The organism is Burkholderia sp. AW33-5, assembly GCF_053427615.1.
In genome coordinates, this window is sequence record NZ_JBSAXA010000034.1 from 1 (window position 1) to 41,324 (window position 41,324).

34 protein-coding genes and 10 pseudogenes are annotated in these 41,324 nt (G+C 58.8%); 27 read left to right on the forward strand and 17 right to left on the reverse strand.

The genetic code is table 11. The annotated features are described in order from the left end of the window. The coding region (locus tag ACV22V_RS30260) for a hypothetical protein (protein ID WP_448016390.1) at positions 1-208 on the reverse strand (208 nt) is incomplete at its 3' end. A gap of 95 nt (positions 209-303) precedes the next feature. Between ACV22V_RS30260 and ACV22V_RS30265 the strand changes: the two genes are divergently transcribed. From ACV22V_RS30265 to ACV22V_RS30275, 3 genes are all read left to right on the forward strand, one after another. Further along, on the forward strand, positions 304-447 hold the full coding sequence (locus ACV22V_RS30265; protein WP_448016391.1) for a hypothetical protein: 144 nt from the start codon (positions 304-306) through the stop codon (positions 445-447). A gap of 1,051 nt (positions 448-1,498) precedes the next feature. Continuing rightward, positions 1,499-2,236 carry a hypothetical protein gene (locus ACV22V_RS30270; protein ID WP_448016392.1) on the forward strand — a complete coding sequence of 246 codons (738 nt, stop codon included), beginning with the start codon at positions 1,499-1,501 and terminating at the stop codon, positions 2,234-2,236. A gap of 59 nt (positions 2,237-2,295) precedes the next feature. Further along, positions 2,296-2,838: a hypothetical protein gene (locus ACV22V_RS30275; protein ID WP_448016393.1), complete on the forward strand. Its 543-nt coding sequence runs from the start codon at positions 2,296-2,298 to the stop codon at positions 2,836-2,838. A gap of 216 nt (positions 2,839-3,054) precedes the next feature. Here ACV22V_RS30275 and ACV22V_RS30280 read toward each other — a convergent pair. Beyond that, positions 3,055-3,524, reverse strand: a pseudogene (locus ACV22V_RS30280) (transposase); the annotation flags it as partial. A 145-nt stretch (positions 3,525-3,669) separates the two neighbouring features. After that, positions 3,670-4,161: a hypothetical protein gene (locus ACV22V_RS30285; RefSeq protein WP_448016394.1), complete on the reverse strand. Its 492-nt coding sequence runs from the start codon at positions 4,159-4,161 to the stop codon at positions 3,670-3,672. 389 nt (positions 4,162-4,550) lie between these two features. Here ACV22V_RS30285 and ACV22V_RS30290 point away from each other — a divergent pair. From ACV22V_RS30290 to ACV22V_RS30305, 4 genes and pseudogenes are all read left to right on the forward strand, one after another. After that, a pseudogene (locus ACV22V_RS30290) lies at positions 4,551-4,844 on the forward strand (transposase); the annotation flags it as partial. A 541-nt stretch (positions 4,845-5,385) separates the two neighbouring features. Beyond that, entirely contained in the window at positions 5,386-6,336 is a 951-nt protein-coding gene (locus ACV22V_RS30295) for a LysR family transcriptional regulator (protein ID WP_448016421.1), read from the forward strand. Between the two features lie 311 nt (positions 6,337-6,647). Further along, positions 6,648-7,403 (forward strand): response regulator transcription factor, encoded by a 756-nt coding sequence (locus ACV22V_RS30300; protein ID WP_448016395.1) that lies wholly within the window; start codon positions 6,648-6,650, stop codon positions 7,401-7,403. Positions 7,404-8,014: 611 nt separating this feature from the next. Further along, complete coding sequence (locus ACV22V_RS30305; RefSeq protein WP_448016396.1) at positions 8,015-8,713, forward strand: response regulator transcription factor; 699 nt, start codon at positions 8,015-8,017, stop codon at positions 8,711-8,713. A 249-nt stretch (positions 8,714-8,962) separates the two neighbouring features. On the opposite strand, the pseudogene ACV22V_RS30310 reads toward ACV22V_RS30305, so the two are convergent. Both ACV22V_RS30310 and istA read right to left on the reverse strand, forming a co-directional pair. Further along, a pseudogene (locus ACV22V_RS30310) lies at positions 8,963-9,115 on the reverse strand (ATP-binding protein); the annotation flags it as partial. Between the two features lie 166 nt (positions 9,116-9,281). Next, positions 9,282-10,265, reverse strand: a pseudogene (gene istA, locus ACV22V_RS30315) (IS21 family transposase); the annotation flags it as partial. Between the two features lie 314 nt (positions 10,266-10,579). On the opposite strand from istA, the gene ACV22V_RS30320 reads away from it, so the two are divergent. The 13 genes from ACV22V_RS30320 to ACV22V_RS30380 all read left to right on the forward strand — a co-directional run bounded on the left by ACV22V_RS30320 (position 10,580) and on the right by ACV22V_RS30380 (position 25,358). Further along, a complete protein-coding gene (locus ACV22V_RS30320) occupies positions 10,580-13,126 on the forward strand; it encodes a YadA-like family protein (protein ID WP_448016397.1) in 2,547 nt (848 codons plus the stop codon). Between the two features lie 71 nt (positions 13,127-13,197). Continuing rightward, positions 13,198-13,911: an OmpA family protein gene (locus ACV22V_RS30325; protein WP_448016398.1), complete on the forward strand. Its 714-nt coding sequence runs from the start codon at positions 13,198-13,200 to the stop codon at positions 13,909-13,911. 1 nt (position 13,912) lies between these two features. After that, positions 13,913-15,481 carry a tetratricopeptide repeat protein gene (locus tag ACV22V_RS30330; protein ID WP_448016399.1) on the forward strand — a complete coding sequence of 523 codons (1,569 nt, stop codon included), beginning with the start codon at positions 13,913-13,915 and terminating at the stop codon, positions 15,479-15,481. Then, entirely contained in the window at positions 15,453-15,791 is a 339-nt protein-coding gene (locus ACV22V_RS30335; protein WP_448016401.1) for an H-NS histone family protein, read from the forward strand. Before ACV22V_RS30330 ends, ACV22V_RS30335 begins: the two co-directional genes overlap by 29 nt. Positions 15,792-16,024: 233 nt before the next feature. Then, positions 16,025-17,890 (forward strand): ATP-binding protein, encoded by a 1,866-nt coding sequence (locus ACV22V_RS30340; protein WP_448016402.1) that lies wholly within the window; start codon positions 16,025-16,027, stop codon positions 17,888-17,890. A 380-nt stretch (positions 17,891-18,270) separates the two neighbouring features. After that, the gene (locus ACV22V_RS30345) at positions 18,271-20,679 is read left to right on the forward strand and encodes an RICIN domain-containing protein (protein ID WP_448016422.1); all 2,409 of its coding nucleotides are present in this window, start codon (positions 18,271-18,273) and stop codon (positions 20,677-20,679) included. 5 nt (positions 20,680-20,684) lie between these two features. After that, a complete protein-coding gene (locus ACV22V_RS30350; RefSeq protein WP_448016404.1) occupies positions 20,685-21,173 on the forward strand; it encodes a hypothetical protein in 489 nt (162 codons plus the stop codon). A gap of 34 nt (positions 21,174-21,207) precedes the next feature. Continuing rightward, the gene (locus ACV22V_RS30355; protein ID WP_448016423.1) at positions 21,208-21,768 is read left to right on the forward strand and encodes an SCO family protein; all 561 of its coding nucleotides are present in this window, start codon (positions 21,208-21,210) and stop codon (positions 21,766-21,768) included. A gap of 43 nt (positions 21,769-21,811) precedes the next feature. Continuing rightward, positions 21,812-22,051, forward strand: a complete 240-nt coding sequence (locus tag ACV22V_RS30360; protein ID WP_448016405.1) for a hypothetical protein — start codon at positions 21,812-21,814, stop codon at positions 22,049-22,051. 128 nt (positions 22,052-22,179) lie between these two features. Next, entirely contained in the window at positions 22,180-22,932 is a 753-nt protein-coding gene (locus tag ACV22V_RS30365) for a carbonic anhydrase (protein ID WP_448016407.1), read from the forward strand. Between the two features lie 59 nt (positions 22,933-22,991). Beyond that, positions 22,992-23,387, forward strand: coding sequence for a TerB family tellurite resistance protein (locus tag ACV22V_RS30370; RefSeq protein WP_448016408.1), 396 nt, complete (start codon positions 22,992-22,994; stop codon positions 23,385-23,387). 126 nt (positions 23,388-23,513) lie between these two features. Then, positions 23,514-24,122, forward strand: coding sequence for a GTP cyclohydrolase I FolE (folE, locus tag ACV22V_RS30375; protein WP_448016424.1), 609 nt, complete (start codon positions 23,514-23,516; stop codon positions 24,120-24,122). Positions 24,123-24,422: 300 nt separating this feature from the next. Then, complete coding sequence (locus ACV22V_RS30380) at positions 24,423-25,358, forward strand: hypothetical protein (protein WP_448016409.1); 936 nt, start codon at positions 24,423-24,425, stop codon at positions 25,356-25,358. A 177-nt stretch (positions 25,359-25,535) separates the two neighbouring features. Here ACV22V_RS30380 and ACV22V_RS30385 read toward each other — a convergent pair whose 3' ends face one another. The 5 genes and pseudogenes from ACV22V_RS30385 to ACV22V_RS30405 form a co-directional block, all read right to left on the reverse strand. After that, on the reverse strand, positions 25,536-25,997 hold the full coding sequence (locus ACV22V_RS30385; protein ID WP_448016410.1) for a hypothetical protein: 462 nt from the start codon (positions 25,995-25,997) through the stop codon (positions 25,536-25,538). A 292-nt stretch (positions 25,998-26,289) separates the two neighbouring features. Beyond that, positions 26,290-26,952, reverse strand: coding sequence for a hypothetical protein (locus ACV22V_RS30390; RefSeq protein ID WP_448016411.1), 663 nt, complete (start codon positions 26,950-26,952; stop codon positions 26,290-26,292). A gap of 227 nt (positions 26,953-27,179) precedes the next feature. Further along, positions 27,180-28,706, reverse strand: coding sequence for a catalase (locus ACV22V_RS30395; RefSeq protein ID WP_448016412.1), 1,527 nt, complete (start codon positions 28,704-28,706; stop codon positions 27,180-27,182). Between the two features lie 521 nt (positions 28,707-29,227). After that, the gene (locus ACV22V_RS30400; protein WP_448016425.1) at positions 29,228-30,535 is read right to left on the reverse strand and encodes a dicarboxylate/amino acid:cation symporter; all 1,308 of its coding nucleotides are present in this window, start codon (positions 30,533-30,535) and stop codon (positions 29,228-29,230) included. Positions 30,536-30,723: 188 nt separating this feature from the next. After that, positions 30,724-30,957: pseudogene (locus ACV22V_RS30405) on the reverse strand (ISAs1 family transposase); the annotation flags it as partial. Positions 30,958-31,029: 72 nt separating this feature from the next. Between ACV22V_RS30405 and ACV22V_RS30410 the strand changes: the two are divergent. Then, a pseudogene (locus tag ACV22V_RS30410) lies at positions 31,030-31,823 on the forward strand (transposase); the annotation flags it as partial. Positions 31,824-31,874: 51 nt separating this feature from the next. Here the strand turns inward: ACV22V_RS30410 and ACV22V_RS30415 are convergent. Both ACV22V_RS30415 and ACV22V_RS30420 read right to left on the reverse strand, forming a co-directional pair. Beyond that, a pseudogene (locus tag ACV22V_RS30415) lies at positions 31,875-32,656 on the reverse strand (IS3 family transposase); the annotation flags it as partial. 139 nt (positions 32,657-32,795) lie between these two features. Then, complete coding sequence (locus ACV22V_RS30420) at positions 32,796-33,044, reverse strand: DUF2061 domain-containing protein (protein WP_448016413.1); 249 nt, start codon at positions 33,042-33,044, stop codon at positions 32,796-32,798. 253 nt (positions 33,045-33,297) lie between these two features. Between ACV22V_RS30420 and ACV22V_RS30425 the strand changes: the two are divergent. Beyond that, a pseudogene (locus ACV22V_RS30425) lies at positions 33,298-33,730 on the forward strand (IS3 family transposase); the annotation flags it as partial. A 61-nt stretch (positions 33,731-33,791) separates the two neighbouring features. Here ACV22V_RS30425 and ACV22V_RS30430 read toward each other — a convergent pair. Genes ACV22V_RS30430 through ACV22V_RS30445 form a run of 4 tightly spaced genes read right to left on the reverse strand, consistent with a single transcriptional unit; the run spans position 33,792 to position 36,335 of the window. Next, positions 33,792-34,295 carry a DoxX family protein gene (locus ACV22V_RS30430; RefSeq protein WP_448016415.1) on the reverse strand — a complete coding sequence of 168 codons (504 nt, stop codon included), beginning with the start codon at positions 34,293-34,295 and terminating at the stop codon, positions 33,792-33,794. 4 nt (positions 34,296-34,299) lie between these two features. Next, the gene (locus tag ACV22V_RS30435; protein ID WP_448016416.1) at positions 34,300-35,079 is read right to left on the reverse strand and encodes an HvfC/BufC family peptide modification chaperone; all 780 of its coding nucleotides are present in this window, start codon (positions 35,077-35,079) and stop codon (positions 34,300-34,302) included. Beyond that, on the reverse strand, positions 35,069-35,992 hold the full coding sequence (gene bufB / locus ACV22V_RS30440; protein ID WP_448016417.1) for an MNIO family bufferin maturase: 924 nt from the start codon (positions 35,990-35,992) through the stop codon (positions 35,069-35,071). Before bufB ends, ACV22V_RS30435 begins: the two co-directional genes overlap by 11 nt. Before the next feature lie 31 nt (positions 35,993-36,023). Further along, the gene (locus ACV22V_RS30445) at positions 36,024-36,335 is read right to left on the reverse strand and encodes a BufA1 family periplasmic bufferin-type metallophore (protein WP_448016418.1); all 312 of its coding nucleotides are present in this window, start codon (positions 36,333-36,335) and stop codon (positions 36,024-36,026) included. A 420-nt stretch (positions 36,336-36,755) separates the two neighbouring features. On the opposite strand from ACV22V_RS30445, the gene ACV22V_RS30450 reads away from it, so the two are divergent. The 5 genes and pseudogenes from ACV22V_RS30450 to ACV22V_RS30470 all read left to right on the forward strand — a co-directional run bounded on the left by ACV22V_RS30450 (position 36,756) and on the right by ACV22V_RS30470 (position 40,880). Beyond that, positions 36,756-37,712: a lactonase family protein gene (locus ACV22V_RS30450; RefSeq protein WP_448016419.1), complete on the forward strand. Its 957-nt coding sequence runs from the start codon at positions 36,756-36,758 to the stop codon at positions 37,710-37,712. A gap of 288 nt (positions 37,713-38,000) precedes the next feature. Beyond that, positions 38,001-38,804 carry an IS5 family transposase gene (locus ACV22V_RS30455; RefSeq protein ID WP_448016426.1) on the forward strand — a complete coding sequence of 268 codons (804 nt, stop codon included), beginning with the start codon at positions 38,001-38,003 and terminating at the stop codon, positions 38,802-38,804. Between the two features lie 40 nt (positions 38,805-38,844). Beyond that, positions 38,845-39,300, forward strand: a pseudogene (locus ACV22V_RS30460) (IS3 family transposase); the annotation flags it as partial. Positions 39,301-39,696: 396 nt separating this feature from the next. After that, complete coding sequence (locus ACV22V_RS30465; protein WP_448016427.1) at positions 39,697-40,242, forward strand: sigma-70 family RNA polymerase sigma factor; 546 nt, start codon at positions 39,697-39,699, stop codon at positions 40,240-40,242. Next, positions 40,239-40,880: a DUF1109 domain-containing protein gene (locus tag ACV22V_RS30470; protein WP_448016420.1), complete on the forward strand. Its 642-nt coding sequence runs from the start codon at positions 40,239-40,241 to the stop codon at positions 40,878-40,880. Before ACV22V_RS30465 ends, ACV22V_RS30470 begins: the two co-directional genes overlap by 4 nt. A 93-nt stretch (positions 40,881-40,973) precedes the next feature. On the opposite strand, the pseudogene ACV22V_RS30475 reads toward ACV22V_RS30470, so the two are convergent. Further along, a pseudogene (locus tag ACV22V_RS30475) lies at positions 40,974-41,324 on the reverse strand (integrase core domain-containing protein); the annotation flags it as partial.

Consider the following 41,324-nt stretch of genomic DNA (forward strand, 5'->3'; position numbering starts at 1 on the left):
TTCGCGTCTGCGGTGCGGCGAGTGCGTCGAGTTCCCGTTGCTCCTCGTCGGTGTCGGGGCGCTGGACCGGGCGCAGCCTGCCGTAACGGGTGAGTTCCAGCACGTCGCGCTCGATGAGCGTTTCAGTCCAGCCCCAGCCTTCGGCGCGTACAGCTTTGGTGGCTGCGTCGAGTTTCTGTCCGGCGAGGCGCCGCAACAGAGCCTGCATGCTCGTCGTTGTTGAACAGGTCCAGACGCACATAACAACCCGCTGCCTCGTGGGCGCCGAGGCCGACGAATCCCACCAAACGGCCGTGCTTTCCCGTGTTTTCCACCACGCACCGCGAGTGGTATCTCGGCTTTCAGGTGACGATCCCGATTTTCGAGGGCTTCGCGAGAACCTATCAAGTGCGCCAGTCCGACGCACAGACCGAGCTGCAGATCGATTTGCTATCCGAAGCTTGGTAACAGGTTGGATTGGACGTGTGGAACAGCTTCCAGTTGCTACAAGGCGCGACGAAGAACCTGGGTAACAGCGCGAACTTGCTCGTACTGGCCCAGCATTCATTCGAAGCGGCACAGCGTCGATACTAGATCGGTGTGGGCATCATGCTCGAATTGCTTAACGCGCAGTCCTCACTCGTCAATGAAAAAAACAGCGTATTCACGCGCTGACGGATAGGTCCCGGCATCCCGATCAGAATTAGGCCGACGCTCTTACGGTCGGTGAAAATGCAGTTGCCAAATCGGGCAAAAAACCGCATTCTTGAGCCCGTTCGAATCTGCGCTTTACCCCGTTTCTGCTGCCTTCACGCCGCCCCTGAATTGGCTCTTTAACGCCGCCCGCTGACACAAGACGCATACCACCTGACATGATGACCTCGTGGGCTACATCAAGGAATCGGACCTCCATGCGTGTCGCAACAAGTACGGCTACGGCCTGCGTTCGCTGGTCGAGGCGCAGATCTCGTGAACCAGTGGAACGCATTCGGCAGGTGCGTTTGCGTCAAAAATGAATAGTTGCGCCTGCAACACGGTAACTCTCAATCATCCAAACAAAGCCCTGCTCCAGATGCTTCCGATTCGCTCGCTTCTGAACAACACTCAACCTGGCTCCGCTGAGGAACCCGCACAGACCGGGCCTACTGCCGCGCCTTCGGCCCCCGTGGACACGGACTCACCTCACCAGACGGCCGCAGTAAGGCAGGAGGGGAGTGTGCTGGACGGCCTCGCGCCACGCATCCGATCGCCACGCGGAAGCCAACACGACGTGCAACCTCCGTCCGAGGCAGCGCAGCCTGATCTGCGGCCGTCGTTCCTGCCATCATGTCCGGCATCCGCGAACAGGGCAGCGACGATTCGTGGCACCCTGTCCCCGCACGGCGCGACGGCTGTCTCCCTAGTAGCGGCGGATCCGGATCAGTGCCAGAGCGTCGCGAAGGACTTATCAACTCTCGCGTGGAACGCGAAATCGCCGGTGCCGAAGCATGCCCTTTCGCAACCCTCCTACGGGAGCTCAATGATCATCGAGGGCATCGCTCGAGAGTCAGCAGCGCGGATTGACGGAGCAAGCCATCTGCCTCTGGAGATGAAAGCGGCGGCGAAGCGGCTGCTCGCGGACCTCCGCGTAAAAGGACGAGTTCAGGTGCCGGATAGCGATTTCGAGCGCAAGCAGGCAGTTGGCGGCGTGCAATGGGCCATGGAAGAGACACTTCGGGGTGTGGAAGTCATCGTAACTCCTGATCGTCCGACTCCGTTCCGGACACACGGCGACTCAAAACGCGGTGCAGGGCAAGCGGAGCGTGAAGCCGCCTTGGTGAGCCGCCTGCACAAAGGCGACGCGCTCCACCTTGTGTTTTGCGCTGGAGCTGTCGGGACGGCCGAACAGGATGCCGCTTATCGGCGCGATATTTTTGAACCTGAGACCCAATCCGGTCTACTACGGGAGCACTATCTGCCGATTTCGGTGGACGCATTCCCAAAGGAGCGAAGCGGCGCTGCAATTCTTTCGCTGCTGGACGGAAAGCAGTTCGCGTTCGCCATTCGTGCGGCACAGGTCGATAAGGCCTCGAACGCGACTTCGCTGTCGCTGTACCTGGGCGACCTAAACTCACGCGACGAGCAGGGCGTCGGTGAGATCGTTCGAGATTGGTCGGACTTCCTCTTGGGGTACGGGCTGGATGCCTTTTCAATGAAAAAAGTTAGAATCGGCGAAATTCCAACTACTCAATACCCTTCCCAACCCGGGGGCGAGTAACCGCGTCTTTTCTCACCTTTCCGGATGAGCGATTCAATGTGCTACCTAAGCAGACAGGCTTGACGTCATCTAATAGAATATCTGATCTTTCAAATTCAGAATTGGCAGTCGTCTCTACGGCGGCGGATTATAATAATTTTGCCGATTACATCCGAAGTTATCCGGATGAGTTGTCCCGGTTAAGCAATTTTCAGATGTTGGGTCAAGCAAATGATGAACTCAATTGCCATTGCTACGCGGTACGGATGACATCAGGATACAGTGGGTCGGCAGACTCGCTGTCTGTTCAAATGAACGCTCAGGAGGCGCATGCTGCAATCGAAGAATGGTTCCAGAGAGTTGGATACTCCCCGATAAGTCTGTCACCGGAGGCTGAACTATACAAATGTGACCTAAGAAACGAAAAAATTGTGGTCTTTGGAATGACACAGGATCAAGCCATTAAAATTTTGGGCGGACGCCAGTGCATCAGTGAAGAATTGAAGAGCGCACTCGCATCGGTCATGAAATTTGGCAATGGCGTTGTATATTCAATGCACTCGATAAAAACAGAACATCAAGGGAAACTGGGAATCAAAAATGAGCGCGGGCCCTGTAATTGAAGTTGCAGACCCTCGCGATTTCGGAGGGGGTGTACGGCGAACCATCTTTTTCTTTCGCCAAGAAAAGGCAGAATTGAGGGTTTCTTTTAAAATCAGACTATTTGGTGAAGGCGGAAAACGTAGCGGAGCCGTTTATAAGAAATACACGAAGCTGCTTTTTGGTCATTAAACCTATGCGATTCTCGGTCATCGCTTCACTTTTTTGACGGCGGTTACTTTAAGCCAACCGGCGATCTGCTCAGGTGAACACTGCAGCCTGAGCTTGCTTGCCACGACCTGGGCGAGCTCCCGGTTCCTGACGAGCTTGCAGACTTGGGGCGACGGGCTCGCTCCCACGCAAGTTCGTCAGCCTGGTTCGCCCGATAACTCTGCATACCGCCGTTCCGCTCGAGCTCGCGGCTAATGGTGGACGGAGCACGTGCGAGCCGAATCGCAATCGCGCGAATCGAATCACCGGCAACCGCCGAGCGTGAAATCTCCTCCCGCTCGGCCAAGGTCAGTGCCAATCTTGAACGATGCCGTTGCTTCGACTGTATGTCGCCCGTTTCAGCCAGAATCCGTTGTACCGACGAGTGGTTCCGATCAAACAACTGGGCGATCTGCTGCAGCGACCCGCCCTTGCGCCAGCGCTCCCACATTAACGCTTTCTGAGCGTCTGTATAGTAGATCCGCCGTCTCTGTTTCATTGCAACACTCCTTGCTGCTATGCAGCCTCAAGTGTGTTGCATCGACGGATTGAATCCGCAATGCGAAAGCAGGTATTCGCCCCGCGCCTGTGGAATCGGTAGGTGCTGCACCGCAAACGCGCGAAATTGGGCCGTCAGTTTGAATTTAACCTTTGAAGTACCGCACGCTCGTCGCATCTTGTTGCATGTGGTTCTGCATGTAGTCCAGATCAGCTTTCGCAAAGGTCGCGGAACCCGGGCCATGTGACACTTTGAGGGTATCTGTGGAAATTGACAGTGTGGGAGACTCTTCGGAAACGAGAAAATCTTGGTCGTCCAAATCCAAGAAATCATATTCGCTTTTAAGCGTATTGCTTAACTCCGAAATCATTCGGTGTTGACGATATGCTTCGTTGGGATCTGACGACTTGACCGTCGTCATATGCACAGTCATTTTTGCGTTGAAATCATCGTCGAACGCTGCACGAATATTCTTGGAGAAGTCAGTTACATTAGTTTCAGGAGGGAGATGCGCAAGCAAGGCCTTGCTTGCGTCAGGAGACTCATAAGCAACTGCTACGCCGATGCATGGCCCACAACCATTTGTGGTGAGGATGCCTAGTGTTTTTCCCGCAGGGACAAGCAACGCCTGTCCCATACCGACGGCTCCTCGTCGGATGTTAGAAGGAGTTTCAGCGTTCAGTTTTGTCGCACGCGAGGTGAGCCCGGACAACGGGCCGACAGCCGGCGTGGACCTAGCAGGTGACCTCTCCGGACTAACCGACCGGGAACTCGATTTGGGAATTCCAGTGGAGGCTGAATCTGCAACCTGTGTTGGGAAGCGAATCATGGCAATGGCAGAGAAAGGCGATCTAAATTCAAGTACAGGAGACGTTTAAACACGCGCCTCAAGAATGTCACCTCCGCTGCGTGTGCTTTGTATGTCAGGCGAAGAAAGGTCTGCGATAGCGAACGGTTCAGAAGGAAAATCTGCGTCGATTGCCGTAGTAGAAGGCCTCAAGGAGGGGAGCTTCGATGAAAAAGCAGAATGGGCAGCCACGCAAGCGGCCGAGCAAACTGCACGCCGACAAGGGGTGTGACTTCGCTCGTTGCCGGCGCTATCTGAGACAGCGCGGCATCAAGGCCCGTATTGCCCGCCGTGGTATCGAAAGCAGTGAGCGGCTCGGGCGTCATCGTTGGGTCGTCGAGCGCACACATGCCTGGTTTGCTGGTTTCGGCGAGCTCCGGATTCGCTTCGAGCGCCGCCTCGATATTCATGCCGCTTTGCTCGCTCTGGCTGCCGCCGTCATCTGCTCTAGATTCGTGGATGACTTGTGTTAGCGACTCTTAATTGAGGCGACGGTCGTCGCAATGAGGGCAAGCGCAAAAATAGGTATGCCGAAGTGAATCAGAGGTCCACTGGAGCCTCGTTTAGGCAGATTATACAATCGTAAGGGACCAAATCTCGTAAGATCCGGTCGGCTAGTTTGCTCGTTCAACATCTGAGTGCCATCCGGCCCCTGGGAGTGCAATAAATATCACTTTGTGGTCGGTCTTTCTACGTCGAGCATTCCCTGACGAGGGTTTCAATGGGTTTTCGCAGCAGCAGGCGTCGCAATAGTATAGAGTTTCGGGGTGGGATGACATGGTCGGCAGAGTGGCTTCCGCCAGGTGCCGCGTACCAAGATCGTTTCACTGCCGGGTAAGCCTCGTGCGTTTTCGTGCCGATGCAAGCGAGCGATTCGACCCGAGACCTGTTCAACGTGACCGACGCAACTCGGGGTCGGGATTGCCCGCGCCCGATCGACACAGCGCGAACCCAACCGGCGATCCGGCCGCGCTGGCAACCACGCCGGGCGACGCCGGCCGCGGAGAGTACCCATTGAACGTTTCACTTCGTCACTTGCGCGCTTTCGTGGCGGTGGCAAGGCAGGGAAGTTTTACCGCTGCGGCCACCGAACTGTGCCTCACGCAATCCACGTTGACCAAGACGATCCGCGAATTCGAAGCGACGCTAGGTGTCGAGGTATTCGAGCGGAATACGCGCCGGCTCGCGCTTACGTCGTACGGCGCATCGTTTTTCGTCGATGCGGTGCGGATTCTCAACGATCTGGAGCTTGCGTTGAAGGGGGTCAGAGAGCAGATTCGCGGATGCAGCGGGACGGTGCATATTGCGACCGGGCTTGCGTTCGGTTCCACGGTGATGCCGAAAGTGATTCGCGAACTCCACGCAAGAGAGCCGGGCATCCATGTCAATCTGATCGACGATACCAGCGGCGGCGTGATCCGGCGGATCGAATCAGGCGAGGTCGATGTCGGTATCGGTTCATATATTGGCATGGCGGCCAGCGTGCTGAATTCGAGGCGCCTTCTGACCGCCCGGCTCGGTGTCGCGTTCCCCTCGGGCTTCGTCAACATTCCGCCGAAAGTGACACTTGAATATCTTAACGAACTGGAGATTCTGAGAGACGCCGACGATTCGAGCATCGCGGCCGCATTCAGGCAGTATGCGCCGTGTCTTTGGGAGCGAATGGCGCGTAAGGTAACGGTCACGAGCCTCGACATGCAGCTTGCGCTCGTGCGGGACGGCATTGCTCCATGCGTTATTTCAGCCCTTGCGGCGTCACATCCGAACGCACGCGGCATGCAGTATCGGCTGATCGAGTCGCCGACGCTGCAGCGCGACGTCTACGCGTTTACCCGTCGCGACGTGTCGCTGTTGCCGGCTGCCTCAAGGTTTCTGGATATCTTGTTCGACGTGCTCCTCACGATCGATTTTGTCGACGGTGTTCAGCTCGCCGTCGAGGCTTCCGTCACGCCCGAGACGTCTTGAGTCCTGCGTGTGACTCTCGGCCTGGGCGTTTCCATTGAGGTTGAACCTTGCTCGAGGCGGTCGGAAGGAGCGCCTCCCCGGCATTCATGCACAGCGGGAATTGATCGAGTCGAATATCTCAATTTACAGAGGCTGCGGTCGCCTCGACAATGCGCTTGGAGTCATCGAGTGCGTTGAATGAACGCCGATTTACAGCGGTTGCGCCGTGGAACGAAGCGGAAATACCGATGGCCCATCACAAAAACAATGAAGACGGTGCCGCGAGTCGATACGGATCCTGCACTGTTCTGGCACGAAATCAGGGTTGAGCCATGTACGGTATGCAGGAAATCCTGTTCGTCGACAGTGACGAACCGCGGACGCTGTCGGTCGACGAGGCGCTCGTGAGGGCGGGTTACGCGGTAGAGCGCCATGCATCGGGCGCCGCCGCCATGCGCAGATTGGTGAAAACCATGGCCGACCTTGTCGTACTCGACATGCGCCTGCCCGATGTCGCCGGGCTCGAGGTCCTGGCGTGGATCAAGGTGCGCTTTCCCGAGCTTCCCGTCGTCGTCCTGGGTTCCGCTGCGTTCGAGCACGATGCGGTCGTCGCGTTGCGCGCCGGCGCGGATGACTTTGTCCGAAAGCCCGTAGCGGTGGACGAATTCGTTGCCCGGATCGCATCGCTGCTTCGACGACGTCACCGTCCGGTCCGCGACGTCATGGAACTCGGTCACCTCGTGATCGACATGCGCATGCAAGAAGTGACCGTGGCAGGTGACTGGGTGCGCCTGACGCCGATCGAATATCAGATCGTCGAATTGCTGGCGAGCGAGATCGGTACGGTGATTTCGCGCGAAACGATCGCGAGCCGCGTCTGGGGTCGTGCGCTCGACGAAGCGGTGTCCCGGTCGCTGGACACGCATATCTACCGGATTCGCCGGAAGCTGCGCCTGCACAAGTCGACCGGGCTGATTCTGCGTTCGGTCTATACCGCCGGATACAAGTTCGAGCACGTGAGCGACGAGCGGTCGGCAAGCATCCGCCGCGCCATTGCTGATCGGCTCGCCAGCCCGCCCGCCGGGTGAGGTACGGGCCGGGCGGCCGGCTGCCCTTGAGGTATGTCGTGTCGCGGCGAGACGTGATCGGTCGGTCTTCCGCTGTCGGTACGGTTCTGCATCGACGCCGGCAGCGCTCCGGATTCCAGCCCAATTTGCTTTGCACCTTCGTCCCGGGCCTATGTCAGCCGGACGGATCGTAATCGCATCGATTCCGGTGACGAGGCGCAAGCTTCCCGGCGAACATGGTGCCGGATGCAATATTCAGAATTGTTGTGAAATCAAGTTGAAAATATTGTCGAAAATTGAGACAAGAAGCGTTCCTTAATTCAATAATCAAGTGCGCGAGAGATCCGAATGAGTGAGTCTGCGGGCACGTTCCGCGACGCATGCACATCGGATCGGGCAGTTCGATCACCGGCCTGACGTTGGCGGAATGCGGCGCATCACGGCCGGATGCCAGTCGATCGACCATCAATCAAGTTGCGTGTTCAAGAGACGAATGACGCGCGGAGCGATCCGTCGAGTCATCCTGCATGACGGGATCCCCACTGCACGAATCGGTTTCGACGGCGCGCGAATCGTGTGCGGCGCGGCTATTCGCGCTTGTACGGCCATATTGGTAGCAGTCGAGGCAGACAGTGATTATCTATTTGATCGAGGATGACGAGGACCAGGCGCGCAGTTATCAAGGGATGTTGCAACGGGCCCAGTGGAACGTTCAAGTGATTCCGGAGGGCACGCGTGCGTTCAGGGAGATCCAGCGTGTGATGCCGGACGTCATCGTGCTCGACCTCCGGTTGCCGGATATCGACGGGCTCGAGGTGATTGCGTGGGTGCGCGAACGCTATGCGGCGTTGCCCGTGCTGGTCTTGACGAACGCGATTCTCGAATCGGATCTCGTCGAAGCGCTGGAAGCGGGGGCTGACGATTACCTTGTCAAGCCACCGCGCGAGCGGGAATTGATAGCGCGAATCAAGGCGCTCCATCGCAGGACCATCGAAATCAAGGAGAGTTTGACCACGCTCACGTTCGGCGCATACCGGGTTGAGACGATGGAGCGCGAAATCTATCTGGGTAACGAACGGGTTCAGTTATCTCCGAAGGAGTATGAGCTCGTCGAGCTGCTTGCGCGGAACGTCGGCCAGGTTGTATCGCGCGAGACGATGATCGGTCGCGTGTGGGGGCGTGCGGTCGGAGACGAGAGTTCCCGAACGCTGGACACGCACATTTATCGAATTCGGCAGAAGCTTAATCTGTCGCGATGCAATGGCGCGTTGCTCCGTTCGATTTACACGCATGGATACCGGCTGGACGAGCTGGGAGACACGTCCGAATAAATTACGAGCCCGGGATTTCCCCTGACTTGTCGAAGGGGGCTCGGGTGTTTATTTTTTTAGAAAAGAGATCGGGGCTGGCGACAGGATGCGCGCAAACGTTTGACATTGAATTTTATATTTTTATTTGCGGATTTCGGTGATGATGTTCAGCCGTTTCGGCGAACGTGATCAGTTTGGAAGGTGGTGTTGCGCGGTCAATGGATTATAGCGAAGGTGATCAGGATACGGAGGACTGCTGGCGTTGGTCTTTCACATCGATTCCCCCTTCAACGGCAGTTTGTGGGCCTGATGGACGAGCCGGTCGAGGATCGTGTCGGCGAGCGCCGGGTCTTGCAGCCAAGCATGCCAGTGTTCCAGTGGCAACTGGCTGGTAATGATGGTGGATCGCGCGCCGACGCCATCGACGCGCGGGCCATGGCGTCGAGCTTCAGGGCCTTAATTAGCGGAGAGAGAGTTTGCTGCATCAACATCGCGACCTCCTTGGGTCAGTGGTGATAGTCGAGCCCGCGCACGTTCTCGTGGTCGGGCGAATGCCATTCGGTGAGCGGAATCGGGAGCATCGGCTGTTGCGGCGTGCCGGCAACGGGCGCAGCGCCGGCCGATCGAGCCGCTCGAACCATTCGCGACGGTTGCTGTCGAGCTTCTTGAACGGTTGTTGATTTAGATCGGTGATCAGCTTGCCGATCGCCTTGTTCAGCTCGGCCACGCTGTAGAAGCGATGGTTGCGCAGCCGTGCGAGGATCCAGCGCTCGACGATCTGTGCGCCGACCTCGACCTTCACCTTGTCCTGCGGCTTGCGCGGCCGCGCCGGCAACATGGCGGTCGCCTAGTGGTTCACGAAGACCTGCGTCGTGTTGCCCAGCACCGGTTCGTACCGGTCAGCCTTGGCTATCAATGCCTTGGGGTTGTCAGGTACGAGCAGCTCGGGAATGCCGCCGTAGAATTCCAACGCGTCGATCAGGCTGCCGATCCAGTCGGGCATGGCCTCGGAACGCGTTGCACATGCATAGGTTTAGTTCGAGGCGCCGAGGACGGCCACGAACGCGTGGGCCTTGAACGTGACACCGCCATCGCGGCCGAGGATCGGCACGGTTTGCCCGGCGAAGTCGGCGAACAGCTTCTCGCCGGCGCGGTGTTGCTGGCGCATCGAGCGCTTTAGCGCCGCGGCTCAGTCCTTGTATCGCTGGCAGAACTGCGTATAGCGGTAGGTGCGTTGGCCGGAGTAGGCTTCGACGCACTCCTCCCAGAGCAGCTGCAGCGTCACGCCCTTGCGGCGCAGGTCGCGGTGCATCGCCGTGTAGTCCGGTTCGACCCGGCGGGGCGGGGCTGCCGTCTCCGCGGGTAGGTCCAGCCTGATCTCAAGCTCGTCGTCGGCGAGCGGTTCGACGGCGTCCCAGTCGAGTCCCGCCGCGCTGGCTCGCGCAGCATACGCCGAGATAGCGCCGACGCTGATACTGATCGCCCGGCTGATCTGGCGGTGCGACAGACCGCACGACCACTTCAGCCACAGTACTTCCTTTAGTTTGCGCATGCTCATCCGATGTGCCGGCATCAACCTGTCCCCTAAAAAGAGGCAAGGCTAATGCCCGTCCTTGATCACACGCGCAACACCACCGTCGAGCCGGAACGGCCATCCCGTTTCAGAAACCGGTGATCAGCGATCACCTTCGACCGAAACGGCCGATCACCATCAATCGGAACCACTGATCACGTTCGCCGAAATACGTATTTTTATTGGATGATTAAATAAATACCATTGTCAATTTTTAAAGAATCTGGATAGGAAAGTTCAGATTTGGTGTTGTCTAGAATAAATAAATTCCTCATTGCAATTGGATGTTTTCGAATCGACTTGGTGAGGACGAAATGAACAAGACATATCAGGTGAGGTGGAGTGAGTCGCGGGGCGAGTGGATGGTGGCGTCGGAGACCGCGACGGGGGCCGGGAAAGGGCACAGCTCGAAGGCGAATCGCAAGGCGCGGGCCATTGCGCATGCAAGTGCGCTTGCGTTCGCGCTCGGCATGGCTGCATGCGGTGCCGCTTACGGGCAGGCGTCGGGGTTCTCCGGGGTACCGGACACGAAGGGGGGATCGGTTGGTGGCGGGATTCCGACCGGCAATACGACGACGCAGTTTATTGCCATCGGAGCTGGTGCGGGGCAGAACGTAAGCGCGCCGGCGACCGGAACAATGAATGGTCCCGGCGACGATTATGCAGTCGGCACTTCCGCGGGCAACAATGTGACTGGACACTACAACTTGGCGTTCGGTTTCAGCGCAGGCAACAACGTGATCGGTAACAGCAATAACGCTATCGGCTCGGCGGCCGGCCAGAATGTCAGCGGCTTGGCCAATCTGGCGATCGGCAACAGCACCGGCAACACCGTGAGCGGTACGCGCAACATCGCGTTCGGCGACTTCGCAGGAACCAACGTGACAGGCGATGAAAACCAGGCAAGCGGCAACATGGCTGGCTACAACGTGACCGGTTCGGACAACCAGGCGAGCGGCTATCACGCCGGCTATAACGTCGTGGGCCAGCGCAACCTCTCGCAAGGTCTTATGGCAGGGAATGGTGTCTCCGGCGACGACAACCAGGCGGCGGGTCAGAGTGCAGGGAGCAATGTAACCGGCAGTTTCAACCTGTCGAGTGGTTTCAAGGCCGGTAATGGCGTAACGGGCGGCGACAACCAGGCGGCGGGCCAGAGTGCAGGGAGCAATGTAGCCGGCAGCTACAATCAGTCGAGTGGTTTCCAGGCCGGTAATGGCGTAACGGGCAACAGCAACCAGGCAAGCGGCTACAAGGCCGGCCAAAGCGTCAGTGGCACGAACAACCTGGCATTCGGAAGCACCGACACTGGCGCAACGTCGGTCGGTACCGGCAGCAATGTGACCGGCAACAATAACCAGGCTATCGGATATCAGGCCGGACAGAACGTGTCGGGCAACAACAATATTGCATTCGGAAGCTCGGCGGGCAACAACGTGACCGCGGGCAACACGATCAGCATCGGCAACGCCGCCGCGGCAACCGCCGACGACGCAATCGCGCTCGGCACGAAAACCGTCGCCAATTCGGCCAGCGCCGTCGCGATCGGCAACACGTCCACGGCAACCGGCGGCCAGGCGGTGTCGATCGGCACCGCGAACACGGCGAGCGGAAACGGCGCCGTCGCGATCGGCGATCCGAACGTCGCGACCGGCACTGGCGCGGTGGCGCTCGGCGCGAACAACACGGCCAACGGCCAGGGTGCCGTGGGCCTGGGCAATCAGAACTCGGCGACGGGCCAGGGTTCGGTCGCCATCGGCAACACGTCGGTGGCCTCCGGCACGGGTTCGCTGGCGTTCGGTGATACGGCCAATGCGTCGTCGAATGGCGGCGTGGCGCTCGGCAGCGGCGCGATTGCGGATCGTGCCGGTCTGAACGGTGCAAAGGAACTGTTCTCCAACGTGGCTGTGAGTTCGACGGCTGGTGCCGTATCTGTCGGCGCAGCCGGCGCGGAACGCCAGATCACGAACGTCGCGGGCGGCACGCAGGATACCGACGCGGTGAACGTTCGGCAGCTCAAGTGGGTGCACGACAACGCCGTGAACTACGACATCAACCCTGACGGCTCGATCAACTACACCAGCGTGACGCTTAATCCGGGCGGTGCGCCGGCCGGCATCCACAATCTTGCGCCGGGCGTCATCAGCCCGACCAGCACGGACGCGGTCAACGGCAGCCAGCTGTATACGCTGAAGAACGATCTGACCAGCTCGATCGATCAGGTGCAGAAGAACCTGGATCAGACGAACCAGACGCTGAACCAGACCAATCAGACCGTCCAGCAGATTCAGTCAGCCCCGCCGTCGACAGGAGGTGGCGACAAGTGGGTGACCGGCAACCCGACGAATTACGTGGCGCCGAAAGCAACCGGGACCGATTCGACGGCGATCGGGTCCGGCGCGCAGTCGAGCGGTAACAACAGTGTCGCACTCGGCAACGGCTCGACGGACGGCGGTCAGAACAATGTCGTATCCGTCGGCTCCGCGGGCAATGAGCGGCGCGTCATCAACGTGGCGAAGGGAGTGAACGGAACCGACGGCGTCAACGTGTCGCAACTGAACGATGCGATCAACCAGTCGAATAACAACTTCAACCAGCAGCTCGGCGGGATCCGGCAGGACGTCAACAACCTCGCGCGTAACGCATACGGCGGCATCGCTGCCGCGACCGCGCTCACGATGATTCCCGAAGTCGACAAGGACAAGACGATCGCCGTGGGTGTCGGCGGCGGCACGTACCGTGGGTATCAGGCGGTGGCGCTCGGCGCGACGGCGCGCATTACCGAGAACATCAAGTTCCGCGCCGGCGTGGGCATGAGCAGCGGCGGGACGACGGCGGGCGTCGGCGCCTCGATGCAGTGGTAACCGACGTTCAATCGACAGGGAGAGGCGCGTCGTCGACGCGCCATACCTCGACACATCAGGGGATACAAGTCATGTACAAAGCAATCTTTATCGGCGTCTCGGCCGCGTTTCTGCTCGGCGCCTGTACCAGTGCGACGGGGCCGCGATTCAATGCCTATGTTGTCTCGGACAACGCGGGTGCGAAGTCCTACAAGGTCGAATGCCACGGCCTGTTCGAAGGCGCGGGTGTGTGCCGCGACAAGGCGCAGGAGATCTGCGGCGATCAGAAGGTGTATGTGTTGAAGGGCGTCGGGCCGCTCCGGCACGACGACGATGTTCGCACACTGGTGTTCCAGTGCGGCGAACCCGAGCAGCCGGTTGCGGCTCAGCCGGCGCCTGCCCCCGTGGCGGCAGCGGCGCCGCCCGCACCGATCCGCCTGAACGCCGATGCGATGTTCGCGTTCGATCGTGCCGACAAGGCGTCGATGACCGAGCGGGGCCGGCAACAGCTGTCGCTGCTCGCGCAAAATCTGAAGGAACGGCACGTGAGTTCGGTGTCGATCGTCGGTTATACCGATCGCCTCGGCAGCGACGAATACAACCAGCGCTTGTCCGAAGCGCGTGCCAAAACGGTCGGAGACTATCTGGTTGGCACGGGGGTCCCGGCGAGCGCCGTCCGCACCGAAGGGCGCGGCGCGAGCGATTCTCTCGTCGAGTGCCGGCAGGGCAACCGCAAGGCATTGATCGCCTGTCTGGCGCCCAATCGTCGTGTCGAAGTCACGGTAACGGAACCGGGCGGAGCGTGACATGACACCGGCTCTCGATACTTACAGCTGGATATTGCGCGCCGAACAATTGCTCAATGCCGGCCGTCTGGACGAGGCCGGGTTATTCGCGGCGGAGGCACTCGCATTTGCGCCGGAAGACGAACGCGCGTGGAAGCTCTTCGGTATCGCCGCGTGCATGCGCGGCGACCATGCCGCCGGGCTCGTGTATCTCGAACGGGCGTGCACGCGTATGCCTGATGACGCGAACCTGCATTACAACCTTGCTGTCGCGCTCGAACAAACAGGGTCGCCCGAACGTGCCGCATTGAGTTACCGGAACTGCTTGCGCTTGCAGCCCGATCATGCGGGCGCCTTGTGGAACCATGGCGAATACCTGCGACTGAACGGTCACTTCGACGAGGCGGCGCGCTGTTTCGAGGCACTGGAGGCGGCGGGACATCGATACACGGCGATGCATCACCGGATGGCCGTGGTCTACACGCATCTGCGGCGCTTCGCCGAGGCCGCACGGTACTTCGAGCTCGCCATGAAGGAGGGCGGCGACACGCGCCTCACGCAGTGGGAGCGCGCACATTTCCTGTTGGGCACCGGGGAGTTTGCACAAGGCTGGCAGGACTACGGTGTGCGTTTCGAAATCGGCCACCTGCTCAACGTTGCGTGTCATCACTTTTCGATGCCGCAGTGGCGTGGGGAAGCGCTCGACGGCAAGGCCATCCTGGTGCACGGCGAACAAGGACTCGGCGACGAGATCATGTTTGCGTCGATGATCCCTGAGCTCGCGCGGCAGGCACGTCGGGTGGTGCTCGCCTGTGCGCCGTCGCTCGTGACCTTGTTTCAGCGCGCATTTCCGTCGGTTGTCGTGCTGGCGCATCGCGTCGGGCTCGCGCCCGTGGTGCTCGGCGATCTCGGCCCGATCGACTACCAGTCGCCGATCGGCAGTCTGGCGCGCTGGCTGCGACCGGATGCAGCATCGTTCGGCGACGGCAGTCCGTACCTGCGGGCGAGTCCCGACAAGGTCGAGTGGTTCGGAGCGCGGCTTCGCGCGCTTGCACCGCGACCGTCGCGAACGTTGAGGGTCGGGGTGACGTGGGGATCGAATCCCGCGCAATCGGTGCCGTTTGCCGCTCGCAGGGCCAGCCACAAGAGCATCCCGTTGCCGCTGCTCGAACCGCTCGCGCGGTGCCCGGACGTCCAGTTCGTAAGCCTGCAGAATGCGGAGCTGGGCGCGCAGGCCGCGGCCGCGCCGAAGCTCGACCTGATCGACTTCAGCCACGCCTTGAGGGATTTCTCGGACACGGCGGCGCTCGTTGCGAATCTCGATGTGGTCGTGACCGTCGACACGTCGGTGGCCCACCTGTCCGCGGCACTTGGCAAACCCACCTATGTGCTGCTGATGCGCCACTGTGACTGGCGGTTCGGCCATGAAGGGGATCGGTGCGTCTGGTACAGGTCGATGAAGTTGTTGCGCCAGACGACGCAAGGCGACTGGCGGTCGGTCGTCGATCTGGCGACGGATGCCCTGACGCGGCATCCGCGTCGAATGACCTTGGAGGATGCAAATGATGAAAACGGATCCGCAGTTGAGTGAAACGCTGCTCGATATTCAGTCTGAGATCGACATGTTGAACCGCAAGGCGAAGGCTGCGGCAATCGTGCAGATCGTACAGCTGATGACCCACTTTGGAATCGAGGTGGGGGATCTGAAGGGGACCGAGTGCGGGGTCCCGGTACGCAGGGCGAAGGCGAAATACTTGAATCCGCAGACGGGACAGACGTGGGCGGGGCGCGGGAGAGTTCCGAAGTGGCTGGTCGGAAGGGATATCGAGGCATATCGGATCGCGTATCAAGCGGATCAGAGTACGGACGATCCAGCGGGCGTCGGGCCGGAAGCCGAATAGCCGCGCCCGGCGCGAATCGAGCCAGGTTCCGAGGTTGGCCATTCCCGCTTTCAGGTGCCGCAGACGGGCGTTCATGCGCCGTCATACCGGGTTCAATAAACGGTTCAGTGCGGAAGCGTTCATTCTTGTGATTCGTCATCCAGACCGTCAAATGACGTTTTGGCACGATCAGTCTGATCGGCGGCCGATGCAGTGTTCGGCTGCATGGCGATCAAATTCAACCAGTGTCAATCATGCGTATCGGTCGACAATTCTGGATTCTCGCATTGGGGGTCATTCTCATCACCCTCTGTGCATCATTGATTGCGATTGCGCGGGAATGGACCCTCCTTTCCGACAAGCGTTCGGCGCTCGATCTGCTCGCGACCTACCGGCGGGCACTGGTCGTCGCCGAAATGGTATCGCGCGAGCGTGGACCGGTGAACAGTGTGCTCGACATCGCTTCGCCAAATCGGGATCAAGCCGTGCGTTCCCTCGCCGCGGCTCGGCAACGGACCGACGAGGCAATCTCGGCGTTTTTGACGGCGTTGCCTGCCCGCGATCTTGACCGGTCGACGGTTATCGAACTCGACACACGCCTCGCCATTGCGCGCCATCGTGTTGACGAGTTGGTTGCGATGCCTGCCTCGAAGCGTGAAGCGCAAGCGATGGCGGAAGTGTTGCGACAGATGTTCGAACTGGTGGACATCCTGCAGCCGGCGCTTTCCAGGATCCAGACGCCGTTGCTCATGCGGGTGCCGGAGATTTCGTATCAGATCGCGGGCGCCCGCCTGCTGTCGGAACTCCGGGAATATGCCGGCCGGCTCGGTTCGAATCTGGGGCCCGCCGTCGCGCACGGCGTCCCGTTGACACGCGACCAGGACGAGGCGATGGAGCGTAATACCGGTCGCATCCTGGAACTTTATGACCTGCTCCAGATTCATGCGACCGACGGCACGACCATCGCCGAATTGCAGCACGGCATGGACGCCGTGCGGCATGAGTATCTGGATCGCGCCCAGCAGCTTGTAGCGCAGATCCGTGACGCAAGCAGGGAACATCGGCCATACCCGATCACCATGTTCGAATTCGTGAACGAATACGTGCCTGCGATGAACCCGATCGTCGCGTTGCGCAACACGACGCTGCAGGTCGCGGAACGGCGCATCGAGGAGAGTATCGATAGCGCCTGGCTGTCGGCCGGATGGGTCACCGGATTCTCGGTATCGGCGCTCACGCTCGAACTGATGCTGATCCGTGCATTTCGGCGCAAGGTGATCGAACCCGTCGAGGAGGTATCGGCGGCTTTCGCGTCGACAGGTTCCGACGAGCCGGACGAGCGCGACGAAATAGTTCGACTGCGCAAGGTGCCACATCGGCTGCGGGCCACCGAGGCGGAGAATATCCTCCTCGAAAGAGAGCGCGAGGATGCGTTGAACTTCATTTCGCACGACGTGCGCGCGCCGATCGCTGCCATCATTACGTTGACGGAGGGCCCCGGCTCGGAGGCGGGCATGGCTGCCGACGGGAATGCACGCCAGTACATTGCACGCCAGGCCCGGCACGCGCTGTCGCTGGTCGACGAATATCTACAGCTGGCACGCCTGCAAAACCGCGTCGAATCTCGCGAGTTTCAGCCTGTCAACATCGTCGACATACTGACGGAAGTCACTGACGACGCATGGGCGTGTGCTCGATGTCGCGACGTCAAGGTCGTGTTCGATGCGCCAGCCGTGGAAGCGTGGGTGAGCGGGGCCCGCCTGACGATCTTCCGGATCTTCAGCAATCTGATTCATAACGCCGTCAAGTTCAGCTTCGACGGAGGCGAGGTGCGAATTCGTCTCGTCAGCTACGGCGACTGCTGGACCGTTTCGGTTCGGGACTGGGGCGTGGGCATCGCCGATGACGACCTGTCGAAACTGTTTCGCCCGTTCTACCGGGCGTCGTCGGCGACCGGAGGGAACGTGGCGGGCACCGGCCTCGGGCTGGCTTACGTGCGCATCGCCGTGACCCAACTTGGCGGTACGGTAAAGGTCTCGAGCTCGCTCGACGCCGGATCGGATTTCCGGGTTACGTTGCCAGCATGCGAGGTCGGGGGGCTGGCTTCGCTGGTGGCGTAACGAAGCGTCGATGCTCGCCGCATTTCATCTAAATGCATCCAATGTAATTTTCCGAACTGAAAAATCATGGAATTACTAATTGGTGGTCGATAAAAGGAAAGTTTTCATTGAGAATGAATGTCTTTTTGAAGATTTGCAAATCAATGATGACCATTCAGAAAAAATCATATTCAACGAACTTGCCGAGAATAAACTCCGATGCGGCCGGTTGAGGTGTACTCGTGAGCGTGGTGCGAGTGGCCGCGGCGACGTCTCAAATAATCAGATTGCGCATGAGATCTCATGTATTGGAGAAGATTGCTTCGATTTCTTCTGGAATCGAGGCGGGGAATCATGTGGCCGGCCTATTTAATAAAAATCGTTTACGGGTGGAAGGCGCTATGGGTGAGATGCGGAAGGGATTGGGAGTATTGAGATTGTTGGCACTCGGACTGCTGCTGTTCACGGTCCAGTTCGCGCATGCGCAGGCAACGGCGCAATCGACGCCATACGGCGTCATGTCGATCGTGATCAACGGAACCAGGTTATGCGTCGGAGTGAGCGGGGCATCCGTGGCGCCGCTTGCCAGCGTCAACGCTGGCGAATGCAACGACACGGCGAGCCAGCAGTGGTCGTTGGTCAAGAACGGCCAGCATTATCAGGTCGTTGCCAAGAACAGCCAGCAATGCCTGACGATTCGGGATGCATCAACAAGCCCGGGCGCACAACTCGTGCAGTACACATGCAACAACGGCTTGAACCAGCAGTGGGACGTCACGCCTTCCGGCGCAGGATACAAGCTCGTGTCCGTGCACGATGCGCTTTGCGCAAGCGCGGGTGGATCGTCGTCCGACGCATCGATGATTCAGGATCGCTGCAGCGACAGCGCATCGCAGACCTTGCACGTATCGGCGCCCCCTGAAGTAACCGGCTCACTGATCGGCATGAACAGCAATCTTTGCATCGATTCCGGCGATGCGGGTACGCAAGCGACCCAGAATGTCTGTGGCAATGCCGCGAGCCAGCAATGGCGAATCCGCCCCACCATCAACGGTTACAAGATCCGCTCGGCATCGAAGGATCTCTGCCTCGGCGTGCGACAAGGGTCGTCGAGCGAGGGCGCAGCGATCGAAAGTCAACGGTGCGATGGTGGTAACAGTCAACTTTGGGCGATACGCCCGGCCGGAGTCGTCAATGGGACGAACGGATATGCGAATGGTTATTGGCAATTCGTTTCCGCCGTCAGCGGGCACTGCATTGTCGTCCAGAATGCATCGACAGCCGCACAGGCAAACCTGGTTCAGTATCGGTGCGGCGGAGGTGCTGGGGCGAACACCGTGTGGCGCGTCAATCGAACGCTGCCGTCGTCTTGGGGCGGCACGATCCCGCTGCCGCTCGTGCCGACGGCTGCCGCGCACCTGCCGGACGGGAGAATCCTGATGTGGTCGGCGGATTTGCCGGACTATGCCGGTGGCAACGGCGGTGTCGACGGCAACACCGTTACAACGGTGTTCGATCCGATCGCGCAAAAGGCGTCCGACGCAGTGCTGACGAGCCTGGGCCACAACATGTTCTGCCCGGGCCTCAACCTGCTCCCCAGCGGGAAGGTATTCGTCAACGGCGGCGTTTCCAGCAGAAAGACCAGCATCTACGATCCGGTTGCCCATGCCTGGAATGCGTCCAGCTTGATGAACATTCCGCGCGGGTACGAGGCGAGCACGACGATGTCCGATGGCTCGGTCTTCACCCTAGGCGGTTCGTGGAATATCGCCACGCCCAACTTCCGGCTGGGCGACAAATATGGTGAGGTCTGGACACCCGGAGCCGGCTGGTCGATTCTGTCGAACGTCCCGGACATCATTGGCCCGGACCCTGCGGGAGCCTATCGCGGCGACAATCACATGTGGCTCGTGGCGGCGCAGAATCGCTGGGTCTTCTATGCAGGTCCGGACGCCACGATGCGCTGGATCGACACGAAGGGGGCGGGACAAGTCGTGTCCGCTGGCCTGCGCGGAGACGACGGATTCTCGATCAACGGCAATGCCGTGATGTACGACATCGGTAAGCTGCTGACGCTGGGCGGTGCGCCGGCGTACGACGGCGGCGTGGCGAAGGCGAACGCCTATGTGATAGACATTTCGGCCGGACCCGCGGTCGCCCCCGTCGTGCGCAAGGTTCAGCCGCTCGCGTACAGCCGGGGCTTCCTGAACAGTGTCGTGCTGCCGAACGGACAAGTCATCGCGATCGGCGGTCAGGCTGTTCCCGTGCCGTTCACGGACGATCAGTCGGTGCTCGTGCCGGAGCTTTGGGACCCGACGACCGAGGCGTTCACGCGTCTCGCGCCGATGAGTGTGCCCCGCAATTACCACAGCGAAGCGCTGCTGCTTCCCGACGGTCGCGTCATGTCGTCCGGCGGCGGGCTTTGCGGAAGCAGTTGCAGCACGAACCATCCCAACGTGCAGATTCTGACGCCGCCCTATCTGCTCAACGCGGATGGCACTAATGCGACCCGGCCGACGATCAAGACTTCGCCCGTGAGCGCGGCCTACGGATCGACGATTGCAGTCTCGACGGATATGCCGATTCGCAGCTTCGCGTTGGTGCGGATGTCGGCGGCTACGCACTCGATCAATACGGACCAGCGCCGTATTCCGCTCGTAGCGAAACTGGTTTCACGGGGCGGCGATTATTCCTATTCGCTCTCGATTCCGTCGGATTCAGGTATTGCGATACCCGGGAACTACATGCTGTTCGCGATGAACGCGAACGGCGTTCCGAGTGTCTCGAAGACTATTCAGATCGGCGCCTGATCGCAATGGAAAAGGGAGCGCGTGTGAAATCGGCGGCGAGCACGACTGAACCGGCTCGTCGTCGCATCGCGCGCGCGCTTCTTCTTGTCGCGCTGGCCTTTCAGGGCAACCTGGTTTTCGCGTCGCCGACTGCGGCAGTTGACGCAAGTGTCGCGCGAGGCGCTCGTCTCTTCGGCGGTGGCGACGCGATGCGCGGCCGACTTGAGGGCCACGCGGAATTACTCCCGTCGACCGCGAGCCGTTGCATCAACTGCCATGCGCAATCGACGCAAGCCGGCGTGTTTGCGCCGCGGCTCGACGCATCGACGCTGCTCGCGCCGCAGCGGCGGCGCGGCGGTCCGCCGTCCGCTTATTCGCGCGACACGTTCTGTGCGACGTTGCGCACGGGAATCGATCCGGCCTATGTGACGTTGAGGTCGGAAATGCCGCGCTTCGACGCAAGCGACGAGGAGTGCGCGGATCTCTGGAACTATCTGACAAGGGAAGTACGTTGAAATGAATGTGCCGTGCCCGTTGCGCCGCCGCTTTTTGCTTGCCAGCGCCGCTTACCTTTGCTTGCCCGCGTTTGCCGAGGAATCGCGCGAGATTCCCCACAATCCCTGGGGGCTGATCGAACCGCCCGATACCGTGCCGGACACCGCAGTATCGCTTGCGGACGGCACCAGGCGGCAGCTTCGCAACGTGCTGCGAGGAAAAGTGACGGCGATCCAGTTCGTTTTTACGGGCTGCAGTTCCACGTGTCCGCTTCAGGGCGCGATTTTCCGTGAGCTTCAGGCGCAGTTGGCGCAGTCGCCGATCGCTGACGCGCAGTTGCTGTCGATCAGCATCGACCCCGCCAACGATTCGCCGGTTGCGCTGGCCACCTGGCTGAGACGGTTCGACGCGAAGCCCGGGTGGTTGGCTGTCGTTCCGGAAAGCCGGGAAATCGATTCGCTCAAACGTCTTTACAGCGATCCGCGAAACACCTCGGACAGCCATGTCGACCAGGTATTCGTATCAAACCGGTCGATGGAGCTGATATGGAAAACCAGTCGGCTTCCGACACCCGCGTCGGTCTATGACGCGCTGCGATACTTTGCATCGCATTGAAATCCAGTCCGGTCATTGAACACGCAGATTTCACATACATTACATGACACGACTTCGAATTGCTCTGCTGGCCGTCGCGATTGCCGCGATCGCTGTTGCATCGACGTATTACATTACACACGACGAAGATAATTCGTCATCCGAACGGAGCTTCGAGATTCAGGAAGCGGGAAATCCGATGGAAGCGGCGCCGGTTACGAAAGTGGCGCCGCCAAGTCACGGTACACGAAGCGATTCGTTTCCCGCCGACGGACGGCAATCCATGCCGGAAGGCTGGAAGTAAGACGCTGCGCCGGTTCGGAAATATCGGCGTTGCCTCGCTTGATGTCTCTTTGCGCGGGCGCCATGAGACTGGATGGCATGAGCCGGAATGTAGCGATTCATGATGGCAGGAATACTGGAGAATTACTGATGTGCGATTCGAAAAAATGCGCGGCGGAAGTGGCGGGAGGGCGCCGTCGATCGTTTCTCCGCAAGACTAGCGGCGTGGCATTTGCGAGCTTGGTCGCAAGTGCGCTGCCCCATGGGTTTGCGGTCGCGGCAAGCGCGGAGGCATCGCCGCCAAAGCCGCAGAACGAGTTGTCGCCGGACGATTCGATCAGGCGCCTGATGGAAGGAAACGCGAGATATGTATCGGGCGTGACGCGTCGTCATGATTTTGCGTATGAACGGAAGGCGCTCAACGAAGGGCAAAATCCCTATGCGGCTATATTGGGGTGCGCCGATTCGCGCGTGGCGCCGGAATATGCGTTCGATAGCGGGCGCGGCGACCTGTTCGTGACGCGCGTTGCGGGAAATTTCGTCAACGACGACGTGCTTGGAAGTCTCGAGTATGCGGTTGCGGTACTGGAGGTGCCGGTGATAGTGGTCCTCGGACACGACAAATGCGGCGCGGTGGATGCCGCAATCAAGGCTGCAAAGCAGGCGGCGACTTTTCCGGGAAAGATTCAAGCGATCGCGGATGCGATCCTGCCGGCGGTGCAACAGGTCAAAACCGGAACCGAAAACCTGCTTGGGACGGTAATCGAGCAAAATGTTCGCCGTAATGTGGCGAATCTCCGCGCCGAGTCGGAGATCATTCGAAATGCAGAGAGAGCCGGTACGCTGAAAGTCGTTGGTGGTATATACCGGTTGGACAGCGGAAAGGTGGAGTTTCTCACTTGACCGGAAACGCACGTGGTGCGTGATGCTTGCCAGTTACACAAGACCGGATTAATTAAATTATGCGAAATTACAAAAAAAACAGCCCGCAAGCCGCTGCGAGAATCGTGGCCATGGTGTTGACCGCGGACGGCCACAATTGCAGTGCCGAAGATCAGATGCTCGAGCGGCTCGACGTTGCGCGTGAGCTCGGATTGACGCAGGGCGAGTTTCTCGCGGTGATCAGGACGTTTTGTGAGGACCGTAGCCTCGCGCCCTATCCGATGTCGATCGGTGGCGTGGATGCGGCGACGCGCGCAGCCATCGTCGGGGAAATTGATTCACCTTCGTTGCGCAGAAAGTTGCTGCGGATTTGCTCGGCGGTCGTGACGGCGGACGATCACTTGGCGGATGGAGAGATTGTCGTGCTTGCCGCGATCCTGAAGCAGTGGCATCTGGATGACGCCGGCGTTCATTGAATGCACCCCGACGGCTGACGTGGTTATCGTCGGGCGATGAAGGCGGGGCGAGCCGCCGCCACGATCGAAATTCGAGCGTGGCTGTTACGAATACGAGACGATATGGATCAAATCGAAGACGAGACCATGGGCGATGCGCACGATCGGATTCCTGCGGAGATCAGACGCATCCGGCAGTTCGATCCCGTGGCATTCGAGACGGCTGTCCGGGGCTTGCTTGAGGCGAGCGGCATCGAGATTGACAGCGGACACACGGGGCGTACCGCGCAACGCGTGCGCGAGCTTTGGCAGAGGCGCCTGCTTGACGGCTACGATGTCGATCCGGCGGAGGCGCTCGGTGCGGGCTTCGAGGATCCCCGCGAAGACATGGTGATCGTCCACAGCATCGCGGTGCATGGCGTTTGTCCTCATCATCTGCTGCCGTTTCGCGGAGTTGCCCATGTCGCGTATCTGCCGGGCGGCCGCCTGCATGGCTTCGGGCGTATCGCTCGAATGATCGATGCAATCAGCCATCGCTATACCTATCAGGAATGGATCACGAGCCAGATCCCGACGGCCCTCGTGACGCATGGACGAGCACGGGGTGCGGCGTGTCTGATCGAGGCGGAGCAGCTGTGTCTGCTGATGGGGGAGAATCGCCGCGGCGACGAGCGTGTCATCACGCAAAGCTACGCAGGCGAATTCGACAGTGACATCCAGGTACGTAACGAATTTCTACGGAGCATTGGTCGCTAAAGACCTGCGGGTGGTGAGTGACGGCGTTTCGCAGTGTGACTTGACTCGACATTGCATCATGCGCCGACCGGTGCAGGTCGGCCGAATGCAGTTCCGTGAGAAAAGTTCAGTTTTTCGTCGCGATGTGCATGCCTATACTCAGGGCGTTGCTGCATGCATGGAACCAGGGGGAATCTGCGTTCCGCCGCGTTCCCTCTCTGGGCCTGCGCGGCCCTGCCTGAGGCGGCGAAACTCGATGGATGCGTGCACGAATAATAATGTCGGCTTGACCGATTTATCGATAGGGGCAAGGGGAACGTGATGAAAAATAGAATCCTGACAACGTCTTCCATTTTTCTGTTTGTGATGTCGCTGGCCGGTTCAGCCTGCGCCGGAGACGGCAACCCGGTACCGGCCTCCCCGAATCCATATTTGAGCAAGAATTACGTCTCGATCATCGATGCGACCAGTCGGCAGAACATTCCGGTCTGGACGTCGCAGGCAATCCTGCAAGAGCGCATGAAAGGCGCGCTCGTCTCGACCGGGGATTCGACGGGAAACATGTTGAATATCGATTTCCCGTTACCTGACGGAGTATCCGGCAGGGGATACGATGCCATCCAGTGGCAGATAAATTTCCTGCGATTCGAACCGGATGCCTCTCTCCCCGAGACCCGATACGTCGCGGTCCAGGGAGTCGTGCGCGATCTGAACAGCGTGGCTCATACGTTTTACTTTGGCATCAACATGCCAAACATCAAGCAGAACTACAAAGGTGAGGCGAGAATCAGCCTGTTTGGCGGTGGCGGCGTGTCCAACTCGCCGACGTGCAATCCCGGTGCCGATGGCGGGGCAGGATTTTCGTGCTCGATTCCATATGTCTTCACTCAGGGACATACCTATGAATTGCTGGCATCCATCCAGCGCGTAGCCAATATGCCGGGCGGCTATGCCGTGACCGGGACGGTACGCGACGAGACGACAGGGGTGCTGACAGACCTTGGGAGTTTTGGCCTCACCGGTGTCGTTGCGTCCCTGGACGTGCCGATCATGTGGGCGGAAGGTACGGATAACGCACCATGCTCGCAGATCGGCAACTTTGCGGCTCGCGTATGGCCGTTGGCAATGTACGCGAATTCGGTCAAGACGACACTGAAGCCTCGCATCGAAAGCGTGAACTGCTCGAAGGTCCTGTACAAGACGTGGGCCGCCGACGATAGCACGACGATTACTTACGGCCCCTGGGTAACGCCGTAAGCCTTCCCGCCGAGCCTGTCACTGACCCTGCGTACGTCGCGTGCGCCGAATCGGCTCATCGCGGCATTGACCGGCTCGCGGCATTGACCGGCTTGTCGGTGCAGGGTGCGGTGTCAGCCGCTGTCCCCCGAAGTCGGCCGAGTCGCCGAAACAGCGGCCTGATGCCGGGTTTCGTCCTCAGTTTCGCTCCCGTTTAGGCGCGGCCGGGCGCGTGACGGACTCGCGTGCCAGCGCGAACATCGCGGCGGTCACGACGGGGTCGGCCGCCGGCCACCATTTCCCGTCGGCGCGGTGACGGCGATCGAGCGCGGCTTCACGTTCCAATTCGGATACGCGAGGTGCCGCGGAATCGCCGCCGCGTCTGCGGCGATGGGATTGCCGAGTGTCGGCGCCTTCTTCAGATCCTGTTCCCAACGTGTAGACATAAGGACAATTCGCTGGCAGCGAACGACAGATCTGAACGTCATTGGAAGCAACGAGGCGCTCCAGCGCGCTCCGCGCTCTGCCGCTGGTCAGGCCCAGTGCCTCGCAGATTTCTCTCTTGGTTCGCGGACGCCCGTCCGACATGAGTTGGATGAGGCATGACGCCAACTGCAACGTCTTGCGCATTTCTTGCCTTGTGCTCTGTAATTTCTCCATCGAATTCACTCATGGCATTCCGATTCGGATCGGACGACGCACGTATTGCGGCGGGAGGGATGAATCGCTTGTAGCTCCCGTTTCATACCCGGCGTAATCCGGGCTCCTCGGGCATCCGGCCAACAGGTTCGTGAAATTTTCAGCCTTCTTGCCCGCTGGACGGGCCGACCGGCAGCGGCCGACCCGACGTGACGCTCCGAGAGGTGGGGCGCCGATCGGCATCGTGAGCGATTTGCCCTCGGTACGATAGGCGCCGTTTCTCACGGCGTGCCGATTGACTAGCGGGTCGCGATCAGCAAGCCTGCTTGGCGATATTCGGATGCAGCGCGATAAATTGCGTCCAGTCCTTTCCGCTGATGAAGACGTTTGTGTCGTCGACCAGGTTCAGGAAATACGTGTCCTGATTTCTTTGCGAATCCCAGCAGTTCACCGATTTCGAAACGACATTCGCAGTCGCCAGTTCGTTCGCCAGCGTGAGGGAGGCGGTGTTGGCAGGGGGCGGATTCAGGCCGACGATATTGTTGGCGCGGTAGTAACTGCGTGTCCATTGTCCGCGATTGACGTCGATGTAGAGTCCGTAGACCGGATCCGTCGCGACGATGACATCCTCGCCAGTCGCAAGCTTGCCTCGATATGTCTGGTCAGGCTGCGAGACAAGCGTCGCATCGGGCTGGCCGCCTGCACCCAAGGTGACAGTCGTCTGCGCATTCTGTTGAGGATCGGCTACCGACACGCGCAGCGTGGACGGAAGGCCATTGGCTGGCGTATTTGTCGGGGCCTGACTGGATACCGCCCACTCGCTGACTACACGATACGGCCGGCTCGTCGATTGCCACGTCTGTGCGCTTACGCCTGCGGATACAGCCATCGAAACAGCGCACACTACCGCTGCACAAAATCCAAGCGATGAACCGGGGCGACGGGTGCGCGAATTCGATTTTCTGGAAGATTTCATGTCACGGATCCCTCTATGGTTGATGGAGTTTCAATTGTATTTGACTTGCTTTGTTTAAAAAATGAACAATTGTTAGGATGATTAATTAGTTTTAATGTGTTATGTTATTTTGCAGTGTTTAATTAAATCACTCGGGTTTGCAGTGAGAAAAGGCTGATCGATTCGATGCGGCATGGTTGAGGCATCCTGGAAAACTGGATGCGGTATTCGGGTTGACCTGAAACAGGTCAGCCGGGCAGCTTCGCGGCAAGCGTTGCGACCCGTGCCGGGTCCGCCTTCACTGCGAGCGCGAGCTTGCGGCCGTATTCCGGATCGGCCTTCTGAAAATATGACAGCATCGTATATTTCACCTGTTCGTCCCTTACCTGGCCGAGGTCACCCGCAAGGTTGCTTATCAGGTGTTGGCGCTGGTCGGGCGTCAGGGAGCGATAGAACGCGCCGGCCTGCGTGAAGTTCTGCGGCTTCGCGAGCGGCGCTTGCCGTGTGGCCCCCGACAACGGCAGTTCGCTGTACTTGTATCGGGCATCTGCCGAGATATCGCTGTGACCGCTCGGCTCATAATTGACGGAACCGCTTCGGGCGCCGCCGTTCATGGCGCCGTCCTGGGAGCCGTTGGTGACGGCCACGCGCGGTCGATTGACCGGAAGCTGGAGTGCGTTTGTGCCGACGCGATGCAATTGTGTGTCCGCGTAGGCGAACAGGCGCCCCTGAAGCAAACGATCTTCCGACGGCTCGATTCCGGGCACGAGATTCGACGGTGCGAACGCCGACTGCTCGGTTTCCTGGAATACATTCCCCGGATTGCGATTCAGCGTCATCGTTCCGACCTTGATTTCTGGTACATCCGGCCAGACTTTGGTTGCGTCGAGCGGATCGAAATCGAATGACGCGAGTTGTTCGGGAGACAGTACCTGCACATACAGATCCCACTTCGGGAACTGTCGAGTGGAGATGTGCTCGATCAGATCCCGCGTCATATGGTTAAAGTCTTTTCCCTGAATCGCGGTTGCCTGGTCGGCCGTCAGCGTCTTCTCGCCCTGCAGGCTTTTCCAGTGGAATTTGACGTAATGGACCTGTCGTTGCTCGTTGACGAACTTGTAGGCATGGACGCTATGGCCGTCGATTTCCCGGTAGCTGGCCGGCGTACCGTAATCGGAGTACACGCGCGTCAGCATATGTGTCGATTCGGGCTGGTGGGAAAAAAAGTCGAAGAAGCGGTTGGGATCCTGGATGTTCGTATCGGGCGCAGGTTTCAGGGAATGCACCATATCCGGAAACTTGATCGCGTCGCGAATGAAGAAGACGGGGAGATTGTTGCCGACCAGATCCCAGTTTCCGTCGGTGGTATAGAACTTGGTTGCGAAGCCGCGCGGGTCGCGCAACGTTTCGGGCGATGTCCCGCCATGGATAACGCTCGAGAAACGCACGAACACTGGCGTTTCCGTGCCCGGAACGAATACCTTGGCACGCGTCAGATCCGAGATGTCGCGAGTCGCGACGAACATTCCGTAGGCTCCTGTGCCGCGGGCATGGACGACGCGCTCCGGAATGCGTTCGCGATCGAAACGCTGAAGCTTCTGGATCAGATTCGTATCCTGCAACAATACTGGGCCATTGGAGCCAGCCGTCTGCGAATTCTGATTGTCGCCGATCGGTGCACCGTTGTCCCGCGTCATCGTCGAGGCGCCGGCAGTGTTCAACGCTCCAAGCAATGAAGTAAGGATTACATATCGAGCGGAATGTTTGAAATTCATCGTGATTTCTCTCTTTGTTTCATCAATGATGTGGAAGTGTCGGGTGCGTGCTCAAGTCGAACACGGTCGGATTTGTATCCCGAGACGGGGAGCGAGAATGTAGTCCTGGAAAGTTCACCTATGACGTTTTGATCCGATGCCATGGCGCGGTGCCCGCGTCGAAATCCGATTGGCGGACGGGGCGGGTGAATCGTCGAAGAAAAATTGATCAACCTCCTTGATGTCAATGAATATTGCTTCGTTATGGTTTACATAGAAATTCTAGATGGGATTGGGATGTTGAAAGAAATTGGATTTTCCAATCTTGTCGATAGGGAGGGGCGGGCGTGAGCGATGTTGAAACGGAGCGTGCCTTCACTCATGCCGGTGTGCATGGGATTGATGGGGCACCTGTTCAGGCAGGGGGGCCGCGCACCGGTTATCTCGCGGTGCCACATAACGGTTGGAAGCACCGCCGTCGAGCCAGGCGTGCGTGATTCGTCTGGATTTCTTGCGCGAGGCTCGGCGCGCGTTTCCCGGTGTCAATCGTAGGCGGGTTTTACTGGCGGCGTCTCGAGCCTCGCATCGGGTCGCTCGGCGTTCGCGTCGAACTCGCCTTCGGGCAGCAGGTCGCCCTCCCATTTCGCGACCACCGCGCTGGCGATCGAGTTACCTACGGCATTGGTCGCCGACCGCCCCATGTCAAGAAACGTGTCGATACCGAGAATCAGCAACAAGCCGGCTTCAGGAATATTGAATTGATGAAGCGTCGCCGCGATGACGACCAGGGACGCGCGCGGCACCCCGGCCATTCCCTTCGACGTCAGCATCAGTATCAGCAGCATTGTGACCTGCGTGCCAAGCGACAGGTGAACGCCGTATGCCTGTGCAATGAAGGGCGTCGCGAACGTGCAATACATCATCGAGCCGTCGAGATTGAATGAATACCCCATCGGCATCACGAAGCTGGAAATCCTGCGGCGCACACCGAACCGTTCGAGCGCGTCGAGGATCTTCGGATACGCAGCTTCGGAGCTCGCGGTCGCGAACGACAGCATGAATGCCTCCTTGATCAACGCTAGCAGCCTGAACACACGTGGCCCGAGAACCATTAGTCCCGCGCCGATCAGCACGATCCACAGAAGGAGCAGGCTGATGTAGAAGTCGCGCATGAATATCACGAACTGAAACAGGATCGGGACACCATTGACCGCCACGGTTGCGGCCATTGCCGCCATCACTGCAACCGGAGCCAGCTTCATCACGTAGCTCGTTAGCTTGAGCATCGCGTGTGACAATTGATCAATCGCGGCAACGAGTGTCCTGCCATTTTCCCCGAGCGCCGCGAGCGCGACACCGAAGAACATCGAAAAAACGACGATCTGCAGGATCTCGTTATTGGCCATTGCCTCCACGAACGATTTCGGAACCAGGTGACTGACGAAGTCTTTTAGTGTGAACTTGGATGTCGCGAGGTTTGCCGAGGAACCGATATCAGGCAGAGGTAAGCCGAGGTTCTCGCCGGGCCGGAGTACGTTTGCCATCAACAGTCCCAAGAGCAACGACACGAGTGATGCGACGAAAAACCACGTGAATGCCTTTGCAAAAACGCGCCCCACGGTGGAGGTATCTCCCATGTGCGCTATGCCGACCACGAGCGTGGAAAATACAAGCGGGCAGACTACCATCTTGATCAGGCGCAGGAAAATGTCCGAAACGAGCGAGATGTGCCCGGCAAGCGCCACTGCGGCCTGTCTGTCCGGTAGTTCCGAATGAATCACGTGGCCGGCGATGACGCCGATCATCATCGCGATCAAGATCCACATTGCTGCGGGAACTTTTTTGTGCATGTCGGAATTCTGTATACGGTGCGCAAACAGGAACGTCAGGTGTGGCAGATCCATATCGCGCCACGAGATCGCTCGACTTCATGGATGCCGACATCGATCGGTGGGCCGAATATAAGGGATCGACAACGCAAAAATCTGAACAATAATTAATTATCCTAACCAGAAGCAGGGCAATCGCATGAAGGGGCCTACAAGCCAAGGTGTTGAGCGCGATAGCTGTCGCTGGTGGCGGCCTTGAGCCGGCGGATTTTGAGGCCTGCCTTGGTTTGCGTGTCCTTGCGCAGCAGGTTCATCGTGATGCGGCGCAGAATTGCAAAGTTTTGCGCCGCATGTTCGACTCGCACCCTGCCTTGATCTTCGCCGAACGCTACGTCGAGCACCCAGTGCATCGAGTTCTCGATCCGCCAGTGTGAGCGCACGGCGTTGACCTGAGACGTTTCTTGTGGCCATTCGGCAAGTGAGTTCTCTTTTATCCTAGAGGCAAGGAGAACTCGATGAAGAAGCGATTTACCGACGAGCAGATCATCCGCATCTTGCGCGAGGCCGAGAGCCGGGATGAGCCGGTGAAGGATCTATGCAAGCGCCACAACATTTCGGAACGGACGTTCTATCGTTGGCGCAACAAGTTCGGCGGGATGGACGTGGCTGACGCGCGTTGGCTCAAGGAGTTGGAATCGGAGAACGATCGGCTCAAGCGCCTGATCGCCGAGCAGATGCTTGTCATCGACGGCCTGAAGGAGTTCAGCCGAAAAAAATGATCACCCCGACGGGCCGGCGCGAAGCGCTGGAAGTCCTGACTCGGCGGGGGCTCTCGCAACGCAAGGCATGTCGCTACCCGGGACTGAGCCGCCGAGTGGCGACCTATATGCTCAAGCAACCGGAGAAGGATCGGAGTTTGGGCGAGAGGCTGATGGCGGCCGCGCAAGAGGTGCCGCGCTTCGGCTATCGCCGGATGTCGGCCTGGCTGGCGTTGAGCGAATCGCGCGTGCGGCGAATGTGGCGAGCCCTGCGGCTCAACATTCCACGGCGGCGTCCTCGCCGACGTCGTTGCGGCAACGACATACGCCTGCCAGGCGCCACGCAGCCCAATTCGGTTTGGAGCTATGACTTTGTGCACGATCAACTGGTGGATGGCCGGGCGTTGAAGATGCTATGCGTGATCGATGAATACACCCGCGAGTGCCCGGCGATCGAGGTCGGCGCCAGCCTGCGGTCGCAGGACGTGATCTTGACGCTATCACGACTCATGCGGCTGTACGGCAAGCCCGCGTTTGTTCGGTCGGACAACGTTCTAAATGCAAGCGGAATGTGCAACGCAAGGTAAAACGGGGCCGCGCACACGGCGAGCGGCGATTCGGTTCAATGCTGACACCACGTGTTTGCCTTTCAAGCGTTGCCCGACTTCGATCACCAACGCCTCCTTCGTGAACACATCCACGATCGTCAAAGTGCGAAATTTCGAGCCATCAGCAAGCTGGTCAGCCACAAAATCCATACTCCAAGCGTCGTTTGGCCTGACGGGCACGATCTTCGCCACACGCGTCACCACCATCTTTCGTCGCTTCGGCAACTTCGAGCGCAACTGCAACTGCTCTTCGCAATACAGCCGATATGCCTGGTTCCGGCCTAACTGCCAGCCTTCCCGGCGCAACAGCACGTGGACGCGTCGATAGCCGTAGCGCACCCTCGTATGGGCAATCTCGCGCATCCGCGACCGAAGCTCCGGGCGGGGATCTTTGATGCTTCGGTAGTACTGAACGCTGCGCGGTTGCTTCACGAGTCGACAGGCCCGCCTCGTCGTCAATCCGTAGTGGCTCACCACATAATCCACCACGTCTCGCCTCAGCGCGGGCCGGGCCACTTTTTTGATGCAACGTCCTGCAAAATGGCCTTGTCCGGGCTCAGTTCGGCAACCAGCTTCTTGAGCCGCGCGTTCTCCTCCTGCGGTTGCTTGAGTTCGCGCCCCTGATCTGACTGCATTCCGGCATATTGCTTCTTCCACCGATAGAACGTCTGTTCCGAAATACCGACCTGCCGGATCACATCGGCCACTGGCATGCACAGCTCGGCTTGCTTCAGCACCGCCACAATCTGTTCGATCGAAAAGCGTTTCCGTTTCATGACAAACCACCTCCTGGCTCAGGGTCAAGTTTGCCTCAAAACTCACGCTCGGATCGGTCCAGGATTCCTAAAGCGGATCAAAACGGGGCCAGGCGACATGACGGGACCATCGTCGGACGACCGGGTCCAGGCAGATGGTTTAGCCGGCGCCATATTGGGCGCGGGCAGGACGCCGTCGACGCAGGGCCCGCTCCCAGGCCTTTTCATGGAAAAAGAACACCACGGCCTGAACTGTCGGCTCGAGCAGGCTCAGGGTCAACGATGCGACGAGATTGCCCGTGATGGCGAAGGCGACCATCGCCGCCACGCAGATGTGGATGACATAGTAGCTTCCGGTTTTCATCAATGCTGGCAAGTTCTGACGCGTGGCGGTATGAATTCGGTGCATGATACGCTCCCTCAAAGGTATTATGAAAATGCTAAGCTTTCGCATTTTCCGGCGCCAATTGATCGTTCCTAATTCAACCATAGTGAGGCGTCGAGGCGCGCGGCGATCGCCTCGGCATCTGCCGTATCGACGAGTCCTGCCCGTGTGTGAATCGAAGGTCGATCGGACAGAAATGTTGAGAAACCCCAGCGCCATCCCGCGTACCGTAAAGGGCATGTCGATCGATCGAGCGTGCATGCATGCATGCGTTGACCTGGCCGTCGTTATCGACCTGTTTAGCCGGCAGGTCGCGGGCTTGGTCGATGCAGCCGCATATGAAGGCCGAACTGGTCACGGATGCGTTGCGCATGGCATGGTCCCGACGCCGCGTGATTGTGCATAGCGACCGTGGCAGCCAGTATTGCAGCGGGTTCTTCCAGGACACGCTCAAGGCGTGCGGCATGCGTTCGTCGATGAGTCGACTCGGCGATTGTTGGGATAATGCGCCAACCGAAAGCCTATGGGGTTCGCTGAAGGTGGCGCGGCTGCACGGCCGGCACTTGGCGACGCGATGTGCGGCGATGGACGAAGTCATCGACTGGCTCGGCTTCTACAATACTCGTCGGCTCCATTCGACATTGAACCAAGTCAGCCCCATGGTGTTCGAGAAGAACTGGGCCGCCGCTCAGCAAGGGCAAGCGGCCTGATTGCCTCGGTTATGGGATTCGTGAAACAGGGGCAAGGCCAAACCTTAGTTCGGCTTGGAATTCAATATTTAGAGGAACGCTTTGCAAGCAGAAAATCAATGGAGATCAAACCGGGCCCCCAGGCTGCTATAGCTAAGGCCATTGCGACCCAGGTAAGATGAATTGGCCAACCGTCGGGTACAGTCAATTCGATGATACTTGTCATCAGAAGCAGGCCAATTGCTGAAAACCTTGTTCCGATTCCAAGCACAAGCATCACAGGAAATAGAACTTCACCGCATCCCGACAAGAATGCAAAGATGGCAGGATCAGGGAAATGATAGGGGCCGCCCGGGAGATGTAGCCGGAATTCATCCGTGAACAGTTCAATTGCTGTTTCATTTAGCTGGAGGAATCCATGCCACTTAAGCATTCCGGACTTCCAGAAAGGTACAGCGAGCGCCACACGCAGCGCGAGTGGCGCAAGCCACGATTGTGTGAGCTTCTCGATCTGTCGCATGGCCCTGTAAGTTGGCGTTTCGGTTGCATCAGTCGAACGCAAGCTGGCACTTTGATGATCCGACATTTCGTTAGTCTCCGTGGCGAACGGCGGTAAAGACGCCGGCTGTGATCATTCCGGTCAAGTTGGCCGGAAGATCAAATGAAGAGTTTTCTTTGAACGTGGTGGTGACCGCCTCCCCGAGCGATACGCCTTCAATAAGACATGTCAGGAAAGTGGTTGCGCCGGCTGGAAGACGCGACACGATAACTTCATGTTGCGGTCGAGTGATAAGGGCGTCCTCTGGCTCGCTCGAACTGAGCGGAGTGACCGGTTCGTCAGCTTTATTCATCGCAAATATTGCGACAGCCGGGTAGTTCGACCTGATGACCCGGGCTGCAGGATGAGGGATGAAACGAATCTTCATCAGGGACGCCGCGTCGATACCAGTGAGTGTTGCAGCCGAGAGCGCCGGAGTGTCAGCTGCATGGTATGCATCCAACCACGCTCGTTCAATTCGAGCCGTATCTGCCAACCATGGCATTGGTCGCGCGAACTCGTAGGATTCGATGAAAGTTGGGAAGTCCCGTCCATACTCAAACAGCAAAGGAGAGGACGGTGGCGTCTCGCGCACGTAAAAACGTGCCATGGCCCGAAAGAACTCGACGCCAGTGATACGTTGGACGGCGGGGTAGATGGCCGCGAGTGCATCAATCAGACTAACGGTGACGTTATTGCGGTAAACGTTATAACGGTTTCCGGTTGCTTTTCCTGAGCCTGCGGTCACGTCGTCTGCAGCAGCGATCATGGGATTGATCAAACCCCGAACAAAAGCCGATGCATAATCGTCCACACGGTTCTCAGATCTCATGCTGAGAGTCCTCGAGAGCGATCGTGACACTGTCGATCATGATCTGTCGGGCCGTCAGAGACTGTTTGCGCAACACTGGCCAGTCAGGTAATTTGCTGTCCCACTCGACTAGCGTCGGCGTCGGGCCGACACGTGAAATTACGGCTCTGTAAAGCTCCCAGACGGTATCCGATACGGAGCAGTCGTGGCTGTCGATGAGCAGCGGCTCGTTTTCGTCGTCGCGCTGTTCGGTATGTCCAGCAAGATGAATTTCACGAACATGTTCGAGCGGGAAGTCTGCGAGGTAATCAGTAGCAAGGTATCCATGATTCGTCGCGGAAACGAAAACGTTATTGACGTCGAGCAGCAGGCCACAACCCGTGCGCTGCACGACTTCACGAATGAAATCTGTCTCGCTCATCGTAGAAGACGCAAAGGCGACGTAAGTTGATGGGTTTTCGATCAGGATGCGACGCCGTGTTGCTTCCTGAAACTGGTGGATGTGCTCGCATACCGTGTTGAGCGTGCCTTTCGTGTATGGCAATGGCAGCAGATCGTTATAGAACCTGTTTCCGTGGGATGACCACGCTAGGTGCTCGGAAACCAGTGCAGGTTCGTATCGTGTCACTAATGCCCTGAATCGCTCGAGATGGTTCGCGTCAAGAGGGTCCGGGCCACCAATTGACATGCAAACGCCGTGAATCGAAATGGGATAGTTTTCGCGAAGAGCTGTCAGCATCCGATGCGGAGGCCCACCCGCGCCCATATAGTTCTCGGCGTGAACCTCAAAGAACCCATCAAGCGGTCCATCGGCGAGGATAGTGCTCAGATGTTCATGCTTGAAGCTGGTCCCGGCAAGCAATCTTGTGGACACGGCCAAACCATTGGGACGGCCAATCAAACTAACCTCCGATGCTCCGATGGAATCGCTCATGGCCGCCCCTTACCTTTCGTCTTGGATTCGATCAGGACTTGATCGGGGTGAGGGAACCGTGGCCACCGCCCGGCACCTGGATGCTTGCGCACGTGCCACCCTGGACGAACTTCCACGAGTTGCCCTGGAAATCTACCGTCGAGGTGCCCTGACACGTTGTCCCGGGACCGGCCGCGCAGTCATTTTGCCCTTTGAGCGCTACACCGTAACACTTCTCCTTATGCGCCGAGATTGCTACGTTCGCTTCGTCTGCCGTAAGCGGCGCCGCATGAGCAACTGACACCAGCAGGGTTGCAACAGCGCCAGCGAGGAGGGCGGGGCTGACAGAAGTCTTTACCGACATTTGCTTTCTCCAACAGGTTGGGTGGATGGTATCCGTCTTGGATACGCAGGTTAGTTCGGTGTGTTCGGTTGCCAGGTTACAGGGAGGCATTTTCGTTCCCTGTAACCAGTTTCGATCCCCCGACGAATACCTATGTGCGTGCGCGTTCTTGGCAGGGTGGTCCTCGCGTGACGCGGTTATAACCCAAAGAAAAGGTGAAGAATGAAAACTCGGCTTGCATTGGTCGCAACGGCTTTGATCTTTCTCGCGGCATGCGGAGATGGTTCGGATAACATAAAAAGTCCAGTAGCGCAACTCTTTGCGCAGACTAACGATAGGGTGAACGCAGTAGTCCACTTTACGCGTAACCCGGATGGCACATTGGTCCCAAAGGGCAATGTGTTGACTGGAGGGAGCGGTACGAATGGTGTCAACTACTTCATGGGCAACATCGTGGCCCCTGACGCTTTGACGAGCAATAACAGTGTCATCGTGTCTTCAGATGGCGCGCGCCTTTTTGTGGCGAACGCAGGTGACAATACTGTTAGTACTTTCTCGATCGGGGCGGCGGGAGATCTAACGTTGCTTGCTGTATCGCCGACAGGTGGGACGCGTCCTACATCGCTCGCATTCGCGAACGGTGTTCTCTATGTCACTCATCAACAGGGTGTGCAGCAGCTTGGTGCATATCGGGTCGGACAGGACGGCAAACTTGCCCAGATCGGTCAATACACGGTCGCGGTTCGGGACGCGCTACCAACCCAGGTAACCGTGAGTCCCGACGGCAAGTTCGTGGTTGTTAACGGTTTTCTCAAGACTGTCACCCCGGTGCAGCCACTGAATATGTTGATCTCCTATCCGATCAGTGCGGATGGCTCACTTGGAGCGCCGGTAACGAGCACATCCGTGGGCGTCGGTCCGTTTGGTGGACGATTCGGCTCCGGCGCGTTGGCATCTGTTTTCGTGGTAACGGAGGCGGCCGGTGATACGGCAAGCTCCTATTCATTGTCCTCGACCGGGGCTTTTTCTGTGCTCAGCGGACCGGTGACCGTTACCGAGCAGAAAGCACCGTGTTGGTTGGCGATTACCCCTGACAATCGCTTTGTCTATGTTGGAAACGGGAGTGGTAGCGTCTCATTGTTTGCGCTAGACAGTTCAGGAAAGTTGTCTCTTGTGAATGCCTCCGCGGCTACCGAGCCGGCGGTTTCCGGGCAGAACTCCGCCTTCGCTAACGATTCCTGGATCAGTCCGGATGGAAAATTCCTGTATCAGGATTATGCCGGCGACGATAAGATCGTCGCTTACTCTATCGGTAGTAATGGGGCGCTGACAAAGTTGGGTGAGCAACCCGCGAACACGCAATCCAAAATCAGCCTTCAAGGTCTGGCTGGGATTTGAGGAAACACGCTTTATTTTGACACCTTGCCGACCATTGTGACTGTGGTGTTGAGCAGGATGTTTAAGTCGAGTGAAGGCTCAGTGGTCGCAATTTCATCAAAAGCCATTGAGCCTATAATTTTAATGGCGAGATATAAAAACATTTAGTTTTTTGAAAAATGAATAATTTTATTTGTGATTGCAATGTGCCGTTTTTGTGGTGATGTAGTGATCTAATGAATCCGGACTCTGATTTAGAGCGGCTAACACAACCTGGACATGATGCTGCGGCGCCGTATCGTCTACGGCATGGCAAGACGCAAAATCAATAACGGATTATGGGCGGCGCTGGGGCCGCTGATTCCGGAGTTCACGCCATCGCCCAGGGGTGGGCGGCGGCGCACAGTCGATGATCGCGCAGCGCTGAACGGTATTTTGTATGTATTGCAGACGGGCATTCCGTGGGATGACCTTCCGCAGGAGTTGGGCTTCGGCAGTGGCATGACATGCTGGCGACGTCTGCGAGACTGCCAAGCGGCCGGCGTATGGCATCGACTGCATTTGGCGATGCTGCGTCGACTGCAAGAGCACGACCAGATCGATTGGGAGCGTGCGAGCCTAGATGGAGTCAGCGTCTCCAGCCCCCGGGGGGCCGAAACCGGCCCCAACCAGACGGACCGAGGCAAGCTCGGATCGAAGCGACACATCGTTGTAGATGCACGCGACATCCCGCTGGCTGTCACGATCACGGGAGCCAATCGGCACGATTCGATGGCATTCGAGCCCACGCTTGATGCTATTCCGGCGGTACCGGGTCTTGACGGCCAGCCCCGCAAACGTCCGAGCAAGTTGCACGCGGACAAGGGCTATGACTTTGCTCGCTGCCGGCGTTATCTGAGACAGCGAGGTATCAAAGCCCGTATTGCCCGCCGTGGTATCGAAAGCAGTGAGCGGCTCGGGCGTCATCGTTGGGTCGTCGAGCGCACACATGCCTGGTTTGCTGGTTTCGGCAAGCTCCGGATTCGCTTCGAGCGCCGCCTCGATATTCATGCCGCTTTGCTCGCTCTGGCTGCCGCCGTCATCTGCTCTAGATTCGTGGATGACTTGTGTTAGCGACTCTTAGGCGAGAATGCTCGCCATGAAGAGGTGTCTGATGACCAAGCAACGTCGTACGTTTTCTCCGAAGTTCAAGCAGCAAGCCGCCTGTCTGGTGCTCGACCAGGGCTATAGCTATGTCGAGGCGAGTCGTTCGGTCGGCGTTGGCGAATCCGTGCTGCGCCGCTGGGGGCATCAGCTTCAGATGGAGCGCCAACGTGTCGCCCAGGACAAGCCGCAGCGCGGCCGCGTGAGTGACGATGCACTGCTGGCGCACATCAAGGCGATTCACACGGAAGTGAAAGGCGAATACGGCTGGCCGCGCATGTGGAAAGAACTGGTTGCGCGCGGCGTACGCGTGGGTAAGGAGCGCGTTCGCAAGCTGATGGTGCAGCACGGCGTGCGTGCCCGGCACAAGCGCAAGCACATCGCGACGACGAACTCGAATCATGGTCTGCCGGTCGCGCCGAATCAGGTCTGGACGAGCGACATCACTTACTTGGCGACGGCTGAACCGCTCAGCAAGGGCAAGCGGCCTGATTGCTACGGTTATGGGAGTCGTGAAACAGAGGCAAGGTCACCGGCGGCTCGGCAAACACAGCCGAGAATAGTTACCCCTCGACACTAGAATCGGGGTACTTCCTCGCTGTTGACACATATGGGGCCGTTATGGCGATGAGGCGACGGACCGTTGCGACTCGCGGTCTGTAACCGGCAGCCGCGCAAATCCGAACTAAGACGGTACAGTTTACGAGTGACGTCGATGAGCCACGACCGCGCTATAATCGCGCACCATAACTTCGGTTATTCTGAAACGATCACTCCGCGCCTGGGCGTTCCGCACGCTTCTGTGGCGGCAAGCAACGTGGGTGGGATATCGGTTCGACGTCCTACTAATAAAGGAATCATGTTGCAAGATGCGGAAATCCGCCTGAAAGCGCTATTCGACAGCGGTCTCGATGGCGATCCGGATGCTTATCGCAGCTTCCTGAAGGCACTCACGCGGCATCTGCGTGGATTTCTACGTAAGCGCATCCCGCAGTATCAAAATGACGTCGAAGACCTCGTCCAGGAAATTTTGCTCGCTGTGCATAATGCGCGTCACACTTATCGCCCGGACGAACCGTTGACTGCTTGGTTGCACGCGATTGCTCGCTACAAGCTGATGGATTTTTTCCGCTCACGTGCACGCCGCGAATCGTTGAATGATCCGCTCGACGACCATGCCGACCTGCTCGCGGACACCGATGACGAATCTGCGCATGCACGTCATGATATCGGCAAGCTGCTCGCGCATCTGCCGGACAAGCAACGGCTGCCTATCGTCCATATGAAGCTTGAAGGTCTGTCGGTGACGGAGACGGCACGCATCACCGGCCTCTCGGAATCAGCCGTCAAAGTCGGCGTGCATCGCGGTCTCAAGGCGCTTGCTGCGCTAATCAAAGGCCTGCGATGAAAACTGACGACCTCATTAGCCTTCTCTCGACTCAGGTGACTCGTGTCGAGAGGGGCGCCCTAATGCGCTGTTTCGTCACACGGCTTCTGCTTGGCGCGTCGGGCTCGATTGTTTTGATGAGTCTGATATTCGGCGTACGGCCCGATTTGGGCAGCGTCGTTCAGACAATCATCTTCTGGGCAAAACTTGCCTATCCTCTTGCGATCTCTGTGGGTGCAATACTCGCGGTATTGCGGCTCGGCCGTCCGGGCGCACGAGCCGGTTATTCATGGGCGCTCATCGCACTGCCGTTCGTGGCGGTGTGGACTGCAGGTCTGCTCGCATTCGACGGCGCGGCACCTGCCGAATGTTGGTCTCTTGTGCTGGGTCAAACGTGGCGCACATGCCCGTTCAATATTCTCCTGCTTTCCGTGCCGACATTTCCCGCCGTGTTCTGGGCGGTCAGAGAGCTCGCGCCGACGCAACTGAGGGTCGCGGGTGCCGTCGCAGGCTTGCTCGCGAGCTCGATCGCTACACTTGTGTACTGCCTGCACTGTCCCGAGATGAGTCCCGCATTCTGGGGCGTTTGGTACGCAATCGGGATGTTGATTACCGCAGGCATCGGTGCGTGCGTGGGACAAAGGCTGTTGCGCTGGTAGGTGGTCACGTCAGTGAGGATGATTGGAGCTGTTCGTTGCCGCCTCGTTATGTCATGCGCGGATCGGTGAAGTGTGCGATTCGCAGACATCATTTCACTTTTTTGAAGGCCGTTTCTTTGGCGCGTCGGAACCCGTGGCGCCCGTAGGGAACACGGGTTTCGACGCGCGCCGATGATGTTCGCCGAGGATTTTGTCGACCCGCCATTCGCGGTGAGCCGAATGCGCTCCTTCCGCTCGTCGTACACACTTTCCACCGCTTCCGCGAGAGCTGTGATTTCACCCAGCTCCGCAATGCGGTCACCCGGAGTCTTTTCGCCGAGTGAGCCGTGTGGCCGACGCCAGTTGTAGTCGAACTGCCACTCTTCGATTCGCAAGTCGATTGCCCGCTCTGTCGGGGCATGGTGGAACCAGAACTCGTTCAGGTCAGTAAGAGACGGTTTCATA

Coding starts and splice junctions, on each gene's coding strand:
- ACV22V_RS30270 (WP_448016392.1), top strand. CDS start 1,499: ATGATCATCGAGGGCATCGCTCGAGAGTCAGCAGCGCGGATTGACGGA.
- ACV22V_RS30285 (WP_448016394.1), bottom strand. CDS start 4,161: ATGGGACAGGCGTTGCTTGTCCCTGCGGGAAAAACACTAGGCATCCTC.
- ACV22V_RS30300 (WP_448016395.1), top strand. CDS start 6,648: ATGTACGGTATGCAGGAAATCCTGTTCGTCGACAGTGACGAACCGCGG.
- ACV22V_RS30320 (WP_448016397.1), top strand. CDS start 10,580: ATGAACAAGACATATCAGGTGAGGTGGAGTGAGTCGCGGGGCGAGTGG.
- ACV22V_RS30325 (WP_448016398.1), top strand. CDS start 13,198: ATGTACAAAGCAATCTTTATCGGCGTCTCGGCCGCGTTTCTGCTCGGC.
- ACV22V_RS30330 (WP_448016399.1), top strand. CDS start 13,913: ATGACACCGGCTCTCGATACTTACAGCTGGATATTGCGCGCCGAACAA.
- ACV22V_RS30335 (WP_448016401.1), top strand. CDS start 15,453: ATGATGAAAACGGATCCGCAGTTGAGTGAAACGCTGCTCGATATTCAG.
- ACV22V_RS30340 (WP_448016402.1), top strand. CDS start 16,025: ATGCGTATCGGTCGACAATTCTGGATTCTCGCATTGGGGGTCATTCTC.
- ACV22V_RS30345 (WP_448016422.1), top strand. CDS start 18,271: ATGGGTGAGATGCGGAAGGGATTGGGAGTATTGAGATTGTTGGCACTC.
- ACV22V_RS30350 (WP_448016404.1), top strand. CDS start 20,685: ATGGAAAAGGGAGCGCGTGTGAAATCGGCGGCGAGCACGACTGAACCG.
- ACV22V_RS30360 (WP_448016405.1), top strand. CDS start 21,812: ATGACACGACTTCGAATTGCTCTGCTGGCCGTCGCGATTGCCGCGATC.
- ACV22V_RS30365 (WP_448016407.1), top strand. CDS start 22,180: ATGTGCGATTCGAAAAAATGCGCGGCGGAAGTGGCGGGAGGGCGCCGT.
- ACV22V_RS30370 (WP_448016408.1), top strand. CDS start 22,992: ATGCGAAATTACAAAAAAAACAGCCCGCAAGCCGCTGCGAGAATCGTG.
- folE (WP_448016424.1), top strand. CDS start 23,514: ATGGGCGATGCGCACGATCGGATTCCTGCGGAGATCAGACGCATCCGG.
- ACV22V_RS30380 (WP_448016409.1), top strand. CDS start 24,423: ATGAAAAATAGAATCCTGACAACGTCTTCCATTTTTCTGTTTGTGATG.
- ACV22V_RS30385 (WP_448016410.1), bottom strand. CDS start 25,997: ATGGAGAAATTACAGAGCACAAGGCAAGAAATGCGCAAGACGTTGCAG.
- ACV22V_RS30390 (WP_448016411.1), bottom strand. CDS start 26,952: ATGAAATCTTCCAGAAAATCGAATTCGCGCACCCGTCGCCCCGGTTCA.
- ACV22V_RS30395 (WP_448016412.1), bottom strand. CDS start 28,706: ATGAATTTCAAACATTCCGCTCGATATGTAATCCTTACTTCATTGCTT.
- ACV22V_RS30400 (WP_448016425.1), bottom strand. CDS start 30,535: ATGCACAAAAAAGTTCCCGCAGCAATGTGGATCTTGATCGCGATGATG.
- ACV22V_RS30420 (WP_448016413.1), bottom strand. CDS start 33,044: ATGCACCGAATTCATACCGCCACGCGTCAGAACTTGCCAGCATTGATG.
- ACV22V_RS30430 (WP_448016415.1), bottom strand. CDS start 34,295: ATGTCGGATCATCAAAGTGCCAGCTTGCGTTCGACTGATGCAACCGAA.
- ACV22V_RS30435 (WP_448016416.1), bottom strand. CDS start 35,079: ATGAGATCTGAGAACCGTGTGGACGATTATGCATCGGCTTTTGTTCGG.
- bufB (WP_448016417.1), bottom strand. CDS start 35,992: ATGAGCGATTCCATCGGAGCATCGGAGGTTAGTTTGATTGGCCGTCCC.
- ACV22V_RS30445 (WP_448016418.1), bottom strand. CDS start 36,335: ATGTCGGTAAAGACTTCTGTCAGCCCCGCCCTCCTCGCTGGCGCTGTT.
- ACV22V_RS30450 (WP_448016419.1), top strand. CDS start 36,756: ATGGGCAACATCGTGGCCCCTGACGCTTTGACGAGCAATAACAGTGTC.
- ACV22V_RS30455 (WP_448016426.1), top strand. CDS start 38,001: ATGGCAAGACGCAAAATCAATAACGGATTATGGGCGGCGCTGGGGCCG.
- ACV22V_RS30470 (WP_448016420.1), top strand. CDS start 40,239: ATGAAAACTGACGACCTCATTAGCCTTCTCTCGACTCAGGTGACTCGT.